This window comes from Alistipes muris (genome assembly GCF_943193205.1).
Classification (GTDB): Bacteria; Bacteroidota; Bacteroidia; order Bacteroidales; family Rikenellaceae; genus Alistipes; species Alistipes muris.
Genome location: NZ_CALPDD010000006.1, coordinates 1 through 57,671 on the forward strand (window position 1 = coordinate 1; position 57,671 = coordinate 57,671).

The 57,671-nt window shown below is 49.1% G+C and carries 45 protein-coding genes and 1 tRNA gene (1 of these 46 running past the window's edge); 23 read left to right on the forward strand and 23 right to left on the reverse strand.

From position 1 onward, the window contains the following. Positions 1-159 precede the first annotated feature (159 nt). From NFR47_RS04510 to hemW, 5 genes are all read right to left on the reverse strand, one after another. Positions 160-1,362: a glycoside hydrolase family 57 protein gene (locus tag NFR47_RS04510; RefSeq protein WP_251214396.1), complete on the reverse strand. Its 1,203-nt coding sequence runs from the start codon at positions 1,360-1,362 to the stop codon at positions 160-162. A gap of 14 nt (positions 1,363-1,376) precedes the next feature. Beyond that, on the reverse strand, positions 1,377-2,690 hold the full coding sequence (locus NFR47_RS04515; protein ID WP_321571064.1) for a glycosyltransferase family 4 protein: 1,314 nt from the start codon (positions 2,688-2,690) through the stop codon (positions 1,377-1,379). Positions 2,691-2,759: 69 nt separating this feature from the next. Beyond that, on the reverse strand, positions 2,760-4,694 hold the full coding sequence (locus tag NFR47_RS04520; RefSeq protein ID WP_251214397.1) for a glycogen debranching enzyme N-terminal domain-containing protein: 1,935 nt from the start codon (positions 4,692-4,694) through the stop codon (positions 2,760-2,762). A 161-nt stretch (positions 4,695-4,855) separates the two neighbouring features. Continuing rightward, positions 4,856-9,106 (reverse strand): alpha-glucan family phosphorylase, encoded by a 4,251-nt coding sequence (gene glgP, locus NFR47_RS04525; RefSeq protein ID WP_251214398.1) that lies wholly within the window; start codon positions 9,104-9,106, stop codon positions 4,856-4,858. Between the two features lie 245 nt (positions 9,107-9,351). Then, positions 9,352-10,467: a radical SAM family heme chaperone HemW gene (hemW, locus tag NFR47_RS04530; protein ID WP_251214399.1), complete on the reverse strand. Its 1,116-nt coding sequence runs from the start codon at positions 10,465-10,467 to the stop codon at positions 9,352-9,354. Between the two features lie 397 nt (positions 10,468-10,864). On the opposite strand from hemW, the gene pckA reads away from it, so the two are divergent. Further along, complete coding sequence (gene pckA, locus NFR47_RS04535) at positions 10,865-12,472, forward strand: phosphoenolpyruvate carboxykinase (ATP) (RefSeq protein WP_251214400.1); 1,608 nt, start codon at positions 10,865-10,867, stop codon at positions 12,470-12,472. Between the two features lie 479 nt (positions 12,473-12,951). Here the strand turns inward: pckA and NFR47_RS04540 are convergent, their stop codons facing one another. From NFR47_RS04540 to NFR47_RS04560, 5 genes are all read right to left on the reverse strand, one after another. Next, on the reverse strand, positions 12,952-13,569 hold the full coding sequence (locus NFR47_RS04540; RefSeq protein WP_251214401.1) for a DUF3575 domain-containing protein: 618 nt from the start codon (positions 13,567-13,569) through the stop codon (positions 12,952-12,954). A 70-nt stretch (positions 13,570-13,639) separates the two neighbouring features. Further along, on the reverse strand, positions 13,640-14,200 hold the full coding sequence (gene frr / locus NFR47_RS04545) for a ribosome recycling factor (RefSeq protein WP_251214497.1): 561 nt from the start codon (positions 14,198-14,200) through the stop codon (positions 13,640-13,642). An 8-nt stretch (positions 14,201-14,208) separates the two neighbouring features. Continuing rightward, positions 14,209-14,769, reverse strand: coding sequence for a TlpA family protein disulfide reductase (locus NFR47_RS04550; protein WP_251214402.1), 561 nt, complete (start codon positions 14,767-14,769; stop codon positions 14,209-14,211). 87 nt (positions 14,770-14,856) lie between these two features. Next, positions 14,857-15,564 (reverse strand): UMP kinase, encoded by a 708-nt coding sequence (gene pyrH, locus NFR47_RS04555; protein WP_251214403.1) that lies wholly within the window; start codon positions 15,562-15,564, stop codon positions 14,857-14,859. Between the two features lie 79 nt (positions 15,565-15,643). Next, a complete protein-coding gene (locus tag NFR47_RS04560; protein ID WP_251214404.1) occupies positions 15,644-16,510 on the reverse strand; it encodes an endonuclease/exonuclease/phosphatase family protein in 867 nt (288 codons plus the stop codon). Between the two features lie 436 nt (positions 16,511-16,946). Here NFR47_RS04560 and dxs point away from each other — a divergent pair, with 436 nt between their 5' ends. Continuing rightward, positions 16,947-18,821 carry a 1-deoxy-D-xylulose-5-phosphate synthase gene (gene dxs / locus NFR47_RS04565; protein WP_251214405.1) on the forward strand — a complete coding sequence of 625 codons (1,875 nt, stop codon included), beginning with the start codon at positions 16,947-16,949 and terminating at the stop codon, positions 18,819-18,821. A gap of 589 nt (positions 18,822-19,410) precedes the next feature. On the opposite strand, the gene NFR47_RS04570 is transcribed toward dxs, so the two are convergent. Further along, on the reverse strand, positions 19,411-20,184 hold the full coding sequence (locus NFR47_RS04570; protein ID WP_251214406.1) for a radical SAM protein: 774 nt from the start codon (positions 20,182-20,184) through the stop codon (positions 19,411-19,413). A 230-nt stretch (positions 20,185-20,414) separates the two neighbouring features. Between NFR47_RS04570 and NFR47_RS04575 the strand changes: the two genes are divergently transcribed. The 5 genes from NFR47_RS04575 to NFR47_RS04595 all read left to right on the forward strand — a co-directional run bounded on the left by NFR47_RS04575 (position 20,415) and on the right by NFR47_RS04595 (position 24,580). Further along, the gene (locus tag NFR47_RS04575; RefSeq protein WP_251214407.1) at positions 20,415-21,686 is read left to right on the forward strand and encodes an aminotransferase class I/II-fold pyridoxal phosphate-dependent enzyme; all 1,272 of its coding nucleotides are present in this window, start codon (positions 20,415-20,417) and stop codon (positions 21,684-21,686) included. A gap of 313 nt (positions 21,687-21,999) precedes the next feature. After that, a tRNA-Gly gene (locus NFR47_RS04580) sits at positions 22,000-22,072 on the forward strand. A 280-nt stretch (positions 22,073-22,352) separates the two neighbouring features. Continuing rightward, the gene (locus NFR47_RS04585; RefSeq protein WP_251214408.1) at positions 22,353-23,594 is read left to right on the forward strand and encodes a site-specific integrase; all 1,242 of its coding nucleotides are present in this window, start codon (positions 22,353-22,355) and stop codon (positions 23,592-23,594) included. Between the two features lie 12 nt (positions 23,595-23,606). Then, positions 23,607-23,864, forward strand: a complete 258-nt coding sequence (locus tag NFR47_RS04590; protein ID WP_251214409.1) for a hypothetical protein — start codon at positions 23,607-23,609, stop codon at positions 23,862-23,864. 464 nt (positions 23,865-24,328) lie between these two features. Beyond that, complete coding sequence (locus NFR47_RS04595; protein ID WP_251214410.1) at positions 24,329-24,580, forward strand: hypothetical protein; 252 nt, start codon at positions 24,329-24,331, stop codon at positions 24,578-24,580. 82 nt (positions 24,581-24,662) lie between these two features. Here NFR47_RS04595 and NFR47_RS04600 read toward each other — a convergent pair whose 3' ends face one another. After that, positions 24,663-25,553: a HEPN domain-containing protein gene (locus NFR47_RS04600; RefSeq protein WP_251214411.1), complete on the reverse strand. Its 891-nt coding sequence runs from the start codon at positions 25,551-25,553 to the stop codon at positions 24,663-24,665. Between the two features lie 263 nt (positions 25,554-25,816). Here NFR47_RS04600 and NFR47_RS04605 point away from each other — a divergent pair, with 263 nt between their 5' ends. The 13 genes from NFR47_RS04605 to NFR47_RS04665 all read left to right on the forward strand — a co-directional run bounded on the left by NFR47_RS04605 (position 25,817) and on the right by NFR47_RS04665 (position 45,658). Further along, positions 25,817-26,551 carry a hypothetical protein gene (locus NFR47_RS04605; protein WP_251214412.1) on the forward strand — a complete coding sequence of 245 codons (735 nt, stop codon included), beginning with the start codon at positions 25,817-25,819 and terminating at the stop codon, positions 26,549-26,551. 1,028 nt (positions 26,552-27,579) lie between these two features. Then, positions 27,580-28,128, forward strand: coding sequence for a hypothetical protein (locus NFR47_RS04610; RefSeq protein WP_251214413.1), 549 nt, complete (start codon positions 27,580-27,582; stop codon positions 28,126-28,128). A 431-nt stretch (positions 28,129-28,559) separates the two neighbouring features. Then, positions 28,560-28,703 carry a helix-turn-helix domain-containing protein gene (locus NFR47_RS04615; protein ID WP_420838555.1) on the forward strand — a complete coding sequence of 48 codons (144 nt, stop codon included), beginning with the start codon at positions 28,560-28,562 and terminating at the stop codon, positions 28,701-28,703. 2 nt (positions 28,704-28,705) lie between these two features. Continuing rightward, the gene (locus tag NFR47_RS04620; protein WP_251214414.1) at positions 28,706-29,038 is read left to right on the forward strand and encodes a helix-turn-helix domain-containing protein; all 333 of its coding nucleotides are present in this window, start codon (positions 28,706-28,708) and stop codon (positions 29,036-29,038) included. Positions 29,039-29,114: 76 nt separating this feature from the next. After that, positions 29,115-33,737 carry an AVAST type 4 anti-phage nuclease Avs4 gene (avs4, locus tag NFR47_RS04625; protein WP_251214415.1) on the forward strand — a complete coding sequence of 1,541 codons (4,623 nt, stop codon included), beginning with the start codon at positions 29,115-29,117 and terminating at the stop codon, positions 33,735-33,737. Positions 33,738-34,281: 544 nt separating this feature from the next. Beyond that, complete coding sequence (locus NFR47_RS04630) at positions 34,282-36,282, forward strand: site-specific DNA-methyltransferase (protein WP_251214416.1); 2,001 nt, start codon at positions 34,282-34,284, stop codon at positions 36,280-36,282. Positions 36,283-36,285: 3 nt separating this feature from the next. Continuing rightward, complete coding sequence (locus NFR47_RS04635; protein ID WP_251214417.1) at positions 36,286-37,455, forward strand: DUF262 domain-containing protein; 1,170 nt, start codon at positions 36,286-36,288, stop codon at positions 37,453-37,455. After that, positions 37,448-38,587: an AAA family ATPase gene (locus tag NFR47_RS04640; protein WP_251214418.1), complete on the forward strand. Its 1,140-nt coding sequence runs from the start codon at positions 37,448-37,450 to the stop codon at positions 38,585-38,587. The genes NFR47_RS04635 and NFR47_RS04640 overlap by 8 nt, the downstream gene beginning before the upstream one ends. A gap of 3 nt (positions 38,588-38,590) precedes the next feature. Continuing rightward, positions 38,591-39,391, forward strand: a complete 801-nt coding sequence (locus NFR47_RS04645; RefSeq protein WP_251214419.1) for a hypothetical protein — start codon at positions 38,591-38,593, stop codon at positions 39,389-39,391. 1 nt (position 39,392) lies between these two features. After that, on the forward strand, positions 39,393-42,041 hold the full coding sequence (locus NFR47_RS04650) for a restriction endonuclease (protein WP_251214420.1): 2,649 nt from the start codon (positions 39,393-39,395) through the stop codon (positions 42,039-42,041). 30 nt (positions 42,042-42,071) lie between these two features. Next, on the forward strand, positions 42,072-42,395 hold the full coding sequence (locus NFR47_RS04655) for a hypothetical protein (protein WP_251214421.1): 324 nt from the start codon (positions 42,072-42,074) through the stop codon (positions 42,393-42,395). Positions 42,396-42,992: 597 nt separating this feature from the next. Beyond that, positions 42,993-44,984, forward strand: coding sequence for an STM2767 family DEAD/DEAH box helicase (locus NFR47_RS04660; RefSeq protein WP_251214422.1), 1,992 nt, complete (start codon positions 42,993-42,995; stop codon positions 44,982-44,984). Further along, positions 44,981-45,658 carry an STM2766 family helicase-associated protein gene (locus NFR47_RS04665; protein WP_251214423.1) on the forward strand — a complete coding sequence of 226 codons (678 nt, stop codon included), beginning with the start codon at positions 44,981-44,983 and terminating at the stop codon, positions 45,656-45,658. The genes NFR47_RS04660 and NFR47_RS04665 overlap by 4 nt, the downstream gene beginning before the upstream one ends. A gap of 262 nt (positions 45,659-45,920) precedes the next feature. On the opposite strand, the gene NFR47_RS04670 is transcribed toward NFR47_RS04665, so the two are convergent. Then, entirely contained in the window at positions 45,921-46,907 is a 987-nt protein-coding gene (locus NFR47_RS04670) for an NAD-dependent epimerase/dehydratase family protein (protein ID WP_251214424.1), read from the reverse strand. Beyond that, on the reverse strand, positions 46,904-47,710 hold the full coding sequence (locus tag NFR47_RS04675) for an SDR family NAD(P)-dependent oxidoreductase (RefSeq protein ID WP_251214425.1): 807 nt from the start codon (positions 47,708-47,710) through the stop codon (positions 46,904-46,906). The genes NFR47_RS04670 and NFR47_RS04675 overlap by 4 nt, the downstream gene beginning before the upstream one ends. Before the next feature lie 108 nt (positions 47,711-47,818). Here NFR47_RS04675 and NFR47_RS04680 point away from each other — a divergent pair, with 108 nt between their 5' ends. Then, entirely contained in the window at positions 47,819-48,553 is a 735-nt protein-coding gene (locus NFR47_RS04680; protein ID WP_251214426.1) for a response regulator transcription factor, read from the forward strand. Between the two features lie 104 nt (positions 48,554-48,657). On the opposite strand, the gene NFR47_RS04685 is transcribed toward NFR47_RS04680, so the two are convergent. From NFR47_RS04685 to NFR47_RS04710, 6 genes are all read right to left on the reverse strand, one after another. Next, entirely contained in the window at positions 48,658-49,023 is a 366-nt protein-coding gene (locus NFR47_RS04685; protein WP_251214427.1) for a hypothetical protein, read from the reverse strand. A 2-nt stretch (positions 49,024-49,025) separates the two neighbouring features. Further along, positions 49,026-49,589 carry a hypothetical protein gene (locus NFR47_RS04690; protein WP_251214428.1) on the reverse strand — a complete coding sequence of 188 codons (564 nt, stop codon included), beginning with the start codon at positions 49,587-49,589 and terminating at the stop codon, positions 49,026-49,028. A 710-nt stretch (positions 49,590-50,299) separates the two neighbouring features. Then, a complete protein-coding gene (locus NFR47_RS04695) occupies positions 50,300-50,743 on the reverse strand; it encodes a HEPN family nuclease (RefSeq protein ID WP_251214429.1) in 444 nt (147 codons plus the stop codon). Positions 50,744-50,820: 77 nt separating this feature from the next. Then, complete coding sequence (locus NFR47_RS04700; RefSeq protein WP_251214430.1) at positions 50,821-51,891, reverse strand: leucine-rich repeat domain-containing protein; 1,071 nt, start codon at positions 51,889-51,891, stop codon at positions 50,821-50,823. A gap of 68 nt (positions 51,892-51,959) precedes the next feature. Continuing rightward, positions 51,960-52,484 carry a hypothetical protein gene (locus NFR47_RS04705; protein WP_251214431.1) on the reverse strand — a complete coding sequence of 175 codons (525 nt, stop codon included), beginning with the start codon at positions 52,482-52,484 and terminating at the stop codon, positions 51,960-51,962. Between the two features lie 599 nt (positions 52,485-53,083). Beyond that, complete coding sequence (locus NFR47_RS04710; RefSeq protein ID WP_251214432.1) at positions 53,084-53,380, reverse strand: hypothetical protein; 297 nt, start codon at positions 53,378-53,380, stop codon at positions 53,084-53,086. Positions 53,381-53,570: 190 nt separating this feature from the next. Here NFR47_RS04710 and NFR47_RS04715 point away from each other — a divergent pair, with 190 nt between their 5' ends. Next, positions 53,571-54,812 (forward strand): hypothetical protein, encoded by a 1,242-nt coding sequence (locus tag NFR47_RS04715; RefSeq protein WP_251214433.1) that lies wholly within the window; start codon positions 53,571-53,573, stop codon positions 54,810-54,812. Positions 54,813-54,957: 145 nt separating this feature from the next. On the opposite strand, the gene NFR47_RS04720 is transcribed toward NFR47_RS04715, so the two are convergent. Together NFR47_RS04720 and NFR47_RS04725 are read right to left on the reverse strand one after the other, a co-directional pair. Further along, a complete protein-coding gene (locus NFR47_RS04720) occupies positions 54,958-56,010 on the reverse strand; it encodes a hypothetical protein (protein WP_251214434.1) in 1,053 nt (350 codons plus the stop codon). A 288-nt stretch (positions 56,011-56,298) separates the two neighbouring features. Then, a complete protein-coding gene (locus NFR47_RS04725; RefSeq protein ID WP_251214435.1) occupies positions 56,299-56,637 on the reverse strand; it encodes a hypothetical protein in 339 nt (112 codons plus the stop codon). A gap of 176 nt (positions 56,638-56,813) precedes the next feature. Here NFR47_RS04725 and NFR47_RS08520 point away from each other — a divergent pair, with 176 nt between their 5' ends. After that, complete coding sequence (locus tag NFR47_RS08520; protein WP_275556999.1) at positions 56,814-56,939, forward strand: hypothetical protein; 126 nt, start codon at positions 56,814-56,816, stop codon at positions 56,937-56,939. Positions 56,940-57,156: 217 nt separating this feature from the next. Here the strand turns inward: NFR47_RS08520 and NFR47_RS04730 are convergent, their stop codons facing one another. Further along, positions 57,157-57,671: the end of a site-specific integrase gene (locus tag NFR47_RS04730; RefSeq protein WP_251214436.1), read on the reverse strand. It continues 697 nt past the right edge of the window; 515 of the gene's 1,212 nt are visible here — the last part of the coding sequence; its start codon lies off the right edge, out of view; the stop codon is at positions 57,157-57,159.

Below are 57,671 nucleotides of genomic sequence, written 5' to 3' on the forward strand. Positions count from 1 at the left end.
GGGCGAACAATGTGTCGCCGCTTGCAGTCACAGATCGAGCATTCGGCGACTCCGTGCGCTGCGTCCAGCATCTGCCGGGCTGCCTTGCCCCCCCCCTAAAAAAAGAAACGCACCCCGAACGGCGGGGTGCGTTGTCCTGGCGAACGATGCCGGGAAGACTTACGCTTCCTTGGCGGCAAGCGCCTTGTCGACCTCGATGATGAAGTCCGAGAGCACGTTCATGTAGTTGATGAACGCGTCGTAGGCCGAATCGTAGGGGTTGAAATAGGAGTGTACGTCGCCGTCCGAGAGCCATTTGGTGGCCATGTAGTAGAAGTGGTCCGAGGTCTGGAGGAAGTTCCACACGTAGTCGAAGTCGGGGTTGCCGAGCCGCGCGATTTTATCCTTGAGGGCGTAGAGCTTGGAGAAGGCTTCGTTTTGCAGTTCGTTGCCCAGCCAGGCCGTTACGTCGCGTTCCTCGTCGGCCCACGACATGGTGTGCGGGCAGTGGAGCACCGATACGGGCTGGTACTTCGCGGCGGCTTCGCTCACCGTGGCGAATTCCAGTTCGTTGGTAGCCAGCAGGGCTGCGGGCAGCGACCGCATGAACTCGAAGATCCCCGTGTCGGCGGTCTGGTGTTCGCCGAACGTTTCGTAGTCCATGAACAGGTTGATCACTTCGCCCGGCGTGTCTTCCGAGGCGAGCCACCCGGCGAACTTGGCGGCCGTCAGCGGCCACTGGTCCCAACCCTGGTTGGAGAAACGGAACGCGATGTCGTCCGAGAGCTTGTAGTTGCGCAGCAGCAGGCGCATCCGCTGGTCGATGGCGTTGGCATAGACGAAGTTGGGCGACTTCCAGCCCAGCACGTGCTTGGCGCCTTCGGCCAGCATCGTGTGGAAGCCCATTTCGGCCACGGCGGCGCCGATGTCGTCCGAGTAGATCAGCTCGGTGTTGCGGAACGCCGTGGGTGTTTTGCCGAACTCCTTTTGGACGGTTTCGACATGGAGCTGCACCTGCCGGGCGAAATCCTCCTTCGATGCCAGCGCCGCCAGCGAATGGGAGTAGGTTTCGGCCAGGAACTCCACGCAGCCCGTGTCGGCCAGCTCCTTGAACGAGGCCAGCACCTCGGGCGCGAACTTGCGGAACTGCTCGATGGCGCTGCCCGTGACCGAGAACGAACAGCGGAATTTCCCCCCGTTTTCGCGGATAAGTTTGAGCAGCAGGGCATTCATCGGCAGGTAGCACTGCCGGGCGACTTTCTGCATGATCGAACGGTTCAGCAGATCGTCCAGGTAGTTGTGGTCCTTGCCCATGTTGAAGAAACGGTATTTCTTCAGTCGCCAGGGCTGGTGGACCTGAAAATACAGACAGACGGTTTTCATGCGGGGCTGTTATTTTATTGATTCTTAGTTTCTTCGATGACCTCTTCGTAGACGGTCCTGATTTTGGCGGCCACGTTGTTCCACTTGAGGTTCGTCACCTCCTCCAGTCCTTTGGCGGCGAACATGCCTGCCAGCGCGGGGTACTTGACCAGTCCGTACATGGCGTCGGCCATGGCGTCGACGTCCCAGTAGTCGACCTTGACGGCATAGTCGAGCACTTCGGCCACGCCGCTCTGCTTGGAGATGATGACCGGCACGTTCGAGCGCATGGCTTCGAGCGGCGAGATGCCGAACGGTTCCGAGACCGAGGGCATGACGTAGACGTCCGAGAGCTGGAACATCTTGTGCACGTCTTCGCCGCGGAGGAATCCCGTGAAGTGGAAGCGGTCGGCGATGCCGAGGCGGGCCACACGGCGGATGACGTGGTTCATCATGTCGCCCGAGCCGGCCATCACGAAGCGCACGTTGGGCATGCGCTTGAGCACTTTGGCGGCGGCTTCCACGAAGTAGTCGGGGCCTTTCTGGTAGGTGATGCGGCCGAGGAACGTGATGATTTTGTCGTCGACACCGCGTTCGGGAGCTTCGCCCGAATTCTCGGCGAAGCGCACGGCGTTGTGCATCGTCACGACGCGTTCGGCCGGGATGCCGTAGCGGTTGATGACGATGTTGCGCGTGAGGTTCGACACGGCCATGACCCGGTCGGCGGCCTGCATGCCGGCGCGCTCGATGGCGTAGACCTGCGTGTTGATGTTTTCGCCGCTGCGGTCGAACTCCGTGGCGTGCATGTGGACGACCAGCGGCTTGCCCGAAACGCGCTTGGCCGCGATTCCGGCGTAGTAGGTGAGCCAGTCGTGGGCGTGGATGATGTCGAACTGCCCTTCGAGGTCGCGGGCCACCTGCGCGGCGACGATGGCATAGCGGGCCACCTCCTCCATGAGGTTGGCGCCGTACTTGCCGGAGAAGGTGTAGCGCTGTTTCCACGCATCGGTAGTCGACCACGTTTTCTGCCCCGTCTTGACGAACTGCTCGTAGTAGTCGGCATACTCTTCGGGCGAAATGTAGGGCACCATGTTCGAGTCGATGCGGATGAACGACATGCTGCCGAGGATGTCGTCGGCCCCGCTGCCGGTCGGGCCGTAGAGCGCCTCCACCTCGCTGGCGTTCAGCACGTGGGTGAAACGCTGGTCCTCGTCGCCGTAGGCGTGGGGCACCACGAACGTCACATCGACGCCGTTGCGCGCCAGACCGCGGGTCATGCCGTAGCAGGCCGTACCCAGGCCGCCCGCGATATGGGGCGGAAACTCCCAGCCGAACATCAAAACTCTCATAACTGTATCCTTTCTTTGTAACTTTTATTGCCTCTGTTTACCCGATTCCTGCGGATGGCCGCACCGGGTTCATGCTCCTTTGCGGTCGCGTATCATGCGGTAGAGCGCGAGCACGGCTCCGACGCTCCACGCCTGCGAAATGGCACCGCGGGGGGCGTAGGGCGGGTCGGCGTCGTAGAGGTCGTTGATCGACCCGATGCCGTAAACCTGGATCTCTTCCTCGAACGAAGCCAGCATTTCTTCGGCCTGCGGCAGAAAAGCGTCGCCGTCGATGTCGAACGATGCCTGCGCATAGAACGGCAGCAGCCACGGCCACACCGAGCCGTTTTTCGCCGCGAAGTCGCGTTCGGCAAGCGAGCCGTCGCATGTGCCCTTGTAGAGCGGGTTGCGGGGCGTCAGCGAGCGCAGGCCCTTGGGGGTCAGCAGGTGCTGGCGCACGGTGCGGATGACGTCGATTTGCGTCTCGATGTCGGGCATCTTGTAGGGCAGCCCGCACGCGATAATCATGTTGGGACGAATGGTGTCGTCGGCTCCGCCGTCGCCCACGACGTCGGCCAGATAGCCCTGCGGCAGTCGGAACAGCTTGTTGAACGAAGCCGCGGTGCGGGCCGGAAGCTCCTCCCATGCCCGGACGAACTCCGTGTCGCCGTTCTCCGACGCCAATTTGAGCGTATAGCATACGGCATTGTACCACAATGCGTTGGTTTCGACCTGATAGCCGTTGCGCGGGGTGACGGCTTGCCCGGCCACCACCGAATCCATCCAGGTAATCGGGTGTGCGTCGGACGAAGCCCACACCAGTCCGTTGTCGTTGAGGATGACGCGCCCGGCGATGCCGCGGCGGTAGCTTTCGAGCAACTGCTTCATGGCACTGCCGTAGCGGTCCCATATCTGCCGGCTGTCGAGCGCCTTTTCCAGCTGCTGAAGGGTCCAGAAGAACCAAAGCGGGGCGTCGGCCGCCACGGCTGCCGATGCGGTTCCGGCGAACATGCCGTCGTGCATGTCGCGGACCTGCGTGTCGAGGGCGTCGATGCAATCTTCCTTGTGGTCCTGCGCCAGCGTCAGTCCGGGCAGTGCGATGAACATCTGCCGGGCCGAAAAACCGTGCCACGGGTACCCGGCCACGACCTCGGTGCGGTCGCCCGGACGGCGGACGACGAACTGCCGGGCCGAGTGCTCCATGCAGCTGATGAAGTCGATTTTGTGGGTGCGCCGGGCGATGGAAGCCTCGAAGACCTCCTCGATGGTGCGGGTCGAACCCATCTCGTCGAGCGACGCCGAGAAGATGATGCTTTCGCCCTTCTTGAGCTCGGTCTCGAAATAACCTGTGGTCATCAAGTCCTCGTGCCCCTCGTAACCGCGGGCGATGTCCTGGAGGTACTCGAAATTGTAGTACCAGTCGGGAGCGGGCACGAATTCCGTGCCGGGCTTGCTGGTCTGGAGGTAGAGCCACGGGAAACTCTCGTACAAACGGCATCTGACGCCGTTGACGGCCGGGTAAGAGTGGCCGTTGGCCGCCATGTTGGCCTTGGTCAGCGCGTGCTTGTCGCGGAAAGCGAGGAACGGGCGCAGCCGCAGCCTGGTTTCCGAATGGGCGTCGACGAGCGTGTAGCGAATCATCAGCTGGGTGCGCTTGTGGATCCACAGCATCTCCTTTTTGAGGATGACCCCTCCGACGCGGTAAGTGATCGTGGGGGTGGGCGTGTACTGGAAGTCGGTGATGTACTTGTGGCCGCGCGGCTCGTAAACGCCCTTGAAACGGTGCAGCGCCAGGTTGAAGCTCTGGTCGTGCTGCACGATCGTCTCGTCGAGCGACGAGAGCAGCAGGTAGGTGCGCTCGCTCTGGTCGATGGGCGCCACGATAAGCCCGTGGTAGCGCCGGGTGTTGCAGCAGACGATGGTCGTGCTCATGTAACCGCCGCGGCGGTCGGTGGCGAGCATTTCCCGCTGGAGCGAGTACTCCAGATTGCCCAGTTCGCTCTTGTCGAAGGTTAGTGCTGACATATCGCTGTGAATGACTTTGTTTCGTGTGTATGAAGATACGGATTTTTTCGCCAAGTTGTTCGCCCGGAGCGAAAAAAATCGCTTTTTCACGCTACTTTATATAAATACCGACGGCCGGAACGACAGGTTTCGCCCGGCCGTCGGTATGCACTGCTGCGCAGCTACGCCCACTTCACCAGCGCGAAGTCCATGCGGTGGGGCAGATGTTCGTTCTGCGGGAAGACACGCAGCGCCACGTCGTAGGTGCCGGTCTCGGAGGGGGTGTAGTCGAGCGTGTAGGTCACCAGGCTGCCCTCGGCCTTGGAGCGTTCGAGCCCCACGGTGCGGGTGACGTTGACGCTCTGGCCGCCGACGATCTGCTTGGCGATGACCATCTCCACGCCGATGTCTTCGGGCCGCAGGTTGGCGATGTCGAGCTTCACCTCGAAGCGGTAGGTCTCGCCCACGAAGACAGCCTCCTTGTCGATTTTCACGCGCTGCACGTCGACCACGCGCACCTGGTCCCAAGCGGCCGAAACCTTGCGCTTCCACGCGGCGATTTCGCGGGCCAGCTTGTACCCGCCCTCGGTGATGGCCTGCTTGCGGGCCGCGAGCTTGTTGTAGAAGCGGTCTTCGTAGTCGATGAGCATGCGGTTGGTGGTGAAGTTCGACGCGATGTCGGCCACACAGCGCTTGACGGACGAAACCCAAGCGTGGGGAATGCCGTCCTGCTCGCGCTGGTAGTAGAGCGGGGCTATCTGCTCCTCGATGGTGTTGTAGATCATCTCGGCGTCGAGCTCGTCCTGGTAGTGCTGGTCGGCGAAGGTGCGTTCCATGGGAAGCATCCAGCCGGCGCCCTCCTTGTAGCCCTCGACCCACCAGCCGTCGAGCACGGAGAACTGCATGACGCCGTTCATGACGCATTTCTCGCCCGACGTACCCGAAGCCTCCAGCGGACGGGTCGGGGTGTTGAGCCATACGTCGACGCCCTGCACCATGCGGCGTGCCAGCTCCATGTCGTAGTTTTGCAGGAACAGAATCTTGCCCACGAACTGCGGCATGGCCGCCACTTCGACGATGCGCTTGATGAGGTCCTGCCCCGGCTTGTCGTTGGGGTGGGCCTTGCCCGCGAAGATGAACTGCACGGGACGCTCCTTGTTGTTGACGATGGCCGACAGGCGGTCGAGGTTCGTAAAGAGCAGGTAGGCACGCTTGTAGGTGGCGAAGCGGCGCGCGAACCCGATGGTCAGCACGTCGGGCTTGATGCCCTCGATGATCTGAATCATCTGGCGCGGCGAATCGAGCCGCACCTGCGCCGGGTCGCTGAAGCGGCGGCGGATATGCTTGATAAGACGGTTTTTCAGATACATGCGCTCGTTCCACAGCTCCTCGTCGGGGATGTTGTGGACTTTCTGCCAGGCCGGTATATTATAGGTGTGGCCCTCGAAGCCGTCGCCGAAGTAACGGGCATAGAGACGGCGCAGCGAGGTGGCGATCCACGTCGGGAAGTGCACGCCGTTGGTCACGTAGCCTATGTGCAGTTCGTTCTTGAAGTAGCCCGGCCACATGTTGCCCAGAATGTCTTTCGACACCTCGCCGTGAAGCCACGACACGCCGTTGACTTCCTGCGAAAGGTTGCAGGCCAGAACGGACATCGAGAACTTCTCGTTGGGGTCGTTGGGATTGGTCTTGCCGAGGTTGATGTACTGCTCCCACGTGATGCCCAGCACATCGGGGTAGTGCGACATGTACTGGCGGATCATCTGCTCGGGGAATGCGTCGTGACCTGCGGGCACGGGGGTGTGCGTCGTGAAGAGCGACGACGAGCGGACGACTTCGAGCGCTTCGGAGAACGACAGTTTCTTGTGGTTCACCATCTCGCGGATGCGTTCGATGCCGATGAACGCGGCGTGACCCTCGTTGCAGTGGAACACCTGGTGCTTGACGCCCAGCTTGCGCAGGGCCCGGATGCCGCCGATGCCCAGCAGAATCTCCTGCTTGAGGCGGTTCTCCCAGTCGCCGCCGTAGAGGTAGTGGGTGATCTGACGGTCTTCTTCGAGGTTGTCCTCGAAATCGGTGTCCAGCAGGAACAGGTCGGTGCGTCCTACCTGGCATTTCCAGACGCGCGCCGAAAGCGTGCGGCCCGGGAAGGCGATGGTGATGGTGAGCCAGTTGCCCTCCTCGTCGCGCACGGGCGAAATGGGCAGCTTGTAGAAGTTCTGCGCTTCGTAGGTCGCTTCCTGTGCGCCCTGCGCCGAGAGACGCTGGGTGAAGTAGCCGTAGCGGTACAGCAGACCCACGGCAGCCATCGGCACGTTCTTGTCCGAAGCCTCCTTGAGGTAGTCGCCCGCCAGGATGCCCAGGCCGCCCGAGTAGATTTTGAGCGACGAATGCAGGCCGTACTCCATCGAGAAGTAGGAAACGGTCGTCGTCGAGGGGTCGGGCTTCTCGTTCATGTAGTTGGTGAACTGGGCATATACGGCGTCGAGCCGGGCGAGGAACTCGGGGTCCTTCTCCAGCTCCTTGAGCCGTTCGATGCTCAGTTTGTCGAGGAACGCGATGGGGTTGCGCTCGCATTCGGTCCACAGCGCCGGGTCGATGTTCTCGAACAGGTCGCGGGCGCCGGGGTTCCAGCACCACCACAGGTTGCGCGAGAGCTCTTCGAGCGCGTGTAGGCGGGCCGGCAGGGTCTTGTCGACCATCATGCGGTTCCAGTTGGGCTTTTCGGCGAAAAGCTGCTGGCGCACGAAGTTGATTTGCTCGGTCTTCGAGCCGCCGTCGTCGAGTACGGCCCGGTTGGTGCGGACCACCGAGGCCTCGATGGCTTCGGAATAGGCTTTTTCGTAGGCCGTGTAGAGGTGTTCCCACAGGGCCGACTTCGAGGTTTCATAGGCCGAGCGGCGGATTTTCGCGATCTGCGTTTCGTCGAGCTTGCTGAAATGCAGTAGCGCATCGGCAATGGCGCCCACCACGTCGCGGTCGTTGTAGTCGTCGCGGCGAACGACTACGACACCGTCGTGCTCGGGCTGTTTGTTGACCCACAGACCGAAGCCCGCCAGCGTGGTGGTGACGGTCGGCACCGAGAAGGCCACCGATTCGAGCGGCGTATAGCCCCACGGTTCGTAGTACGACGGGAACACCGTCATGTCCATGCCTACAAGCAGTTCGTAGTAGTCCTTGCCGAAGATGCCGTCGTTGCGGTTCAGGTAGGTCGGCACGAAGAGCACCTTGACCTTCGAGTTGTCGGTCGTCAGCACCGAGCCGTTGAGCGCGTGGACGATGGGGTCGCTGTCGGGGTATTCGAGCACATGGGTCGAATATTTGTAGCGGCTGCCGTCGATAGGCTGCGATGCGTCGGCCAGATGGGCCTGGAGGTCGGGCCGCGGGCCGCGGTTGGCTGCCGGCACCGTGATGTAGACCAGTATTTCGCGGTCGAGGTTCCCGGATTCGGCCAGCGTCTTGAGCGAATCGAGGAAGACATCGAGCCCCTTGTTGCGGAATTCGTAGCGGCCGCTGGTTCCCACGATCAGCGGGTCGGTCGAGAACTTCGTGCCTAAGCAGGCTTCGGCCACTTCGATCATTGTCTTGCGGGCTTCGGCGCGCTTGGCGTCGTATTCGGCGCCCGTCCACACGAAATCGTTCTCGAAACCGTTGGGGGTCACGCAGTCGGGCTCGCGGCTGAGCAGGTATTTGCATTCGTTGGCCGTGATGTCGCTGACGGTGAGGAACGCATCGTGGTAGGTGGCGGCCATCTTCTCGATGGAGTGCTTGGCCGTCACGTTGAACTGGCGGGCCAGTTCGTCGGCGTTGAATTTCGTCAGGTCGTTGTAGAGCGGCAGTCCGTTGCCGGCGATGCAACGTCCCATGACCGTGGCGTGGGTGGTGAAGAGCGTGGCCACATAGGGGGCATGGCGGCGCAGGTAGAGGCCTCCGGCGGCGGTCATCCATTCGTGGAAATGGGCGGCCACTTTCTCCGTGGCGGTGCAGAACGTGTCGACGTAGGAGGCGATTACACGGCCTGCGGCGTAGCCGAACAGCACGGGTTCGATGTAGTCCCACTGACCCGAAATCGAATCGACATGGTAGTCCTCCCACAGTTTTTTGAGTATCTCGTCCTTGCGCGGGAAAAGCGACGTGAAGTCGATCAGAACGGCCGTCGGCTCGCCCTTGATTTTCCAGCGCCCTATGCGGATGCGGATGCCGTCGTTGTAGACGCTCTGGCGCCAGTTCTTCAGCAGGCTGAGGTCTTCCTCGAATTCGGGGTTGACCCCCTCGTGCGAGAGGTCGGGACCGAGGAGCAGGTAGCGGTCGCCGAATTTGCGGACGGCGGTCTGCGCCTTGGTCGAGACTACGGTGTGGATGCCTCCCACCTTGTTGCATACTTCCCAGCTCACTTCAAACAGATAGTCCGGGGTCAGTTTCGCGTTGCTCATAGTCTATTTTTCGATTTGTAATTTACTCGGTTTGAGGGATAAGGTCGGGCGCAAAGGTAACACATATATTATTATAAAGCAAAGGTTTCCGCCGTGGGGCCCTCTTGCGGGCGGGGCTGCGGGGCCGTTGCAGACGCTTCGGACCTCAATTTCTTAAAAATATTTAATAATAATTTAACATTGCAGGGCCGGGGCTTCTCGGCCGGGGTTTCGCAGGGGTGCCGGGTGTCCATGGGCGTCTGCTGCTAACGGGTCTCGAACAGCGCGCCGATGACCGCGTCCGACACTAAGAAGCGTTCGGGCGGAATGCTGAGCCGTTCGTCCGTCAGCCGGACCATCCCCGAGGGGGCCATCCGGCGGGCTTCCTGTTCCAGCTTTGCAAGCCGCTGCTTCCCGAACAGACGCCCGGCTTCGGCCAGTTCGATTCCCTCGGCCGTGCGCAGGCGTGTCAGCAGGTATTCATTGAAGCGGTCGCAGTCGGTCAGCACCTCGCGTCCGGCCGCTTCTCCGGCTGCGTAGCGGTCGACCGACGCGGCGTTCCAATGGCGCTCGCAGCCGTCGTAGGAGTGGGCCGCAGGACCGATGCCCAAGTATTTCTCGCCGTGCCAGTAAGCCGAATTGTGGCGCGCCCGCCGTCCCGGCAGGGCGTAGTTCGAGACTTCGTAGTGTTCGTATCCGGCGCGGGTCAGCGTTTCGTGTACGAGCCGGAATTCTGTTTCGCTCACCTGCTCCCCGACGGGTGCGAATGCTCCCCGTGCGGCCCGGCGGCCGAACGCCGTATCGGGTTCGACGGTCAAATGGTATGCCGAAACATGTTCGGGTTCCAGCGCCAGCACGCCGTCGAGCGAGCGGCGCAGCGAATCGCCGCCGAATCCCGGCACACCGAAAATCAGGTCGACGGTCAGGTTGCCGAATCCGGCCCGGCGGGCCGCCGCAACCGCTTCGCGTGCCTGGGCGGCGGTGTGGCGGCGGTTCATCAGCCGCAGGCAGGCATCGTCGAGCGACTGGATGCCGATGGAAAGGCGGTCGATGCCCGCCTGGCGCAGCGCTTCCAGATAGGGCCCGTCGAGGTCGTCCGGATTGGCTTCGAGGGTCGTTTCCTCCACAGCCGTGCAGTCGTAAAGGTCGGCCGCGCGGGCCAGCAAGTCCCTGATTTGCTGGGGCGTGAGCAGCGACGGGGTGCCGCCGCCGAAATAGCGGGTGCGGACCGGTTCGCCGCCCAGGTAGCCGCGCCGCGTTTCCAGCTCGCGGTGCATCGCCGCCAGCACGTCGTCCATGCGCCGCAGGTCGGCGCTTTTGTAGAAGTCGCAGTAGGCGCAGATGCGTTTGCAGAACGGTATGTGGAAATAGAGGCCTGCCATAGATTATCAAATTTACGAAAAAATTCCGTACTTGGTGCGCTCTTCGGCCGAAAAAGCGAGCCGGGCCGCAAAAAGCGCATCCGTTTTCGGCGGATTATTTGCTGTACGGGAAGCGGGCGGCCATGCCGGGAACCTTTTCGACAGGCCCGGCGCTGTGCCGAATGCGGCCGGAGCGGGAAAGCCGTGCGATTGCCGGACTGCCCGGAGAAGCCCCCGAACGCGTTATGAATGAACCGGATAACCGATGCCGGAAAAATAATGGGTATTTTTCGGAATTTTCATTGTTATTTTTTTCACAAGTATGAAAGTTTTTCTACCTTTGCGTCGGAAAAACGCAGGCGCCCCTGCCGGGCGCCGTCATGCAGGAAATAGGTTTAATTCTAAAAATAAGTTAGTTATGGACAAACTGGATTTGACAAAGTACGGGATTTCCGGCGTCAAGGAAGTCGTGTACAATCCCTCCTACGACGAGCTCTTCCGCGAGGAGACCAAGAAAGGCCTGAAAGGTTTCGAGAAGGGTCAGCTGACCGACATGGGTGCCGTCAACGTGATGACAGGCGTCTACACCGGCCGTTCGCCCAAGGACAAGTTCTTCGTCATGGACGAGACCACCAAGGACACGATCTGGTGGACTTCCGACGAGTATAAGAACGACAACAAGCCCGTGAGCAAGGAGGCTTGGCAGGAACTCAAGAAGATCGCTTCCAAGGAGCTGTCGGGCAAGAAGCTCTACGTGGTCGACACGTTCTGCGGCGCCAACAAGAACACGCGTCTGAAAATCCGCTTCATCATGGAGGTGGCATGGCAGGCTCACTTCGTGAAGAACATGTTCATCCGTCCGACCGACGCCGAACTGGAGGAGTACGGCGAGCCCGATTTCGTGGTGCTCAACGCCTCGAAAGCCAAGGTCAAGAACTACAAGAAGCTGGGTCTCAACTCGGAGACGGCCGTGGTCTTCAACCTCACCGAGAAGATGCAGGTCATCATCAACACGTGGTACGGCGGTGAGATGAAGAAGGGTATGTTCTCCTACATGAACTACCTGCTTCCGCTCAAGGGCATTGCTTCGATGCACTGCTCGGCCAACACCAACGAAAAGGGCGAGACGGCCGTATTCTTCGGTCTGTCGGGCACCGGCAAGACCACCCTTTCGACCGACCCGAAGCGTCAGCTTATCGGCGACGACGAGCACGGCTGGGACGACGACGGCGTCTTCAACTTCGAGGGCGGCTGCTACGCCAAGGTCATCAACCTCTCGAAAGAGAACGAGCCCGACATCTGGAACGCTATCCGCCGCAATGCGCTGCTGGAGAACGTCACGGTCGACAAGAAGGGCGCTATCGACTTCGCCGACAAGTCCGTGACGGAGAATACGCGCGTGTCGTACCCGATTTTCCACATCAACAACATCGTGAAGCCCGTATCGAAGGCTCCCGCTGCCAAGAAGGTCATCTTCCTTTCGGCCGACGCTTTCGGCGTGCTGCCTCCGGTGTCGATTCTGACCCCCGAGCAGACGAAGTACTACTTCCTCTCGGGCTTCACCGCCAAGCTGGCAGGTACCGAGCGCGGCATCACCGAGCCCACGCCGACTTTCTCGGCATGCTTCGGCGCCGCTTTCCTCTCGCTGCACCCCACCAAGTACGGCGAAGAACTCGTTAAGCGCATGCAGCAGTCGGGCGCCACGGCCTACCTGGTCAACACGGGCTGGAACGGTACGGGCAAGCGTATCTCCATCAAGGATACGCGCGGCATCATCGACGCCATTCTCGACGGTTCGATCGACAAGGCTCCGACCAAGATGATTCCGACCTTCGACTTCAAGGTGCCGACCGAGCTGCCGGGCGTGGACTCCAAGATTCTCGACCCGCGCGACACCTACGCGAACCCCGCGGAGTGGGAGACCAAGGCCGAAGACCTGGCCAACCGTTTCGTGAAGAACTTCGTGAAGTTCACGGGCAACGACGAGGGCAAGAGCCTCGTGGCCGCCGGTCCGAAACTGAAGTAAGACTTTTCGTAACACATAATTTTTGGATGCTTCCGGTCGCTCTTTCGGGCGGCCGGAAGTGCTTTTTTGGGGAAATAGCCTTGCAGATGCTGGACGCAGCGCACGGCGAAGCCGTAGGCCCGGTTGGTTCCGTTCAGCGGCCGCACGTCGCCCGCGCGGAAGAACAGGTAGCCCGCATTGTGGTTGCCGGCGTAGTAGGACGACGAGCACCAGACATTGCCCTCCGTGCCGACGTACGTCAAGGCTCCCGTCGAGTTGTGGCGGTAGCCCGTAGCAGGGCTTAAGCAATCGCTCGGATGAATGACGGAAAAATGCTCAATGTTTTCTGCCAGACTGGGATGTATAGCTAACGGCGTGCTGAATCGTTTCAGCGGCTTGTTAAAACGTTTTAGCCTCTTCGGCCGTATGCCGTCAGCGGATTGCTGAATCTGCACAACCGCGCTGGCGGAAGCCGTGACCTCCGCCACTCCGGGTTGCGGCTATTTTTTGGGCTTGAAAATCCGGCAGCCGATGGAGACGCCGATTTTGTTGGGGTACCATTCGGACGAACCGTTGAACGGGTCGGGGTGCTTGGGCTGGACGGGGCGGTGGGGGTACATGTCGATTTCGCCGTCGAAACTATATCCGTTGTAGTGGCTGTCCATCCATGCCCAGCCCAAAAAGGCGTCGACGAGCCAGCGCTCGCAGAATTGGTATTCGTAGCCCACGCACAAACCGATCATCATGCCGTAGCCCTTGCAATAGCGGTTCTCGAACTTGATGCTTCCGTGTGCCAGGTAGGGCTTCGACATGTCGAACGCCATCATGCCGAGGTTGGCGCCCAAGTACCAGCCGCGGCTGTGCTCCTTGAAATAGCGGCGGTATTCGCCCATGAGGATGCCGAACTTCATGTGCTTGCCGTTGATGGATTTCCACGGCGAGACCACGATTTCGGTTTGCAGGGTCGATTTGGGTGAGATGGCGAACTCCACGGCGGGATTGATGACCCCCGCCAGCGCATAGAGCCCGTTGAGTTTGACGTATCCTTGTGCGGCGGCACTCCTGGAGCCCAGCAGGGCGGGCAGAAACAGGAGCAGCAGAGCGGTGTATTTTTTCATGCGGCAGGCGTATCAGTATGAAAACGGGCGGAACGCGAAGATTCCGCCCGCAGACTGGTGACCGGAGAGACTATACGGTCATGATTTCCTTTTCTTTCTTGTTGAGCGTGTCGTCGAGCAGCTTGGTGAACTTTTCCAGCAGCTTCTGCGTCTGGGTTTCGCCGTCCTTCGATTCGTCCTCGGGCATGCCCTCCTTCTGCGCTTTCTTGAACGCTTCTACCGCGTCGCGGCGGGCGTTGCGGAAACTGATGCGGGCTGTTTCGGCTTCGGAGCGCACCTGCTTGACCAGCTCCTTGCGGCGGTCTTCGGTCAGCGGCGGAATCGACAGCCGGATTTGCTCGCCGTTGTTCGAGGGGGTCAGACCGATGTTCGAGTCGACGATGGCTTTCTCGATGGTGCGGATCATGTTCTTGTCCCACGGCTGAATCAGGATGGTCTTGGCGTCGGGCACGGTGACGCTGGCCGCCCCCGAAACAGGCACCTGCGAACCGAAGTAATCGACCATCACGCCGTTGAGCACGTTGGGCGACGCTTTGCCTGCGCGCACGTTGAGCAGTTCTTCTTCGAGGTGGTCGAGGGCTTTCTGCATCCGGACGGAGGCGTCGTTGAGAATGGTTTTGGTATCCATGATTGTGTGTGTTATTGATTCAGTGTCTGTTCGATGGCTTCGACAAGCCGCCCGAATTCGTCCGCTTCGTAGCCCACCGACGAAAGCTCGATTCTGCCGTCGCGGCCGATGAGGATGTTGCGCGGGATGTGGTTCGAGGCGTAGCGGTCGTAGACGCTTCGCTGCGGGTCGAGCCCCATGGGGAAGTTGTAGCCCTGCTGTTGGCGGAAAGCCGCCACGGCTTCGCGGCCCTCGCCGCGGGCGATGGGCAGGAAGATGAAGTCTTCGCCTACGAAACGGTCGATGACGTCGGCTTGCACGCGTGCAAGCTCCTGCCGGCAGGGCGGGCACCACGTTGCCCAGAAGTTGAGCAGAACCACCTTGCCGCGCAGGTCGGAGAGGGTGACATGGGAGCCGTCGAACATTTCGACCGTGAAGTCGGGGGCCGTGTCGCCCGGCTTGACCAATGCGGCGGGGTCGGCCGGGGCGCTGTCGGGGCGGCTGCCGTCGGGCAGCAGCAGGATGGCCGCGGCGATGGCGGCTATCAGCGCCAGCATGATCCAGAGTTGCTTGTTGCTCTTTTTGGTTGCCATTTCGTTAGGTGAAAGGTGAAAAGTGAAAGGTGCGGCGGGGAACCGGAGTTCTTTGGCAAGCCGGGCTATGCCGCGCCCGGGCGGGCCCTATGGTTTTACGAGCGTGCCCACCTTTTCTCCGGCAAGGACCCTGCCCAGGTTGCCGGGAGTGTCCATGTCGAAGACCACGATTTCCAGCCCGTTCTCGCGGCAGAGGGTGAACGCCGTGAGGTCCATGACCTTGAGCCGTCGGTCGAGCACTTCCTCGAACGTGATTTCGTCGAACTTCGTTGCGGCGGGGTCCTTCTCCGGGTCGGCCGTGTAGACACCGTCGACGCGCGTGCCTTTCAGCAGAACGTCGGCTTCGATTTCGATGCCGCGCAAGGCCGACGCCGAATCGGTGGTGAAATAGGGGTTGGAGGTGCCGCCCCCGATGATGACCACGCAGCCCGCTTCCAAGTACTCGATAGCCCGCGCCTTGGAGAAGTATTCGCCGATGGGCTCCATGCGGATGGAGGTCAGCACCTTGGCGCGCACGCCGTTGTCCTCCAGCGCCGACTGGAGCGCCAGCGAATTGATGACCGTGGCCAGCATGCCCATCTGGTCGCCCTTGACACGGTCGAAGCCTTTCTTGGCCCCCGTCATGCCGCGGAAGATGTTGCCGCCGCCGATGACGATGCCTATCTGCACGCCGCTTGCGGCCGCTGCCTTGATTTGCTCCGCGTAGGATTGCAGCACCTCGGGCGAAAGCCCGTATTTCTGCTGGCCTTGCAGCGATTCGCCGCTCAGTTTCAGAAGTATGCGCTTGTATTTCATCTTTCTGTGCCGTTTGTCGGACGAAGATACGAATTTTTATTCGATTTTTGCAGGGTTCGCGGTTTTTCGTTGGCTGCGGTCAGGGAAGCCGGAACGTGAAGACTACGGGATAATGGTCCGAAAGATAGGCCGCACCGTAGCCGTCGCGCAGCGTTTCGAGGGCGGGGCCGGAGACGTTGCGGCAGAAGATGTGGTCGATGACGATGTTGCCCGGAGCCGAACCGAACCCGTTGAAAGTCCCCCGGCGGTCGGTCGGGTCGGCGATGTCGCGGGCGATTCGGAGCTGTTCTTTCAGCGGCGCCAGGTCGGGGTGGGCGGCGTCGGTGTTGAGGTCGCCGCCGACGATGACCGTCGCGCCGTCCGGAATCCGCTCCCGGACGAAGTCGGCGACCATCCGTGCCGATTCGCGGCGGGCGGTTTCGCCCATGTGGTCGAAATGGGTGTTCAGATAGTAGAATTCCTTGCCTGTGGCCTTTTCGCGCAGCTGTGCCCATGTCACGGTGCGGTTGCAGGCCGCATCCCACCCGCGCGATACCTGTCCGGGGGTCTCGCTCAGCCAGAAAGTGCCCGACGCCGGAACGTCGAAATAGTCGCTGCGGTAGAAGATGGCCATGATTTCGCCGCTCTCGGCTCCGTCGTCGCGGCCGACGCCGATGCGGGCGAACTGCGGGCAGTGGAGTTCGAGGTAGCGCACCTGGTCGATTTCGCCCTCCTGGATGCCGATGACCGAGGGACTTTGATGCTCGATCATGTCGAGCACGGCTTCGCGGCGCTTGGTCCAGCGGCAGGGCCCGTCCTGTTCGGCGGCGCTGCCCTGGCGGATGTTGAAACTGATAAGTTTGATTTCGCCGGCCGGGAGCGTGTAGGCGATTGTGCGGGGCCGGGGCGCGCACGAACCGAAAAGGGCGATTCCCCCGAGCAGAAGAAGCCGGAAAGCCTGTTTCATGGGTGCAAGGTTTTGAATGATGCACAAATATAGCGATTTTTCGGCTATCGGAAAAGGGTCCGCGGCCGATTTTGCCGAAGTCGGGCGTCCGGCGATTTCCTGCGAGGGAATGCAGGAAAGTATGCGGTTGGTAAAGAAGATATTTGTTTTTATGCAGACTTGAAAGAATACCTTTCACTTTTCACCTTTCAACTTTTACCTTCGTTGGAGATAGGCTTCGCCGAAGATACTCCGCCTCAACAAAATCCAAACAAGTTTGGTTTTGTATTCGGCTTATTCGTATCTTTACAGAAGATAGGCTGCGTCTCGGCAATGGCCAAATAAATTTGGCATTGCTCTCGACTTGCGCACTTTGGCTGCGCCGAAGATACTCCGCCTCAACAAAATCCAAACAAGTTTGGTTTTGTATTCGGCTTATTCGTATCTTTGCATATCCATGGCTGCGGATGAATACATATTGCTGAACCGGATCGGTTCGCCGCGCGAGCTGAAAACACTCACGCAGGAGGAATTACGCACCTATTGCGACGAACTGCGCCGCTATATCATCGGGGAATGCTCGGTCAATCCTGGCCACCTGGCGTCGAGCCTCGGGGCGGTGGAACTGGCTGCGGCGCTCCACTATGTGTACGATACGCCCGAGGACAAAATCGTGTGGGACGTGGGCCATCAGACCTATGCCCACAAAATCATCACGGGACGCCGCGAAGCGTTCCGCAACAAACGCAGGCTGGGCGGAATCAGCGGCTTCCCGCGCATGGCCGAGAGCGAGTACGACGCTTTCGGCGGCGGCCATGCCTCGGTCTCGATTTCGGCGGCGTTCGGCATGGCCAAGGCGGCCGAACTGCGGGGCGAGAAGCGCAAGGTCGTGGCGGTCATCGGCGACGGCTCGATGACGGGCGGACTGGCGTTCGAGGGGCTCAACAACGCGGGGGCCAGCAAGAGTACCGACCTGCTGGTCATTCTGAACGACAACAACATGGCCATCGACCAGGCCACGGGCGCACTCAAAAATTACTTGCTGAAAATCTCGACTTCGGTCCATTATAACCGGCTCAAGCAACGTTTGTGGGGTGTGCTGTCGCATACGCCGCGCCTGCTGCGGCTGTGTCAGAAGATGGGCAATGCCGTGAAGCAGGGCGTGCTCAACAACAGCAATCTGTTCGAGAGCCTCAATTTCCGCTATTTCGGTCCGGTCGACGGGCACAGCCTGCCCGAGCTGGTGCGGACCCTGCGGGCGCTGCGGGCGATTCCGGGACCCAAACTGCTGCACGTGATGACAGTCAAGGGCAAAGGCTATCTGCCTGCCGAGCACGACAAACCCGTGTGGCACGCGCCGGGACGCTTCAACCCCGAGACGGGCGAACGCATCGTGGCGCAGGGAGCGGCGGCCCGCTATCAAGATGTGTTCGGCCGGACGCTTGTCGATTTGGCGCAGCTCGACCCTCGGGTGGTGGGCGTGACGCCTGCCATGCCCTCGGGCTGCTCGATGAACATGCTGATGCAGGCCATGCCCGAACGCTGTTTCGACGTTGGCATAGCCGAGGGCCACGCCGTCACTTTTTCGGCCGGACTGGCCGCGGCGGGGATGGTGCCTTTCTGCAACATCTATTCGTCGTTCATGCAGCGGGCCTATGACAATGTGATTCACGATGTTGCGATACAGAATCTGCCTGTGGTGCTGTGTCTCGACCGCGGCGGCCTGGTCGGCGAGGACGGAGTGACGCACCACGGACTGTTCGACATGGCGGCTTTCGGGACGGTGCCGTCGCTGACGATTGCGGCCCCGATGGACGAACGCGAACTGCGCAACATGATGTACTCGGCCTTGCAGGCGGGAGGGCCCTATATGATTCGCTACCCGCGCGGCAACGGAGCCGGAGCGCCGTGGCAGGACGAGCCTTTCGAGGTGCTGCCCACGGGCAAGGGGCGCTGCCTGCGCGAGGGCGGCGATGTAGCGCTGCTGACCGTCGGAACGGTCGGCCATGCGGCGGCGCGGGCTGCCGAACGGGCTGCGGCCGAGGGACTGAGCGTAGCCCACTACGATTTGCGGTTTGCCAAACCGCTCGACGAAGAACTGCTTGCCGAAGTCGGGTCACGGTTCGCCCGGGTGGTGACCGTCGAGGACGGATCGCTGCGTGGCGGTGTGGGCGAGACGGTCGCGGCGTGGTTCAACAGCCACGGGTTCAAGCCCTCGGTCCGTTCGCTGGGCGTCGGCGACGAGTGGATCGAGCACGGTACCCCGGCCCAGCTTTACGCCCTCTGCGGCTTCGACGAGGAGAGCATCCTGCAGGCGATACTTCAGCGATAGACTGCTGCTGCGAAGAACGCGGAAGCGCGAGAGCCCGGACAATTTCCCACGTATTGAAAACTCCGAACCTGCATCGGCGGCGTAAGTACGGCACCGACAGCGCGTTCGGTGGCCCGAAGTTTGTTATTTGCAGGAAAAACAGTATATTCGCACCGTAAAACCCAATGGGTTTCCAGCGTTCTTGACATATTCGTATCGTTATAAGCGATTGTATCTAAATCTTAAATTCTGGTAAAATTTTTGTCCACAGATACCATTTGCGTCCGGGAGGACGTGTGTTGTATTTTAGTGGACGAGGTTTACCAGAGCCTGAGATTATAAAATCGGCAGCGTCTTCCTCTTTTTGTGCTCTGCCGGATACGATCGGTCGGCCGGCAGCGGCGGGAAACTTTGTCTTCACTGTGTGCATGGCAAACGAGAGTTGCGTCACCCTGTCGCTGCACCTACGGTAAAAGGCAGCCATGCCCGGAATGGGGCAGGTCAAGGCTTGTGTCAGCGCGGCAGCGCCGGACGCGTATCCGCCGTATGGGTGCGGATACATTCGGGCCGGCGCACAGGCTGTCTTTTACCCCTTTTAATACCCGGAAAATCAAGCGACGGAGCAGGGAATCCCCAAGGCTTCGACCCGGACCGCGATGGCCTGCAGCTTCTCGCGCGGCACCTTTTCGAGTGTCGGACAGGGGGTGTCGCGGTCGAGCGAGTAGACCATGACCTGCCGGGGGCGGATTTCGCCGACCAGCCGCAGCCACGCGGCGACCTCTTCCTCGGTGGTGTTGTCGATGGACGCACCGCCGCAAGTTCCCCGTAAGAACATCGTTTGCAGAATCATCCGCCCCTCGAACCGTTTCATCTGTTCGACCGTCTCACGAACCGTATAAGCCGCATTCTGCGGGTTGTTCATGCGCCGGACCGTTGCGTCGAAAGCCGAATCGAGTTTCAGAATATTGTTGTCTACGCGCAGCAGGGCCCGCCGCACGTCGTCGCGGTGGAGCTGTGTGGCGTTCGACAGCACGGAGACTTTGGCCCCGGGGCACAAGGCGTCGCGCAGGGCAAGGGTGTCGCCGATGACGGCCTCGAAGTCGGGATGGAGGGTCGGCTCGCCGTTGCCCGCGAAAGTAATGACGTCGGGGGGCGTGCCGTCGGCGACCATCCGGCGCAGGGTGGCTTCGAGCTGGGTCCGCACGTCGTCGCGGTCGTTGAAGCGCCGCGCGCCGGGATGTTCGGCGTTCCAGCCGCATTCGCAGTAGATGCAGTCGAACGAACAGAGCTTGGACCGGGTGGGCAACAGGTTGACGCCCAACGACAAACCCAGCCGCCGCGAGCGCACGGGCCCGAAAATGATGTCGGGGAAAAGCGATGTCATGATGCGAAATTAGCAAAATTCGGAACAACCCCCAAACCCTTTGCCGGGAAACGGGCGTTTCGTGCCGGCCGGTATGCCGAAACGGCTAAAATAAGTATAAATACGTATCCTTGCGCCACAAAAAACGGCTACCTTTGGTCATCGGTTCCGTTTTATTTGTATTTTTGCGGGGCCGCTGCCGAACAGGCACGGAAACAAGGACATACAAATTCCAAAATTACATAGCAGATATGGTAGATATTTTTGCACGCCTCGAAAAGAATGCAGGCGGACCTATCGGTCAGTACATGGGCTATGCCCACGGGTACTATGCGTTTCCCAAACTGGAGGGCGAAATCGGCCCCCACATGGTATTCCGCGGCAAGGAAGTGCTCAACTGGAGCCTGAACAACTACCTCGGTCTGGCCAACCTGCCCGAGGTGCGCAAGGCCGATGCCGAAGGCGCCGCCAAGTTCGGTATGGCCGCCCCGATGGGCGCCCGCATGATGAGCGGCCAGACGGTTTACCACGAACAGCTGGAGCGCGAGCTCGCGGCGTTCGTCGGCAAGGAAGACGCGTTCTTGCTCAACTTCGGCTACCAGGGCATGATTTCGATTATCGACTGCCTGCTCACGCCGCGTGACGTGGTGGTCTACGATGCCGAAGCCCATGCCTGCATCATCGACGGTCTGCGCATGCACAAGGGCAAGCGTTTCGTCTTCGGACACAACGACATGGAATCGCTGCGTCTTCAGTTGCAGCACGCTACCGACCTGGCCGAGGAGCAGAACGGCGGTGTGCTCGTGATTACCGAGGGCGTGTTCGGCATGAAGGGCGACCTGGGCAAGCTCGACGAAATCGTGGCGCTGAAAAAGGATTTCCAGTTCCGTCTGCTGGTCGACGACGCCCACGGCTTCGGCACGATGGGCGAGGGCGGCCGCGGTACGGCGTCGCACTTCGGTGTGGTCGACGGGGTGGACGTGCTGTTCAACACCTTTGCCAAGTCGATGGCCGGAATCGGGGCTTTCGTGAGCGGTCCGCGCTGGCTTATCAACCTTTTCCGCTACAACATGCGCTCGCAGCTCTATGCCAAGTCGCTCCCGATGCCGATGGTGATTGGCGCGCTGAAGCGTCTGGAACTGATTCGTCAGCACCCCGAATACCAGCAGAAGCTGTGGGAAATCGTGCGTGCGCTCCAGAGCAGTCTGAAAGAGAACGGGTTCGATATCGGCGTGACCAATTCGCCCGTAACTCCGGTCTTCCTCAAGGGCGGTGTCCCCGAAGCAACGAACCTGGTGGTCGACCTGCGTGAGAATCACGGTATATTCTGCTCCATCGTCATCTACCCCGTTATCCCGAAGGGCGAAATCATCCTGCGCGTCATCCCCACCGCGGCCCATACGCTGGAGGACGTCAAGGTGACTATCGAGGCGTTCAAGTCCGTGCGCGAGAAGCTCGAAAGCGGCTACTACGCCAAGTTGCCTATCCCCGTCCGCGCCGACGAGGGTTTCAAGGTCCGCTAAAAAGATTTCATAATAAAAATTAGGTGAAGAGGATTGCCGGCTTCCGATTTCGGAGGTCGGCAATTTTTTTTCGGTTTTTAGGCGGGTTTCTCTCTTTCGTTCGGCTCGTCGAATTCGATGTGGGAACAAGTTCGGCATCGCATTCGGTTTTGTTTCTGAGGTCTTGGGATGCTGTGTCCTCGGCCCGCCTTATTCGTCTTTTTCAGCCCCGGGGTTTCGTAATTTGTCCCCGAAAAATTTTGTCGTTTGATTTTTTCGGTTTATATTTGCAGTCCCAATAAGGAGGTTTCCTCCGGGTTTTGGGGTTTGTTTTGCGGAAATAGCTCAGTTGGTAGAGCACAACCTTGCCAAGGTTGGGGTCGCGAGTTCGAGTCTCGTTTTCCGCTCAGGAGGTCCTTTTCGAAGGACCTTTTTTGTTGGGTAAGGTTACGCAAATTGAAGCAAACGATTCTGTATGTCAATCACATGCGGGATCGTTTCGTTTTTGTGCCGTAGCAAGTGGTGGCTGGCGAAAGCATCCTTTCCGTGTGCCGAATCGTGGTACACGGGTGCGAGCGGCAGAAATGTACCACACTTTTTCGGCAGTGCGTTGAATTACATCGGTTTGCGCCGAACGTTCCGGGCTTTTCAATCGTATGATTGTCAAACTCAAAACGTATTCGGACGATGGAAAGAAAACGATTCAGCGTAACTTACTTTCTGCGTAAGGCACGCACCAACAAGGCGGGGCTGACCCCTATTCTGGCCCGCATTACCACCAACGGCGTCTCCAAAGAGATCTATATCCAATGTTCGGTTCCCGTTGATAAATGGAGCCAATCCAAAGAGCGGGCGACCGGCAAGGACAAGCTATGTCAGCAGGTCAATTCTTATCTGGACGATTATCGCGCAAGGATTCTCGCCGTGCGGCAGGAACTGATCGCCAAGGGCTACGAGGGCAACTGCATCCAGATCAAGGAACGGTTGCAGAATCCCGCAACACTTTCGATTATGTTCCTTGCGGAATTGGCGAAATACTGCGAGAAACGACAGACGGAGGTTGGCGTACGCATCACACAACTGACAGCGAACAAATATCATCGGGTGCTGCGGTATCTTCGGGAGTATGTCGCATCCGCCTATCGGAAAGAGGATTTGCTGCTCTCGGCTGTCGGTTACGAGTTTCTCGACGGGTTCAATACCTTTCTGCAAACAGCCCACCGATGCAAGCACAACGGTGCCGTGAATTTACTCGATTGCGTCAAGAACTTTACCCGCTACTGTTTGCGCAATGAGTGGATCGAGAAAGACCCGTTTCGGAACTACAAACTCAAAGAGGAACACAACAAGGAGAAAGACCATCTCACGCGTGAAGAGTTGGAGACACTGGTGCGAAAGAGACTGCCGAACGAACGGCTCGACAGAATCCGGGATGTCTTTGCTTTTTGTTGTCTGACAGGGTTGGCATTTACAGATGCGGAACATCTGCGGCGGGAACATATCCGCACGGACGACAACGGAACGACATGGATTTATAAGCCGCGAGAGAAGACGGCGGTAATGAGCCGCATCCCATTGTTGCCTTATCCGATGATATTGCTGGAGAAATATGAACGGGATGCGGAGTTGCGAGCAATAGGGAAACTGCTGCCGGTTCCGAGTAATCAAAAGATGAATGCCTACCTGAAAGAGATCGCCGACTTGTGCAATATTCCGAAGAATCTGACCACACACGTTGCCCGTCATACGTTCGCTTGTTTGGCCGTGGAGTACGGGATGCCTATCGACGTGCTGGCGAAGATTCTCGGACACTCGAATACCAACATGACGCGTCACTATGCGAAATTCTCGGAGCAGTTGATCGGGCGTGAGATGCGGAAGATGAACGAGCAGATGTTTTCTGGCGATATATTGTCGTTGAATCAGTAAACCGCAGTTCCGATGAAAAGAGAAATCATTGCGATAGACGAACAGGGACGGTTGTCTATACCTGCCGGTTGCGACAGGATTCGGATGACCGAAATGGAGTTAGCGGAGTTGTTCGGGGTGCTTGTTCCGACGATTCGGGCGGCGGGAAAGCGCTTTACAAAAGCGGCATCGTGCGGGAATCCAAGACGAAAAGATGTATCCGCCTGCCGAGCGGAAACTATGCTGACGCCTATAACCTCGAAACGATCTTCGCGCGGGCATTTCGGCTGAACAGCTCCTATGCGGCAATCATCCGGCGATGGCTGCTGCACGTAGCGACGACACAGAGCCGAGCGACCGCACCGATCATGATTCCCATAACGCATGGCAAACTTTGCTGAACGACGACGGGCAGGAATTACCTGCCCGTCGTTATTGCTATATGTGCGTATATCGGTGTGCAAATCGGTTGGTACGTACCAACCAATGTATAAATAGTCGTTTTCTCAATTCGTCATATCTGTAAATCAACACGACGGTACGACAATGAATCAGTAAGTCATTAAATCAGCAAACCAATCGACCGAAAAATCACTTCATTCAATTCGTTGCCTGCTGACGTTAGGAATTTTGTTAGCATCGGCTAACAGCAAGGTGTGTATCGAGTAACTCGATACCTTTTGAGTTACTCAAAAGCCTTGGCTCTAACGAGAAAAATCGCACCTCCGAAGTCGGGCGATTAGAAAGAAGAAAACTTGAAATCCGATGTTGCTGCGCTGGAACTCAAAATTCAGTTGGAGCTGGCTCCGCCCAAGCCCGAAGCCACGCAGGAGCAGCAGGCCGACGGCGGCACAGCACAGACACAATCGCCGCCGACCGAAGAACGAGCGACAACGGAGCCGCCCGCCGATGCGCCGAATAGGTCGCAATTTCTACGGGAGCACGTGCAATTCGTCAGCCCACAAACCATCACCACTGAAACGCAGGCAAAAGGATTTAAGATTTAATGACTTGAAAATAATTGGGGCTGTCTAAGATTTTTAGACAGCCCCAATTATTTATCATCAATCCTGCTGATAATGTTTTAAGTTATTTCCCGCTCTGGCTGTCGTAGTATGCGATTCGCTCGCAGCAGACCTTTTCGACAATATCGCGGAGCTGCTCGACCTTGGGCAGAAGCGCGTCGATGTCCTCCTTCGTAATCTCGAAATCGGGATTGTAGCGCGATTCGATATAAGCTCGTTGCAGCAGGTCGAACAACCGTTTTTCCTCCTCCGTGTCGCGCGGGAAAGCCTTGAAAATATCCGTCGTGTGTTTTTTCGCGGCATTCATCAACTCCGACAGGTCGTGGCTTTTGTGGCCGTAGAGGATGAAGACCATCGGAATCGTCCGCAGAAAATTCTCGACAGACTGATGAAGATGGAACGATGCCATCCTGCAATCTCCGTCTTCACAATAAAAGGTAACGCCTTTCAAAAATTGATTGGCCCGCCCGAACTTATCGTCAAAATATTTCTGCGCCCTGTCCCGAATCTCCGTATAGTCGAGCTTTCGGCGTCGGGCCAGCTTGTGAGTTCCCGAATCGTAGAGTATAATGCCGTCGCGTTTGATTTCCGTCTCGAAATAGTGGGCTTTCGTGAGTGCGTAGTTGAAGTCGTCAATGCCGTAATTGACGAACTGCGGGTGGGTGTGAAACGGGCGGTTCTTGTTCTCGAAAAACTTGTCTTTTATCTTCTCATACAGAGACGATTCTATGGCCCCGATTGGCTTGCGCGTCAGAATCACGATGTCGTAATCGCTCATATAGTAGGTCGGTGTACCGAACTCCACGCGCTGGTCATAGTCGACGTATTTGTTCTTGGCGTAGCTGCCGAAAAGAACAATCATTTCCACTTGTTTGACCTGCTCGCGGATAAGCGTAGTCAGTTGTTGCAAATCCTGTCTTTTGCGCGGCGGTAAAAATCGGATGCTTCGTTTCATAATGACAAAATTATGAAATTTTCCGACAATGCGTTTTGCAAAACCCATAAAAACAAGTACATTTGTCTATTGTTCTGCAAATAGTCTGCAATTGTTTCCGACGGAGGCGGCAGGGGCCGCTTAAAAGAAACCTGCGGATTATGAAACGGACAATCGACGACACGGCATAGGCCGACGGACATAACGACATAAAGGGTAAACAACTCTTTATACCTTTAAGCGAACTTGGGACCCTCGAAAGAGGTTGTTTAATCTGGGTATAAATGTTGTCTGTCCTTGTTATGTCCTGCTTGTTTTTTGCGAGCAGGACGGCAAGGGCGCAGGACAGCTTCCAGATTATAGGTTCCCAAGACCTGCTTAAAGGGGCTGACACCGCGCCCCCTTTTTTATTTTCTCTCGGGCGCAATTTCCAACTACCCATTCCGAATGACCGCCTAACCCACTCTGTCATGTATTTCGATTTTACCCTTCCCCATCCGCTGCCCGAGGTCGATCCGCAGCTCTTTAACCGACTGCTCGACGAATCCAAGCATTTCGTCAAAAGCCACGACTATCGGGTCATGTCCAATGAACTGCCCATACGTTTTTTAGACTTCTGGGTCATGCCCACCGGACGTACCAATCAAGAAATCGAACGATACCGAAATCTTTACAAGTCGAAAGAAAAGGGCGTCTTGCTGCAACTGCCGTTGTATCTTTTCACCTACGTATACTACCAGCGGTTTCGCCAACCGGATATTTTGAACGAAGGCAAAGCAGGTGAACCAGTCAGTACTGACGCGGGATTTCGTTCCGTATTATATAAACGGTTTCATCAGTTCCATGCCCTACTGCAATATATCCGAATCTTTCAAGGGATGGGGCTTGAAAACATGGTCTGCTTCGACTTGTTCGATGTCGAGGCTTATGATGAAGTGCAGACTGATATTCTGGTTAAAACAAGCGAATTTTTCCTTCTGATGCTCGACGAGTTCGAGAAGCCTTGCGGAAGCAAATGATGAGAATGTAAGTAAAAAATCGAGTGCGGAAATCTGAATTCTTCAGGTGAATTGCGTCACACTTTTCTTGACAACCGCACTCATTTTTCTTTCGATTCAGAATACGTACTGTCGTTTGTGTGGCAGTAAAAATCGGGTGCTTCGTTTCATAATGACAAAATTATGAAATTTTCCGACAATGCGTTTTGCAAAACCCATAAAAACAAGTACATTTGTCTAATGTTCTGCAAATAGTCTGCAATTGTTTCCGACGGAGGCGGCAAGAGCCGCTTAAAAGAAACCTGCGGATTATGAAACGGACAATCGACGACACGGCATAGGCCGACGGACATAACTATAAAGGGTAAACAACTCTTTATACCTATTCGTAAACTTGGGACCCTCGAAAGAGGTTGTTTAATCTGGGTATAAATGTTGTCAGTCCTTGTTATGTTCTGCCCCTTTGTGGGCGGAACACGCAAGGGCGCAGGACAGCTTCCAGATTAGGGTTCCCAAGACCTACGAATAGGGGCTGACACCGCGCCCCCTTTTATTTTTGTCAGGGCGCAATCACCAACGCTCATTTCAGCAAGTTATGACGTCCGGCGCCCTCCGAACACTTCCTCAAATAAGGTCGGCATTCTCCGTCCCCCGAGACTGCTATACCGCGAAGTTCCCCGCATTGTTTGCTCGGGCCCTATCCGTATGCCCATGACTGAGGCTCCCTATACCATCGGTTTCCTGGGCGGCTTCAGAGATTATCGCCACAACTCGGATTTCATTGATAACGCACTTGACCATACTCCGCACGTAACGCACGTCTGCGGGTTTTGGTGTCGCCGACAACCGAGGGCGAAACACGCCTTGCAACGCGCATCCTTGCAGCCCGCAAAACATACCCGGGAATAGAAATTATCTCGGTCATTGCGACTGCACACATGCGGAGCTATCAAAACCCCGGAACAGGCTCGACGGTCGTGCACCGAAACCGGATAATCGCTGCGTCCAACTATTATATTGTTGTTCCCGAAAAAACCATAGGCAACTATATGGAACAACTCTACAATCTGTTTATCGCGCACTGCGACTTGATTCTATACAACAACCGAGGAATCCACAAGACCGATCCGTTTCTGACGCATGTCAAAAAACTTGGCGTCCCGGTTCCGATAGCGTTTCTTCCGAAGTTTACCGCGGACACAACGGACATCGAAAAAGTCCTCAACGCAAGTTTGGCCTATCTAAGGGCGAATGCCTTTCGGATACGTGCTGAGAAACTGCCGCAGGTGTTTCTGCGCAGCTGGATGTCGCAATCCGGGCAGGAGCGTTATGCTCATATTTCCAGTTTGGACGACGTGGCTGCCATATTCCGACTGGACGACAAAAACATACGACTTAAAGTATTCGCCTATGCGCTGGCCATTCATGCGAACTTCTGGGCCGACCCGGAATGCTGCGATGCCGACAGTGTGCATGTGCTCTACCGTCTCTTTTGCCGGCAACTCGACCGGATTGCCCTTGCCCGCGCATCGGGACAACCGCCCGAACGGTTCGAGTTGTTCGACTTCGACCGACAACTGAAATCTATTTACCGCTAAAAATCCCTTGAAATCTATTTATCCACTTATCGTCGAAGCCGATAAATTACCGCGCGGGACAATAATCTGTCCCGCGTTTTTCGTGCAGCTCAACGCCGAACGGTGCCATTCCGACGCCACAAGCTGCCACGGCGGACCTTTGCGGTAGAACGGTACTGAATTCGACTTACCTTGCACCCGAAGTCCCAATTCAATAGAGTATGAAACGCGGAGCGAATCGGATTCGAGATACGTGAAATTAGTCGGAGACTACCGAAATCGAATTTATTAACTGAAAACCTACGACAATGAATTACCTTTTAATCGAAGAGCGCGCATGGACGAATCTGCAAGCCCACGCACGCCGACTGACCGACACGATGCGACGGCTCGACCGTCATTTCAACCCTGCGGCCGAGAGCGGTTGAATAGACAACATTGAAGTTTGTCGTTTGTTGCACATCTCCAAACGGACATTGCAATACTTGCGTACCAGCGGGAAACTGCCGTACTCGACAATCGGCAACAAATGTTATTACAAGCCCGAAGACGTGCGGGCGTTACTCGACAAGAACTTGACGACCAACTGCGGATAACTATGGACGAGAAAACGATGATCGAGAACCGCAGCGCCCTTACGCGCGATACGGCTGGATACAAAGAGCTGCTCGAAGCCATGCGATTCGCAGCGCAGACGGCGGACAAACTGATCGCCGAGGTCGAGCCCTCCTTACTGGGCGAACGCTATCTGACCACCGAGCAGGTGATGACCCATTTCCACATCTCCCGCCGCACTTTGCAGAACTATCGGGACAAGGGAATCGTACCCTATACCGCAATCGGCGGAACGCTCCTTTATCCCGAATCCAAAATCAACGAGGTGCTGGAGAAGAATTACTACAAACCGGCAGGCTGTAAAGAGCTGAAATGAAAAAGATAAGCGGGCATTGCCCGCTTATCTTTTACTATCTTTTGTATCTTTGTATGAAACTTAATTTACGTTGATTATGTCGGCCATTTTCTTCCCGTCTTGGGATACTTTCAACTATAAACACGGGGCGAATAAACAAGATGCTTTGGAAAATCTTGCCAGAGCGTTATTTTGCGAACAATTTGGAATATCTACCGGTATATTCCAGCGCATAAATCATGCGGGGAACGAAACAAACACGATTACGAAAAATGGAGATGTAATCGGTTTTCAAGCAAAATATTTTGAACATACGATTAATGAGGCCCAAATCAGGAAATCTATTGATGCGGCGCATGAGGTCAATCCGCGACAAACAAAACTTTATTTATATACGAATATGATGTTCGGTAATCCACCCAAAGGAAATTCGATTACCGAAAAAGAGAAAAAGCTCAATGAATACGCCCAAAGTCGATCCATGGAAATAGAATGGGTAGTCGGCCCAATGATCTTGGATCAAGCAGCCAAAATAACATGGATTCGAGAAATGTTTTTCGAGATCGGCCCCAATATGGAGACTTTGGTAAAAGATGAACAAAGCCATAGCGACAGTCTTCTTGCTTCGATTTGCGACCGGATTGCATATGGCGGTCAAGTTATTAAGTTCGACCGACATACATTTGTAAAAACGATATTCGACACGATAAATAAGCACGAACATCTTGTTATCCATGGTGAAGGAGGTGCTGGAAAAACAGCTGTGATTAAAGATTTTTATAATCGATATAGCAAGAAGTTTCCGATTTGTGTCCGAAAAGCTCAAGAATTAAATGTTGCCGGCATATCAGATATTTTCAAGCATACATCGAATTATGATTTGTCGCAGTTTATCGAGGCGTATTCGCGGGATGAAAAGAAAGTGTTCATAATCGATTCTGCCGAAAGGTTGCAGGATATTGAAGATGACGATCATATCAAATTACTGCTGCAAAAACTAACCGAAGCGGGGTGGTCTATTGTATTTACGGTGCGCAGCGTATATGTCGAAGACCTTAGAAGCGATCTTCAATATACATATCATCTTGAATGTAAATTCATTTCATTAAACAATATTAGCGAACAAGAGTTGAATGAATGTGCATTGCAGAATCATTTTCATCTCCCCCGTAACGTCCGGTTCAAAGATAGACTTAAAAATCTCTTTTATTTGGATTTATATCTTCAACTATACGATGCGGATAATCTCGATGAAACATATACGTCATTTATTAAGAGAGCTTGGATTGAAAAAATTGCCGGCCGCGTTCGTAAAAACGGTTTGAATACGCAGCGTGAAAAGTGTTTCTCTGAAATAATTTGGGAGCGTGTAAACAGCGGCCGATTTTATTTAAGACCAGATGGCTATACCGATGAAGCGGCTTATGCCTTAAAATGCGATGAGGTTATTGCTGTTGAAGAAGATAAAGGCCTGTTCATTACCCATGATATATACGAAGAATGGGGATTGAACCATATTCTTGAATTAGAATGGGTACATAGGGAATCCATCCCTCAATTTTTCTCGAAAATCGGCTCTTCGTTGTTGATGAGGCGAGCATTTCGGTCTTGGCTGTCAGACAAAATAGATGAAAATAGATTGGATATAAATAATCTGGTCGATTTTGTTTTCAAGCCGGAACTGGACTCATTTTGGCGGGATGAAATTCTTGTCTCTATGCTGCGTTCCGAATATGCAGAGGTATTTTTTAAAGAACATAAAGAAATACTCTTAACAGATAACGCTAAACTGCTGAATAGAATTGTATTTCTATTGCAAATTTCGTGTAAATATGTAGCTGAAGGATTATCGTATAAAGGGAATGAACATCCGTTATTTAAGCCGATCGGGAAGGGCTGGGATGCAGCCATTGATCTTATTTACGAGTGTCAGGGAGAGAATATTCCCATTGCCAGTTTTATCAAAATTATTGAAGATTGGACGGAATATCGTCATTCAGGCAAGGCAACCCGTCAAGCCGGTTTAATCGCATTATCCGTATTCAAGAAACGAGAACTACTGGACAAGTATTATATTTCCAGTGAAATTGAAACTGCTTGCTTGCGTATAATCTGTCATGCTGCACATGAAATTAAATCGGATCTTAAAAACATTTTTGACAAAGTGTTGAATAATAGGTGGCACAGACATGGTGATCCATATTATAAGTTGTGTTCCCACATATTGAAAAATTCGTTCTTTGCTGCCTATATATTCGAAGACCTGCCGAACGAAGTTCTTGCACTGGCTGAGTTGTATTGGAGAAAAGTCAAGATCAGACATGAAGACGATGATTGTTCTTTGCACATGGAGTTGGATGATGAATATGCGTTGGATGAATGTGGCATACAACTCGATTTCGCCGGTGCGAGTGCATATTGTACACCGATATATAGTTTGCTCTATATCGACTTCCAAAAGACTTTGGATTTTATTATTCGTTTCGTCAATAAATCCATTGATAGTTATCGGAAATCCAAATACGGCCGAGAAGATGTGATCTCGGTCGAAGTACATATCTCTGATACGAAAAAAGTAACACAATATTTAAGTCATGCGATCTGGTGCACTCATCGAGGAATCGGCTCTCCGGTTGTTCCGTATTTGATTCAATCCATGCATATGGCTCTGGAAAAGTTTTTACTGGAGCAAGTGGGGCAAATGGAAGATCACGTATTAGAACAAAGTTTAATATCAATTTTACAATACACTCGTTCTGCATCTTTATCGTCGGTGGTATGCAGCGTCGTATTGGCTCATCCAGATAAATTTTGGAAAGTCGCTTTAATCTTATTCAAGACGATCGAATTTTTCCATCCGGATTTGATGCGTAGTATGCGTGAAACCGAAGTTAAAAGTTTATGCGGAATATCATTTTATTCGAATCCGCTTTATACGCGGGAGCGATTGGAAACTTGTGAGCACGGGTTCCGAAAAGAGAATTTGGAGTGGTTATTCACCAAATACCAATTCGTGAATATATGTGGCTTTACCGGGCATGAGGAGCAAAAATTTTTGGACACAATCTATTCCATAATAGACTACCACAAGAGTAAAGTCTCATCATTGCAGAAAACAGAAAAGCAGCAACGAGAAATATTATTAGCCCGAATTGACAGACGGAATTTCAACCTTGAATTCGAACAAACACCGAAAGGATCGCTAATTCGTTTTAATCCGACGTTAACGCCGGAACTCCGCGCAGTTACCCAGCAAGCAGAAAAAATGCAAGAAGAGTTTTGGCGCTATTCAGATCTGTTCTTTTGGGCAAGTTGGAAAGCGGAAGGAGATGCCAAAGCAAATACCTATCCTCAATATGACCAAAATCCGCTCAAAGCATTGGAGGATGCTAAAAGAATGATTGAAGATGTGAATAATGGGTTATCTATTGCCCCAAATGAAGTTTGGACTCCCAATATCGTATGTTCTATTCTTATACGATTTTATGCGAAAGACTTGAATGACGATGATCGGAAATATTGCAAACAAATTATCGAATCATTTATTGGTAAGTCATTTGAGGATGGATACCATTTCCAAACGGGCGATGGCTGGCCCAGTTGCGTACAAGCGATTCCGAGCTTAATAGGTCTATATCCACAAGAGCTAGATCATTACATAAAATTGCTGCTATTTGCATTATATAATCAACAATCGTATGGCAATATGATGTTATATGAGTATGCTGTAGCGGCAATCAATAGATTATGGCAAACATATCCGGATGATATGCTTCGTCTTGTATGCCAATTTATTAAAACAAAAGTGTTGTATTACAAATATGATCGGAAAAATTACAGAAGAAACAGAAGCCGATTTGCAATATTACAACGTATTGATCGTGAACTTCCAGATATAGATGCAGACATAAATAATCTTGATGTGAAAATTGTTTGCGCTCTACATTTGCACGATTTAGAGGTATTGTTGAGTTTAATGTCGGGGCACTCTGCGCAGCCTGTTTTTCAAGTTATCGCCGAGAAAATTATGCAGATTGCATCTCGGTTATTGATTAACGAGGATGATCGCTTTGATCCTGCTAATCCATCTATTTATAAGCGATGCGCAGATTATATTTTGACAAATGAAGATGTCCCAATAGAAAATCTGTTCCATCCATTTATTGAGAATCTGACAGATTCCAGAGACGGAGAAATGTTTATTTCCGAATTTGTTACTGCTGCGACAGAAATTCAAGATCGTTCCCGGTTTTGGAATATTTGGCACATGTTATATACTCCCATACTATCAATCAAAGAAGGGAGATATAAAGATAAAATAATTGAGGAGTATCTTTTGGCAGGAGAATACCAGAATGTTAGACAATGGTATGATCTTAAAGACAATTTGTGGTTGTACGGAAATATTGCGAAAGATTTAAGGGACAATCCCATTGTCCTATATTCTATTTCGAAAGTTGCTGATACAGGAATTATTCCGATTGACAAACTGATGGATTTGATACTCTTAATTATCGAGGGCTATTCTATGTTGAATTTAGGATATAGAGAACAATCGACAATTCTCTATTTAGAGAGAATATTTCGACGGTATATTGGCGATAATAAGATATCCATTAAACGCAATGTGGAGTTAAAAAAGAAATTGATTCCGATTTTGACATTTATGTTAGAACGAGGTTCGGTGCATGGATATTTACTAAGAGAGAGTATCTTATAATAAGAAGGTATTTGTTATAATCTTACTTTTTTGCTATAAGTGTTGCTGTTCTTGAATATATGAAAGAGATCATTTGCATTGTTCTTTTAGAATCTATTCATATATTTGCATTGTATTGAAAAGCCGATACAACGGCAAGCAATCTGACGTTTTTCACGCATGACCAAAGCATGGTACAACGGAAGCGTTCTTTTGTAATACGATTGATATACAGCGACTTCAAAATGCGGATGCGGCATCGTTTTCCGCTCCAAAACAAGAGGATCGAGCAATCGACCCTCTTTTCTTTTGTCGGTCAGCGAATTGCAGTCAAACGTCGTTTTGGATTGTTAACGATTTGTTAACCAATATTCTGCATTGTATTTTGCAATAATTTATTATGCCTTATTTCTTGTTGCCAATTTTGCCTAAATTTGTAACAAGAAAAATACAAAGACAAGAGTGTGGATTGTCATTTATTCCCCCAAATAATATTGGAGAACGTTTTTAGAATCGATTTAATGATTACCTTTGTTAGGTATATTGAATTTATAAATACGGATAGATGATAGGATATTCTATAACACCACAAGAAGAGCGGATTGAAGTTCTACAGTCGCTTATGCCTGAAGTTTTCGATGAGGGAAAAATCGACTGGGAGAAACTGAAAGCGACGTTGGGCGAGAACATAAATTTCTCCAATGAACGTTATGTGCTGAACTGGGCGGGGAAAAGCGATGCCTTTCGGGCAATGCAGCAACCCTCTTCGGCAACTCTTGTGCCTTGTCGGGAAGAGTCCGTTGATTTTGACAATACGCAGAATATATTCATCGAGGGTGAGAATATGGAGGTGCTGAAAGTGCTTCAGAAAAGTTATTTCGGCAAAATTAAAATGATTTATATTGATCCTCCCTATAATACTGGCAACGATTCGTTTATCTATCCCGATAAATTCGCTGAGACCAAAGAGGAATATATGCGTCGCGTTGGAGATAAGGATGAAGAAGGATATATGAATAGGGATGGGATATTCCGTAAAAATAGCAAGGAGAATGGTCAGTATCATAGTAACTGGCTCAGCATGATGATGCCTCGGTTGTACCTTGCCAAAAGTTTGTTGCGTGAAGATGGGGCAATCTTCGTTTCGATTGACGATAATGAGGTGCACAACCTTCGTTTGCTGATGAATGAGATCTTTGGAGAAGAGAATTTTGTGGCACAGGTGATATGGGAGCAGGGGCGGAAATCGATGGCCGCACAAGTGGCTGTGAACCACGAATACTGCTTGATTTATTGTAAGAATAAGATTGAGAATATTGCATTTGACAGAATACACTCCAATAGAAATTGGCAAGTACGGAAACAGGGTTTGGAGCAAATTTATCAAGCTTATGAATCTCTAAAATTGCAACATGGGGATGATTGTGAGAAGATAGAGCATGGGCTGAAAAAATTTTTTGCAGGATTGTCAGACGACAATCCTGCAAAAGCGCACAACCATTATAGACGAGTAGACCCGTTCCTTGGGATATATCACCCTGATAATATATCCCAAGGAACGGGTCTTGGAGGAAGGTTCGATATTATTCATCCCATTACTAATAAACCTTGTAAAGTGCCTACGGGCGGGTGGCGTTTTGCTGAGAGCAAATTACCGGACTTATTAGCTAATCATCGTATTGTTTTTGGGAAAGACGAAACTACAGTACCGTGTTTGAAGCGCTATTTGAAGGAAACGGAATATGAGGTATATCCCAGCGTGTTCTATAAAGATGGGCGAGGGGCATCCAAGCGGATTGAGAGTTTATTGAATGGTAAATATTTTGACTATCCGAAAGATGAAGATATTATTAAGACGTTTATAAGTCTTGTGACTTCTTATCCGTCGGCGGAAGATATAATCCTCGATTTTTTTGCTGGTAGCGGAACGACCGCTCATGCTGTAATGCAGTTGAACAAAGAAGATGGTGGTAATCGCAAATATATCTGCGTCCAATTGCCCGAATTATGCAGTGAAAAAAGCGAGGCCTATAACGCAGGTTATAGAACGATTGCTGAAATATCCAAAGAACGTATTCGCCGAGCAGGAGTAAAGATTCAAGCGGATATGGAGGCGGAGCAAACCGGACAGTTGGCTTTCGAGAATGAGATGCACGTAAATAAGCCCGACTTCGGATTCAAAGTCTTCAAAATTGCCGACAGCAATTTCAAGCAATGGCGAGAAATAAAGGGCTCGAATAAAGAGGAGTGGAAGCAGCAGCTTTTTGACTTTCTCGATCCATTAGCAGAAAATGCGACTGTAGATAATATGGTTTATGAGTTGTTGTTGAAGAATGGCCGGGATTTGAATAGTACGATAGAACATAAGGCCGGGTATTATACCGTCAATGGCGGTGAATTGATTCTAATGTTGGAATCTGCGATTCAAGAAACTGTCGATGCCGTTCTGTCCGAACATCCGCAAAAGGTCATTGCGCTGGACCGTCTGTTTGAAGGCAACGACCAGCTGAAAACGAATACCGTTCTGCAGATGCGTGATGGAGGCGTGGAATTTAAAACAATATAGAATATGAATTACGACGAAATTGTTGCGGCTTTTGAGAAAGAGGATAGAGAAGACGCAGATCGCATAGAGGAGGAAATACAAGGTAATGCTCCCATTTCTGTTCCGTTTGATCCCAATTTAATCCGAATTAGAAGAGATCCGTTTACGCTGGGTGAACTGATCGATAAAATTGAATATAACGAAGTTAATTTTAATACCTCTTTTCAACGTAAGAGCGATTTATGGGATGGAACCAAACAAAGTCGATTGATTGAATCGGTTTTGCTGCGGCTGCCTTTGCCTGCATTCTACTTCGATGAAGTTATAGAGAATGAGGACAACATAGAGAATCGGCGGTCGGTTTGGCAGGTTATAGACGGGCTACAGCGATGCAGTGCATTCAATCACTTCATTGTAAAGAAAGATTTGGCGTTGGAGAATCTGGAGTTTTTGACCCGATTCAACGGTATGAAGTACGATGAACTCCCTCGCGAACTTCAAAGGCGGATTCAACAAACTCCAATAACAACATATATTGTAGAAAAAGGAACTCCGGAAGAGGTTAAATTCAATATATTCAAGCGTATTAACACTGGCGGACTTGTATTGACGGCACAAGAAATAAGGCATGCTATGAACCAAGGTATTGCGGCGGATTTTGTGGCAGAATTAGCAGTGATGCCTTCGTTTAAGCAAGCGACATGTTACATCATTTCGCCAGAGCGGATGGAAGATCGTGATTTCGTCACACGCTTTGTTTCATTTTATCTTCAAGATTACAAATCGTACCAACCCGATTTGGACAGTTTCCTGACAAAAGGCATGTCGCAAATAAAGAATATTACGCAGGAACAAAGAGGTAAAATGAAACAAGGTTTCGAAGATGCCATGGTTGCTGCATATAAGATATTCGGTAATGATGCTTTTCGGAAACGTACTGATATTGAAGATCGCCGCAAACCACTAAATAAGGCATTGTTTGAAGTTTTAAGCGTTTTGTTGGGTAAATTGTCTTTGGAAGAACGAGACCTTCTTATAAAACGAGGTAAACGTTTCAGAGAAAAATTCATAGAACTGAATCGAGACGATGCCTTTCGCTATTCGATATCTTCGGGTACCGGGCAGCGAGATAGTGTCATACGGCGCTATGCGGAAACAATTCGAATTATCAATGAAACATTGAGCAATGATTAAAAGTTTGAATATCCAAAATTTCAAGATTCATAAAAACTCGACATTGGAGTTCGGGAATTTGAATATCTTGACCGGTATAAATAGTAGCGGAAAGTCTTCGGTCATCCAAAGTTTGTTGTTATTGCGGCAGAATCAACAAACCGGTCAACTCGACAAGGGGCTCGAACTCAATGGCGATCTGTATGATATAGGGCTTATTGAAGATGCCTTTTGTCAGTATGCCGACGAAGAACACCTCGGATTTTCTATTATAACAGATAAAAAAGGGGGAAACTATTGGTGGAAATATGCCGCAGCCAATAGAAGTTTGCAAAAAGATTTTATACCTATTTCAGACCATTCCGACATTCAGCCGGTCGATTTTTTGCCGGGCAATTTCCATTATATCAGCGCGTCGCGTTGGAGTCCGAGAGAGTCGTATCCGCTTAATACGAATGCCGTGGAAAACAAACGGCAGATTTCCCAAAAAAAAGGCGAATGCGACTTGGTCGTTCATTATCTCTATCATTACGGAGTAGAAAAAAAATATCAGGTCAAAGAGACACTTAGACATCCGAATACTGCTTCAGCAGGACTTTTGGACCAGGTTTCAGCGTGGGAAGGCGTTATAAGCGATAAGGTAAATGTCCGCCCTCAGATGGAAGGGAAGGCGTTCGTCCTTAAGTATTCTTACAATAAACCGAACGATATTATTCCTTCGAAAGAGTATAATGCAACTAATGTGGGATTTGGATTAAGCTACGCTCTGCCTATTATTGTTGCCATGTTGACGGCCGAGCCTGGCGACCTTGTTATCATCGAAAATCCGGAAGCTCATTTGCATCCTCAGGGACAGTCTGAATTGGTGCAATTAATCGCCATAGCGGCACAACAGGGCGTGCAAGTCATTATAGAAACCCACAGCGACCACATCATCAACGGAGTGTTGGTGGCGACTAAACAGTTTGAAGAAAATAATAAAAAAGGGATTGACAAGCAGCTGGTGAAACTGTTTTATTTCCATAAAAACGAAGAAACACAGACGTCTTGCATCGACACGATCAATATTGTAGGTGATGGAAAAATCGACAAACAGCCATCCGGTTTTTTTGACCAGACGGAAAAAGACCTAAATTATTTGCTGGGATTCTGATTTATGGCATCGTTGAATATTTTTCTTCTGTTTCCGGAAACCTCCGATGAAATAGTCGATTTAGGGGAAGATATCGAACAATATAGAAATATCTCTCGATCGATAAAAATCATCAAGCAGCAATTATATGGTACGGATTATTGTTTCTTGTATGATAGTGATAATATTCAGACCTTTATACGGCAGGCCCAAATATTATTGGCCGGATATCTGTTGGACAAAGTCATCCATCAAATACGCATTCTGATTTCTTCTAAGTCTCAGGACATACGTGTGACTTGCCCCTACAGAGTGGATCATCAATATCATGTATGGAATATTCATACTTGTCAGGCGGCTTTAAGTTCGGATATCATAAAGGCTTCAGCTGAGAAAATTCATAGAAGCGAAATTTGCGCTGTTTTTCTATTGACGAAGCGGAATCCGTTCGGACGGAATGTGATACCGGTTGTAATCGACGCTTTACATGCACCGCAGCCGGAATTATCGATTGTTCCGGTGGCTGAAACAATGTCGGATTGCGTAGGATGGATACGGCACATTGAACAAAACCGCGGTTTCTCGCTTCGCAATACGTTGCAGTTTTCGCCGACAAATATGATTTATGGGGCATCGAAGCAACGAATATACAAGAACCTTAGTGATGGGAGTTTTTGGTATTATGATTATTTCCATAGAGAAAATCATGAACATTATGAGGTGTTCGATGTGCATGGAAATCATGTCGGTGAAGCTGATATGACCGGTAGGGTAGATACTCGAAAATGCGATAAAACAAAACGGATTTCAGGCTTGCTGAATTGATATGAGACTGACCTTTGAACCTAATTTAAACTATCAGCAGGAGGCCATACGTGCAGTGGCCGATCTATTTGAAGGACAAACGTATGGCGAGTCGGATTATCAATATGATCTGAACGAGATTGGTACGCTCGATTTGATAGGGGGAGTCGGCAATAGGTTGGTTTTGGATGAAATGCAGATGTTGGTCAATCTGCAAAAAGTACAGAAGCGGAATGATATTGCCGTTTCCGAATCTTTGGATGGGATGCATTTTTCCATCGAAATGGAAACCGGGACCGGTAAAACATATGTTTATTTGCGCACGATTTACGAACTGAACCGAAAATACGGATTCAAAAAATTTGTAATTGTAGTGCCGTCCGTGCCCATTCGCGAGGGCGTATTGAAGAATTTGCAGATTACGCATGAGCATTTTCAAACGCTGTACGACAATGTCCCGATTCGTTATTATGTCTACGATCGGAATAAGATTTCGCAGTTAAGGAGTTTTGCCACTGGAAATAACATCGAAGTATTGGTTATCAACATCGATTCTTTTGCCAAGGATGAGAATGTAATCAATAAACCGAATGATAAACTCAACGGTCAAGAGCCAATCAAGTTCATTCAGTCTGTCCGTCCGATTGTCGTGGTCGACGAGCCGCAAAATATGGAATCCGAAAAACGCATTGCGGCGATAACCAATCTGAATCCGCTTTGCACGCTGCGTTATTCGGCGACACATCGTAATAGGTACAATCTGGTTTATAACCTAAATCCTGTAAAGGCTTATGACCTCGGGCTGGTGAAGCAGATAGAGGTCGATTCGGTCTTGGAGGAAAATGCGATGAACGGGGCGTCTGTTACGTTGGAGTCCATTATGGCTGTGAAAACACGAATAACGGCAAAGGTTACGATTGATGTAAACGGAAAAGATGGTGTCAAAAAAAAGACGGTTATTGTTCATCCCGGAGATGATTTGTACAAACTTTCCAATGAGCGGGAACTTTATAGGAACGGTTACATCGTAGAAGAAATAGATGCAGCAAACGGTTGTCTTACGTTTAGCAATAGTCTCTCTTTGTCGCAGGGCGAGCGGCGCCATGATTTTAACGAAGCGATTCTTAAGTTCCAAATTCGGCGGACAATCGAAGAGCATTTGCGTAAAGAACAAAAGTTTAATAAACTTGGTATCAAGGTATTGTCGCTTTTCTTCATTGATCGGGTGGCGAATTATCGGTCTTATGACGGGCAAGGCAATTCAGTAAAAGGGAAGTTCGCTGTGTGGTTTGAAGAGATATACAACGAATTAATGGCAATGCCGGTTTATTGTGAGCTGAATAAATTTCCGATAGAGAAGATACATAACGGATATTTTTCTCAAGATAAAAAGGGGCATTTGAAGGATACATCCGGTGAGACGCAGGCCGATGACAACACCTACAATTTGATCATGAAGGACAAAGAAGCGTTGTTGGATATGGCGAATCCGCTTCGTTTCATCTTTTCGCATACGGCGTTACGGGAAGGCTGGGATAATCCGAATGTTTTCCAGATTTGTACGCTGAACGAAACCAGGTCGGAGATGAAAAAACGGCAGGAAATAGGTCGTGGACTTCGCTTGGCTGTCGATCAGAACGGTATTCGTTGCTATGAGCGCAATGTTAATCGTCTTACAGTCATCGCTAATGAGTCGTATGTCGATTTTGCAAAAGCGTTGCAGAACGAGTTGAAAGAGGATTGCGGTGTTGATTTCAGTGGACGAATCAAGCCCAAGTCTGACAGAGTGTCTGTGAAATACCGCAAGGGTTTCGAAGCGGACCCCCGATTTCTCGAAATATGGGAGAAGTTAAAGACCAAGACATCCTATCGGGTTAATTATGATACGGATGCACTTGTCGAGCAGGCTGGGAGAGAGGTGGAAAATATGCCGGAGATAACTGCGCCGACGATACGATCAATAAAAACAGCGCTCGTATTGCACGATAAAGGTGTAGATGTTGAATATACGGGTAATAAACAAGCTCCCATAACATCGGATTACTTGATACCGGATGTTTGGAAGTATATACAGGGTCGTACAGAGTTGACGAGATCGACTATTATGCGAATTCTGACACGTTCCGGCCGTCTCGATGATTTGACTGTCAACCCGCAATTGTTTATGGACATGGTGGTCGACAAAATACAGCGTGTACTTCAGAATATGATGATAGACGGCATCGAGTATCACAAGATTGGAGGTTCGGAGTATGAGATGCGTTTGTTTGAAGAGCAGGAGCTGGAGATATATCAAAACGATTATACATTTCAAGTAGGCAAGCCAAACAAGACGATTTATGAGGAGTTTGTGCCTCTGGATTCCAATGTGGAGTGGCAGTTCGCCAAGGACTGCGAAACGAACGACGAGCAAATCAATTTTTATTTCAAATTACCGAGTTGGTTCAAGATACCCACTCCGATTGGCAGTTACAACCCCGATTGGGCGGTCGTATTCGAAGACGATAAGCGGATATATTTCGTTGCAGAAACAAAAAATACGGGAACGCATGAGGTGGATTTGGATAAATTGCATCCGAGTGAGAAACAGAAGATACTCTGCGGTAAGGCGCACTTCAGGCAGTTTGAGGATTTGGAATACAAAATAGTTGGTAGTGTAAACGAATTATAAATAGGGACAATGAGCTTTCAATATAAGGATATGGCAGAAATGACGGCTAAAGTATTGGCTTTACGGGATGAACGGGTGCACTATTGGAACGATTCTGTTTCAAAAGCCAGTACGGCAATGACTGTCGCGAACATAATGGCATTCAGAAGTCAATATTATACTATTTTGAATTATTTGGTTGCTGAGCAGTTAATAAAAGGATTTTATACTGCTGAAGCCCAAAGAGTGGCACAGATATGTCAATATGAAATAAACGAATGCGATAAAGCTCTGAATGATTGTGTGCGGAAAGTGTTTGAAGATAAAATCACATCTCGTGTCACGGAATTTTTATCACGAAAAATTAATGTTTGATTATAGAAGAATCTCTTTAGAATCCGACTATAGAGAAGACAAACACCTCCCGCATCTTACATAGTCGTTGAATGTTTTCAGCAACCTTTCGTACTTCTCGCCTATGCCAATGTAGGCTAGCTTTACCCGTTCGGCGTGACGTTCGATTGGAATGCAGGCGTGATTCAGTTTACGGTTGACTGTCTGTGCTTTGTTGCTATTGTCTGCGGTTCTGTTGGATAGGGAAACCCGGCAGATGGGCGATGGGATTATGCAGCTTTCATATCTTAAAACGGGTGCTGCAAAATCTTCTAAATGTGAATGAGTTATAGTGGGAGAATAACGTTTGAGAAATAGCACTTTCACACGAGAGGGATTACTATAATTCAGCCAGAATATATAAGTAGTAGAAAAGGATGAGCGGAAGATTGGTCCTTTTTCTATATCGATAAAATTATTATATTTGCAAAAAGCGAATAAATATTACTGATATGGATAAGCAATGCTGCGATATTTACAAAAGAACTATTTAATATTGTCTCGAAAATAAATTTAGGAGAGATTCGATAAGGAATAGTTGGTTTATATAATGTAATTATATAATAAATTAAAGAGTTGATGGGCACTTTGTTTTATAACCATATAACAGAAAATGATCTTAACAAAGAGATTATTAAGAAATTCGCATCTTTTTCAGAAAAAAATCCCAATCAGCAGATTTACCTAATAACTTCGCCTCTTGGTGAAAAATATTCATATGAATATGAGAAAAAGGCAATAGTTGTTTTATCGCCAAAACATAAGATTATCTTTCTTAACTTAGATAAGGCCGACGAAGAATTTTTCGCAGAATATTGTGAAGATTTTATCGAGGATTTAAATTCTATTTCTGATAAATTTGAATATAAAAATCGGATTGGCAGACCTCGTGAATGGAAGAAAAATATCATAGCCAGAGATTGCTTTAATGATGGCGTTGATATTGAATCTCTTCTTCAAAAACATCGCTTGGATAAATCTTATTATCGTATTGGTGAATTGCTTATTTCTTTATTGATAGGGAGCATTAATGATATTGAAAAAGTCGGCATTGAAATTCCCGAAACACTTCTTGAGAGAGTAAAGAAAAATATAATTTTATTCGATGGAGATCAAACTCGTTTTATTTATAAAAAGTTCCCCAAGAAAACGGTTTCAATTCAAGGCTTGTCGGGGACTGGAAAAACGGAGCTCTTGTTACATAAATTGAAAGAGTTGTATATTGCAGATGAAAATAGTAAAATATTTTTCACCTGTCATAATATAGCATTATCTAATTCGCTGCAAGAAAGGATTCCGCATTTTTTTAATTTCATGAAAGTTGAGAAGCAGATCGAATGGAATTCTCGGCTGTGGGTTAATCGTGCATGGGGAAGTGGCAAAGATAAAAATTCGGGATTATATAGCTATCTATGCGATTTTTATGGAATACCCTTTTTAAGATGGAATTCGTATACTAGTTACAATATTATTTTTTCCAAGGCTTTAGAATATATAGATAAGATCCAAGAGAAAGATTTCGAATACGCATTCGATTACATTTTAGTAGATGAACGACAAGATTTTCCCGATGTGTTCTTTGCCCTTTGTGAAAAGGTTGCCAAGCACAAAGTTTATGTAGCGGGAGATATATTTCAAGACATATACGAGAGCGTAGATAAATCAGTATTGAATGTCGATATTGTTTTGAACCGATGTTATCGAACGGATCCCCGTACATTGATGTTTGCCCATGCAATCGGTATGGGGCTTTTTGAAGAGAAGAAATTAAATTGGTTTGACGATGCTTATTGGACTACGATTGGGTATAATGTAGAAAGATTGGACGGACGAGAGGTTCGTCTAACAAGAAGTCCGGTTCGGCGATTTGAAGATGTTGAGGTTGACGATTTTCCAAGCATGATAATACAAAATTCGGCAAAAGTAAGTAATGTGGTCGAAGTTATTCGTAATATCCAATCCCAACATGCTACAGTCGAAGCACATGATATTGCAATCATCATATTAGACGATAAGAAAAGTATTTATGAATATATCGACTTGTTGGTTGACAAAATCCATAAAGAAATAGGCTGGAAAGTTAATCGAGGGTATGAATCAAAGAATTCGCAAAGAGATTCTATTTATATTACTAATCCGAACAATGTAAAAGGGCTTGAATTTCCGTTTGTAATTTGTATTACTGATAGGTTGCAAAATACGTATAGGTATCGTAATATTCTATATACCATGCTAACTCGCTCATTCATCCAATCATATTTGTTGGTAACAGAGAGTGCGGGGCTGGCTGTACAAGAAGAAGGCCTGAAGCTGATAAATGAGAAAAAATATATCAAAGCAATAGAGCCGACACAAGAAGAAAAGACTCAAATCCATGCTAAGTTGGTCACTGTGAGGAAGGATGAGAGCATATCCTATAAGGAATTCTTGAACAATATTTTCAAAGAGCTGAATATTACGAAAGGCCGTAAACGTCTAGAAGAGGCTTTGAATACTACGGAGATCGATAAGTTTGATAGGGATAAAACCATTGAATTTATAAACCGGGTAAAAGAATTTTATATTAAATGAAAAAATACGAATTTGAATTAGAGCCTTATACCCGAGATGTTTTATTTCCTCACCATCTGATTAAATCAAAAAAAGAGATATTGGAGCTTTTGATGGAAGCGACTCGGTATATGTTAATTAAAGCTCCTATGGATGCAAAACAAGCAAAAGGACGAGCTGAAAAAATAGTTTTATTAATAGATAAAATGAGTAGACTGTTTATTTGCAGCGATAATAAAGCTTATTCTATAGTCTTCCCTTTTGCAGTTATTAATCAAGAAAATAATGAATTAAGATTTGAATTTCAAAAAGATGGGGTTGAAATTAGTGTGGACCATCAACTGATTTCACATTTTATTTCTGTCCTTAAAAGTGAATCTTTTTATAGTAATTGTTCTTTAGATTTTGCAGACCCGATTGATCGTATGGAAGACGATTTTAACAAGAACTTTTGGGTGTTTACGAGATATTTATTGTTAATGGAGGATGGATACGTGCGGTATGATATTGATGAAAAAAGCTATAGGAATGCCTTGGCACAAGGGAACCCTCATACTCATCCTCTGCATCATATAGATATTTTTTATACATCCAATGTAGCTTGTAAATTTGGATTGGAATCTCCTATGGATAATGAGTGTTTCATTGATTGCATTAATGTAAAAACGAATTGTAAATATCTAAAAACGATATAACATATTTATATCGTAAATTAAATATGTTTGCTTTGTGTTGAAAAGCCAAGACAATGGCTGGCAGATTGATACACTCCGTGCATAGCCAAAGCCTGGTATGACGGAAAGGTTTTTTGCAATTCATTGATATACGCTGACTTAAAAATGCGGATGAGGCATCGTTTTCCGCTCCAAAGCACGGGGACAACTATATGTTGTCCCCGTGCTTCTTTATTGTTGGATGAAAGGTGATTTGGAAAAAGATTCGGAAGTTTTTAGGCGGCTATTTATCCGGCAATAGCTTCCGAAAACGGAACCACCCGACAGCATCGTCCACGGCTTGCCCGACGGGAACGTAAGACATTCCCAACTCATTGATGGACTTGGCATTCGAGTAGTAATTCTTTACACACAAAATCCGCATGTTTGCGGTACTGATTTCGCTGCGAAACCCGAGCCATGCGGCGCAGTCGCCGAGGGCACCGACCGTAAGCAACAGCCACCGGGGCAATCGGACCATCCGTGTTCGGCGGGAGCTTCGTGCGGCCACCATCCGGAAGAAATCGCGGTAAGAAAGATTCTCGTTGGCCAAGAGATAGCATTCTTCGTTTTTGCCGTAACGCAGAGCCGCGACGATTCCGCGCGCCACGTCAGCTACATGTACGAAATTCTTGCCTCCGGGTGGGTAAAACAGCAGTCGCTTGCCGTAGCCAGTCAAGACAATGCGGCCGGAACTCGGGCGGGAATCATAGGCGCCCACCATGAATGTTGGGCATGCCGTAACGATTTCTATCTGCGATAGATACGTATTTATGCGTTGCTGGGCTTCGCTTTTGCTCTTTGCATAAGCCGAAGCTGTAAACGGCGCGCATATCGGGCGGGTTTCGTCGCCCGGCCGCTCCGCATCGCCATAAGCGAAAATATTAGCACTGCCAACATGGACGATTCGTTCGATTTTATGTTCGATGGCGTTTCGTATGAGTTGTTCGGTGGCTGTCACGTTGACCCACCGGAAAGAGTTGTAGGGGCCGTGCTGTGCGGTTTTGGCGGCACAATGGACGACGTAACGACAGCCATCCATTGCATTCCGAAGAGTCGTAGGTGCGGTGAAATCGCCTTCGACCAATTCCAAAGCCGGATGCTGCATTCCGACGAATAACGCCTTTTTGCGCAGCAATCCCCGCACGGCGTATCCGGCTGCAAGCAGTTCATGAATGGCGTTCACCCCCAGCAGGCTGTTCGCCCCCGTGACCAATACGCGCTCTGTCATAGCTTTTTGATTTGCAGTTCGCGTGCTACCACGCGCGACATGAGCGGCAGCCATATCCGGTTGGGAATCAATCCCATCAGCAGTCGGTTGAGCTTGTTTGACCAGCCCGGCAGAATCATCGCGTGGCGCCGGAACAACCGTCGGAGCGCGACCCGAGCAACCGCTTCGGGTGAAAGCAGTCCCAATCGGCCGAACATGCCCTGCCTTTCGATGCGGCGTGTGACGTCGTCATTGGTTTTCATCGGTCCGGGGTTGACTACGCTCACGAAAACATTGGTGCGGCGCAGTTCTTCGTGAAGCCCCCGCGTGAAATCGTGGATATAGCGTTTGGAGGCGGGATAAATCGTTTTATAGCCGACGGGCGAAAAGGCGGCCATGCTCGATACGTTGAGGATATAGGCCTGCGGTGCCTGTCTTAGATTGGGCAGCAGCTGGTGCGTCAGCAGCGTCGTGGCCCGGACGTTGAGCTGGATGATTCGGTCGAGGTAGTCGGGGCCGCAGTCTGCAAAGGATTCGGTGCCGCCGATGCCCGCATTGTTGATAAGCATGAACAGCGGATAGTCCGCATTGATTTTCCGGCATACTTCCGATAACTGTTCCCGGTCCGACAGGTCAGCTTCGATGCTGACGCACCGGATGTTTTGCTTGCGCGCTTCGTCGACCGTGGCGGCAAGACCGCTTCCCGGCAGCGCCACCAGCACCGTGTTGACGCCTTGGCGGGCCAATTCGAGCGCAAAGCAGCGTCCCAGCCCCGAACTCGCCCCGGTGACGAGTGCATAACGTGTGGATGTAGTTTCTTGCATGCAATAAAAAGGTTATCTTTGTACTGCAAAGGAACCGAAAACCGGGTTGCTGGTCAATACTGAAAAATCATACGTCGGAAGATGGATTACGGAGAAGAATACGGCCGTTTGCTCGATTCGCAAGTGTTTTGTCCGGCGGAGCTGGACTACTCGGTGCTTGCCCGCCATGCCGGTCAGCTTTCGACGATGGCCGAGGTGGCGAACAGCGGAATTTCGGTATTCGACATGTATCGCCGCAACCATCCGTTCGTGTCGCGCAATTTCGGGCGTCTGTTCAAATATGACCTTTCACGCATCGACGCCGAGGATGCGGAGTATTTCAATTTGCAAATTCATCCGGACGATTTCCCGGCCGTGATGCGCAACGGAGTTATCGGATTGCGGTTTGTTCTGGAAAACCTTAGTGTGGTTTTCGATACCAAATTGGTGTGCGAGTACCGGATCAACGTTTCGGGGCGGTGGGTGCGGGGCATCGAGCAGATGCAAGTGCTGGAGACCGACCCGCGCGGGAATATCTGGCTGGCGCTCTCGGTGCTGGATATGTCTCCCAATCAGACGCCGTTAGAGCGCGTCGAAGCCAAACTATATAATTTCAAAACCGGAGAGCTATTTCCGTTGCCGGATTATCCCGAGTACGAGGGGGAAGCCGTTGCGCTGACCTCTCGTGAGAAACAGGTGTTGAAGTTAGTGCGCGACGGTTTTCTGAGCAAGGAAATTTCCGAGCAGTTGAGAATCAGCGTTCATACGGTCAATACGTACAGACAGCGGATTATCGAAAAGCTAAACGTCAATAATTCGCTTGAGGCCATCCGCCTGGCTATGCGGTTGGGGCTGTTGGATTGAGTTTTTGGCTACTTGGCTACAATAAATAGTAATGCCTTATCGGAGAAGTTTCCCTCGTTGAAACTCGCTTTTGTTATGAAGAATAGATGATAAAGTGTAAATAATTAGATAGGCAAATCTAATTCATTTAATTCATCCATTACTTTTTTTATTGTTTCAGTTTCTTTTAAATAGGAGTTTTCGGCCGCACAATATAATTCATATAAAATTGAATTCTCATTTGAGTTGGTAGCTATGGTTTCTTTGGCAATAGAAATCTCAATATTTCTATTATTATACATAATCAATTCATAACTTGTGTTATATAAGATGCCTTCTACTATTTGTGTTTGCATTTTGTCAATTACAAATGTAGCAGACTTCAGCTCTAATCTATATTGCCATTCCGTACTGGATTTTTCCCATTCGACGTTTCCGTCTATAGTTAATTTAGTTAGTTTTTTGATTAAATCAGCGTATCTTGTTTCCATAATTATTTTGACTTTAATTGATTTTCCAATGTGCTTAATATTGTTGCAACTTCTTCCATATCTTGGCAAAAGATAATTTTGTCCAGTTTACCTTTATTATTTATTTGTTTATCAAGATTACTTAGACCGATTTCTACTCTTTTCTTTAGTCTGCCAAATTCTTCTCTATCAAATTCAATTCTTTTGATAAATTCAACTCGCGTCATAAAGTCTTTTACATCGCATAATCTCAACTTAGCAAGCTCATATTTGTCACTATTAATACATTCTTCTATAAAGCGAATATTTGCTACTATTTTGGCTAAATCAGATATGGATAAAATTTGTTCGACTTTTTCTTTAGTTTCTTTAACTGCGGTTTGGGTGCTTTGTGTTATGGCTTGAAGTGCGAAAATTTGTAAAATCGCAACAAATAAGCCATATGCAGAAATGTACCCGCCAATTAAAGTTGAAAGATTAAAAATATTTTTTTGGTAATCCGGTGTATATTTTCCATATAGCCCTATGATGAGACCAAAGATAATTATGAATAATAAGCCTAAGAATATTTTTATATGTTTCTTCATTTGTGTTACTTATAGCTTATGCAAAGATATATTATTTTGCCTTATTTGGCAATTTTATATAGTGTAAATTTAGATTATTGTTTTATTGAAAGAACATCAGCTGTTCTTGTGTATTTGTTTGTTCGTTTTATGATTGTTTTAAATACAAAAAAGCGATTACGCAAAGGCGTAATCGCTTTTTTTGTAAGAGCCGAAACCGAGATTTGAACTCGGGACCCCTTCATTACGAGTGAAGTGCTCTACCGCTGAGCTATTTATGTAATATGCATAAAATCAGCATATTATAAGCGCCCTTCAATCCCGTTTTACTCGTTATGGGAAGTCTATGGGAAATAACCACCCCCTGCAAGTGAATAAAATCGTGTTATAAGTTTCTAATTGTCATTGCGTTAAGTTGTTGACTATCCATAGTCCAATATGTAGTGTTCTTTCATGATTGTGTAATGTATTAATTGATAATTGTTTGAAGTGATAATGATAGATGAGCAGACCCCTTCATCTTTTCAAAAAAGCGAGGACAAACCTTGCAAAAGTGCCAGGTGTGTCCTCGTTTGTGTCGAGTAAATCGCGTGGGAAAATTTTCCCTCTCTCCTACTCTTTCCTTTTAAGAATGTAGTGTTGCTTTGTTATCTGGTAAAACTGCAAGGACAGACCCGAATAAAGCGGTTTATCATAGACCGTCTGTTCAAGTCTGTCCAATCTTTTAAATATTAATGATCTAATGCAAAATTAGCAATATTCAGAACAAAATCTTTGAATGTTTTATAATCCAAGGTAGCTTCAAAATTATTTGAACAATTTTTGTTAAATTTATCGGTAAAGATTATTTCTTCTATAGGTACGGACATCTCCTTGCAATTATATTCAAACCTGCTATGAGCTACTGCATTTCGTAAGTGAGTTGCTATCTTGCAAATACTCTTATTTTTTTCGATTTTGATGTTATCTTCATCTATCCCCCAATTTTTGACAGAATCTTTGGGTAAAGATTCAATCATTTCTTTGTGAGGAACCATCAACAATCCAAGGCAAGCATTTATAAATAGAGTTCTTGAATAGCTTTGCTCTTCGGGATGCTCTTTAATGTAGCTTTCATATTGTGCAAGTGCTTTTTTTGTACGTCGAATAAATTCTTTGTAATCGAAATCTCCCATTTTTTCTTTTTCTTTTATTTCTTCCGTGATAGCGAACCGTATCGCAGGAGAAAGATTAATGATTTGAGTTTGCGTTCTTAATCGAAGTCGTATCCGACAATCTGGTCTGCGTAGTTGCTCCAGCCCGATGCATCTTTGTAACTATCAATAGAAGCACTCGGAACGTAGATAGTTGCGGAGGTTGGGAAAGGATGACGGTATCCTGCCAATTGAGGCGGGGCGGTCGATTTGCAATAAATACTTTTCAGATTGCTGCAATTGCTGAATGCATAGTCTTCAATCAACATAATGCCCTTTCCAATTGTTACATTCGTTAGGCTGGAACAGCTGTAGAATGTATATTTCCCAATTGATATAACATTATTAGGAATGGTTATATTGCTAAGATATTTGCAATTGTAAAATGTTCCCTCTTCTATCGTCGTTACACCAGCAGGAATAGTTATGCTCCTTAAATTACAACGACTGAATGCGTATTTCCCAATCGACGTCACGCTGTTGGGAATTGTTACACTTGTTAGGTTGGAACAGTCGTAGAATGCACTCTCTCCGATTGAGGTAATGCCATTATGAATAACAATACTTTCTATATTGAGGCATCGTTTAAAAGCATTTGTTTTTATTTCTCTTTCATGAGAGAAAACCGTACCTTTCCCATTTTCGTAGCTATTGGTTGCAGATTTTGGATATTCTGAAATCGGGTTATTGTCGCATGTGGTGTAACTGAGTAATAAAGGAGCGGATTCACTTACTGTTGCAATTGATTTTATAGTTGTCGTTTCTTCCACCTTGGAGGGCGTTTGTGAATTGTGCGATTTTACAAACGGGTAACCTGCAAACGGGTCTTCTCCTGGATGATATTTCTTTTTTAAGATGATGTGGAATTTATGACGAGTAGGAAGAAACAGGACGCGGTTGGCTCCGATAAGTGTATGGTCGACTTCCCATCCCAATCGAGATAACATATTCAGAGTCTGGCCAAGATTTCTTCTCCCAATATAAATCGGTTTTCCATCGAACATCAATGTTGTTCTCAAGTGTCGTCCTCCACCGCGCTGGTAAAGGTCAAGATAGGCTGTTCTGGTTTGAGCGGAAACACTCGTGGCAATTAATATTGCCATAAGAAGCATTATCAAAAGTTTTTTCATGGACTTTAATAAATTTAAGGTCTATGTAATATGGCTTTGTAAAGCTGACAAATCAATTGTCTGAAAAGCTAATTTACATTGACTTGATATGCGTCGTTCGTGACAACGTAATTTACGAGTGTATTTTCGGGAATAACCAGTTTTTCGCCTTTTATACACAGGCAGAATAGGCAAGGCCAGCAAACCGTCAAACCAACACCGAGACCGACACCTAATGCCGTGCCTTTTCGGTCAGCCCCTTCCCGTATGAGATTCCCTTGCAGCATGATGTATTGCCCATCAATGGAATAGGTGGAGAGAAAATCCAATTTGATATAAGCACCTTTTCCTACGCCTTTGGCTTTTTGAATTGTGGCAGAAATCTCAACAGGAGTACCTCGTCGTATCAAAACATGCTGCCCGTTGTTGTCTTTAATGTCGGCATCCACAATTGCAGTTGGGACTGTTTGGGTTTTAGCGTTCGTATTGCTGTAAATAGCAGATGTAAGTCTGACAGGAATGTTCTTTCCATTAGGCAGTAGCACATGCGTTGTTTGGGCATGTACGCCAAATCCCATCGTGACGATAGCCACGAATAAACCAAGTTTCTTCATAGAAATGAAAGTTTAGAGTGCCGTACCAGCACCTATACGACTGTCAAATAAGATTGATTTGAGTAAACAGAAAGCGTGGTGCTGAAAACTTACTCAATGATTGCAGGTCGTAGGAAACCTTGAAGATTAAATAAGCAACAGCCCCACGCCTATACCCACGAATGGATATGACGCGGCAAGATGTTCGCCCATCCTCTCTTCTGTCGAATTTCCTACGTTCGCAATCAGAGAACAAGCTACACTTTCCGTGTATTCAATATGTTACTGCAAAAGTAGCATATTCAGCGGAAATTGCAAAACATCTTACTTATGGGTGCTGTTGCTGTTAGGATACCGCAAAGTTCAGTAAAACAAATTTTCCATGCAATAGTCGGTAGTATGGATTCAGAAATTTGTTATTCGTAAATTGAGGGTAAGGATTTCAAGGTTAAGCGTGCAGGATTTCAGAAAATAACGTATTGCATTTGTTCCTTGCCCCTTTTTATCCGCTTTACGCCAGCATAAAAACAGAAATGGGACATTGCCAAAACTTCATGGTTTTGCAATGCCCCTAATTACTGTAAGTTATGGTTTCCTTAAATGAAAGTGCGGTCTGTGTTTTACTCTCTTGCTATTTCCTGTATTACGTTGTCCATATAGATTGCTTGACCGCTCGTCGTGCGTCCCCACCAATAGCAATCGAGTGCGTCGATTACCACTTCATTTTGTGCTTTTAGTTCTCGTGCCAAGTAAGGCGATACCAGCCACCACTCGAAAATTTCGTCTTCGGTATCGACGAAAGGATACATGTATTCTTCATCAATCTTACCTGCACGGATAAGTTCCTCGACCACTTCGTTCTGTCCATAAAGCACATGCAAATCGGCTATGCGTTTCGCCCTTAATAGTGTGTCCATAATTCTTGTTTTTACATTCATCAAGGGAAGGGGGCTTTGATTAGTGTATCTGTTTGTGGACAGGGTATGAACGAAAAAGAACAATAGGAGGTCTTATTATTTTATGAATCGAGCTGAATTAAGGTTGTAAAAGTTTGATTTATACCATATATTCTGTACTTTTACATTAGTAAAAAGCATATAATTTATCATGGCGACAATATCATTAGAAGAACGTAGGCAAAAAGCAGTAGAATTAGTGGCGGAAATTACAGTTTTAAAGAACTCATTAAATTCTATTTTTAAGGAAACTAATTCTCTGTTTAGTGGTATAAAGTCCAATGACAAGATTTATAAGTCTCTTGTTGAAAAGTTAGACATAATAAATAAAGAAACAGCAATAGCCATAGCGGGTTTTAAAGGAGATAAAAACAAGATAATAAAACTCCTGAATGAAGCTGAAAAATTTTACAAGGATAAATATTCTCCTTTAGCGGCTAAATACGCTATAAAAAAGAAAGAATTTGTTGCGGATACAATTAGTGCAGATAAAGAGCGAAAGAAATTTGAGAAATTAAAAAGGGATTGTATGTCCCAATATAACGAAATTGTTTTATTGGGGAAGAATTATAAGGCAAGGATTATAGAGTTAAAAAAAATTGAGAACGCGATGCAGAATTTGCATCGTGCAGCAGAGCAAAATAAAGGTAAAATAGATAAGCTCCAAGAAGCTGTCACACTTGCACAAAAAGAAGCTACAATATCTAATAGCAATATCAAGGTTTTAGAACGTGAATGTATTTCTCTTACAAAAAATATTCGAGCATATGCCCGTGAATCAGATGTTAATAATCAAAAAATAGTAAAGCTACATCGTGATTCAGAAACAAAATTAGCGGAAATTCAGAGAATTTATGAAATCGCAAGTGAAACGGGGCTTGGTGGTGAGTTTGAAAAGCGGCGAAACAGTCTGAATGCCGAAATTAAAAAGTGGGAAATATATATTTTGGCAACATCTATTCTGTTGTTCGTCGGTATTATAGGATTATTTATTTTTCAATTAGGTATAAACCAATGGGTATTGAACGCTACTTTTGATTTGAATTTTTATGTCAGATTTCTAATCTTTTCTCCCGTAGTTTATTATCTCTACTTTATTTCAATACAATATAGTAAAGCAAAACAATTACACGACAAATATGCATTTAAGGTAACTCTTTCAATGACTATTAAATCGCATATTGAATTATTAACGCAACAAGGATATTTCAAAGAAGAGAAGCATTTAGACCAAATTTTAGGGTTTGTACTTGATGGGTTTAGAAATATTTATTGCGAGCCTAATAATAGTTCAGATGATTATAAAATGAGAATAAAGTTGGCTGATGTTGAAATAGAATTGCAAAAGAAAATCATTGACAAATTAGCAGAGTTAGCCCCTAAAAAATCTTGATAACTTTTAGTGTGTTTGCTAAATAAGTTCCGACCAGTTATGAACTAGTCGGAACTTATTATTTCACAATCATCCTATCTCTAACAATGGTTATGCAGGCCGTTGTCTTGCCATTGATTTTGGGCGTTGTATGTTTTACCTCGTATCATTTATTGAGGTCGCTCGCCTTTGCCGTCTGCTTTATCCCTAAATCATCATAAATGCCCTGCAACAGTTTCTTAACCTTGCTTTTGGCAATAGGGGTCTGTTTCTGAAAGGTTATGTTTGCCAGTTTCACGATTTTGTATTCGGTCGGGGCTGGCTGTCGTTTCATCAGTTCTCGTTTAATATTACTTACATGGTATTTCATTGCTTGCACCTTGTCTGTTCCCAACTCGTCGTAAGCCTGTTTCACTAATGGATATTTAATCCCTATTTGAGCGCATAAATCCTCGTGGCTCTCCAGCGAAAAGAATGGCTTGGTCGTTTTCAGACGGTGGTATTCATCGAACAGGTCTTTGAATGTAACACGTGCGTTGTCGTTGTTCTCTATCTTCTCTATAATCTCGCTGAACGTGTGGCTGGTTATCGTGTAGCCGTTTCGTTGCAGTTCATTCGTAAGGTTTACATAGGTTCTGTAAATGTGGCGGCAGATTTTGAAATTGACTATATCCATGTTGGCGAGGTTCTTATCGACCACCAGCCGATTGTCTTCTACGCGGACATATTGTTCGTTGATGTATTTGATTTTCGATAAGGTCTTTCCCCGTGCCGTATCGCTCAATGAATTTATCTCGTCGGCATAGCTTGTCGCTTCTGCAAGCACTTTCTTTGTCGATGCCACAAATTCATCCAAGGTTACTTCTCGGCTGTACTTGGTTGTGGAGTAAACATGGATAATCTCGCCCTTGTATTTGGAATCCCTGAGCCGCCCGCAAATCTGTGTGAACAGGGTCGAAATATCCAACAGCGTGTGGGATTTGTTACCGTCGCTGACGATGAATGTAACGCCGTTCTCGTCGTAAATATCGCACCCCTCAAAGCAGGTCGAGGTGTAAAAGTTTATCTTCCTTGCGGGGGCTGACGGCTGGCCGATGGGATAATCCTTGCCTAATTTGCGTTGGTTGCTCTCGCCATTGTCCCCGCTGACCGAGCAAACGACTTTGACCTGCTCGGGAGTGAGTTTTGCAAGGTCGATTGCCTTTGCGATGAACTCCACGCTGTTTACGAAAATATGCAAGTTGTGGGGCATATCGTTATCCAATACCCTGCGGCACTCCTTAACGATATATTGGGCTGGTTTGGATGTCTGGCGGGAACGTATCTTGACCTCTTGCAAATGCGGTCAGTTGATTTCGCAAACAGGCAGGGGTTTTAGTTCCTCTAAAACATACTCCTGCTCTATCGGAGTAGCCGTCATATAAGTTGCCTTGTCGAATTTAGCGGCTTCTGCAAGTAAATTCTTAATAGCGGTATGGCGGAACGAATAGGAGTTGAACAATACGTGTCATTCATCCACCAGCAGGAAAGTATCTTTATAAGGGTCTATGCCGATACTCTGCAATGCCTTAATGGTTCGTGGCAGGGAATCGTATGTAACAGCTATCTTTAATGGAGAATGGCTCTGTGCATAGTCGATGATGTCCTGCTCTTGGATGCCCTCGTAAACGCCCAGCACGGAAATATCATCCTGGCGGTAGATAGTCTTGTTCTTTACCAATGCCACGTAAGGCATGGCAATAATAGTTGGAATGGGGTTGCGGATGGCCAGCTCGGTAGCACCGCATCCTGTCTGCTTCTTGTTGAATAAACAATTAATGGGAATCTCGGTCAGAAAGTCTGACAAGTAAGTTGCTCCCTCGGGAGCGTTGATAGCTCAGTTGTTAATCATAACTGTAAGTATTGAATTATTAATAATATCTCTTGATTTGAAATCTTCTGTTTCTACTATCTTCCATAATTTTAGATTCTGAATCTATACTTATAAAGGAAATCTTCATTTCACACTCAAAAAATGTGGTAATGCAACGCAAAGAAAAGGCAGAGGAAATCTGCCTTGAAAGAATGAATACCATTTATAGTGGAGATGTCTTTGCTGAATTGCTATGCAAAGATATAAAATATTCAACCGAAAGTCAAATTATTTAATGAATATTTTGAAATAATTTACTCGGCAGAATACCATTGAATCGACCGACAAGAACACATAGACAGCCCTCGTTCCAAGCCACATATAATTGGAGCCGCACCTGCATTTTGTTCTGTTAGTTCGATATGATATATAAATCTTGATGAGAGTAAGGGGACAAACATTGACATAGGGGCTTAATCCATACCCCTTGTCGATGTCTGTCCTCTTTCCAGTCTATAACAAATGAGCCATCGCCGCGTCGATTTGGGAGTTCTCGAAACTATCCAAGTAAATTTGTGTAGTGGATAGGTCGGAGTGTCCTAACGATTCGGATATGAGTGCCACGCTTACACCAGACCGCTTCAAGACTGTTGCATAGGTATGCCTTGCTACGTATGTCGTCAAGGGCATTTCCAATCCGATCATTTCTCCCAGCGCTTTCAACTCTCGATTGATTTTCCGCAGTACCTTGTGCAGCCGATTGAAAATCTGCTGTGGGGTGGTGTGTTCATGGCGATTGAGGATAGGGAAGATATAATCTTCTCCGTGTCCTGCTGTACCGTACTTTTCGAGAATCTGCATGGCGTTCGGTACAAGTTGAAAGGACAATAGTTTCTGTGTCTTGTGGCGGGAGTAGTTCACACGCCCTTTCACGATGTCTTTATAACGCAACCGTGCAATATCGCCAAAGTTCATGCCTGCTGTAAAATAAGAGAACAAGAATAAATTCCTTGCAAGGCGTCGATATT

What these genes read in the sequence shown, in the direction of transcription:
- NFR47_RS04695 (WP_251214429.1), bottom strand. Translation starts at nt 50,743, where the DNA reads ATGGGAGATTTCGATTACAAAGAATTTATTCGACGTACAAAAAAAGCA.
- NFR47_RS04515 (WP_321571064.1), bottom strand. Translation starts at nt 2,690, where the DNA reads ATGAGAGTTTTGATGTTCGGCTGGGAGTTTCCGCCCCATATCGCGGGC.
- NFR47_RS04560 (WP_251214404.1), bottom strand. Translation starts at nt 16,510, where the DNA reads ATGAAACAGGCTTTCCGGCTTCTTCTGCTCGGGGGAATCGCCCTTTTC.
- NFR47_RS04590 (WP_251214409.1), top strand. Translation starts at nt 23,607, where the DNA reads ATGAAAAGAGAAATCATTGCGATAGACGAACAGGGACGGTTGTCTATA.
- NFR47_RS04705 (WP_251214431.1), bottom strand. Translation starts at nt 52,484, where the DNA reads ATGAAGAAACTTGGTTTATTCGTGGCTATCGTCACGATGGGATTTGGC.
- glgP (WP_251214398.1), bottom strand. Translation starts at nt 9,106, where the DNA reads ATGAGCAACGCGAAACTGACCCCGGACTATCTGTTTGAAGTGAGCTGG.
- NFR47_RS04630 (WP_251214416.1), top strand. Translation starts at nt 34,282, where the DNA reads ATGATAGGATATTCTATAACACCACAAGAAGAGCGGATTGAAGTTCTA.
- NFR47_RS04660 (WP_251214422.1), top strand. Translation starts at nt 42,993, where the DNA reads ATGGGCACTTTGTTTTATAACCATATAACAGAAAATGATCTTAACAAA.
- NFR47_RS04675 (WP_251214425.1), bottom strand. Translation starts at nt 47,710, where the DNA reads ATGCAAGAAACTACATCCACACGTTATGCACTCGTCACCGGGGCGAGT.
- dxs (WP_251214405.1), top strand. Translation starts at nt 16,947, where the DNA reads ATGGCTGCGGATGAATACATATTGCTGAACCGGATCGGTTCGCCGCGC.
- NFR47_RS04635 (WP_251214417.1), top strand. Translation starts at nt 36,286, where the DNA reads ATGAATTACGACGAAATTGTTGCGGCTTTTGAGAAAGAGGATAGAGAA.
- NFR47_RS04570 (WP_251214406.1), bottom strand. Translation starts at nt 20,184, where the DNA reads ATGACATCGCTTTTCCCCGACATCATTTTCGGGCCCGTGCGCTCGCGG.
- NFR47_RS04710 (WP_251214432.1), bottom strand. Translation starts at nt 53,380, where the DNA reads ATGGACACACTATTAAGGGCGAAACGCATAGCCGATTTGCATGTGCTT.
- NFR47_RS04520 (WP_251214397.1), bottom strand. Translation starts at nt 4,694, where the DNA reads ATGTCAGCACTAACCTTCGACAAGAGCGAACTGGGCAATCTGGAGTAC.
- NFR47_RS04610 (WP_251214413.1), top strand. Translation starts at nt 27,580, where the DNA reads ATGGAACAACTCTACAATCTGTTTATCGCGCACTGCGACTTGATTCTA.
- NFR47_RS04690 (WP_251214428.1), bottom strand. Translation starts at nt 49,589, where the DNA reads ATGAAGAAACATATAAAAATATTCTTAGGCTTATTATTCATAATTATC.
- NFR47_RS04670 (WP_251214424.1), bottom strand. Translation starts at nt 46,907, where the DNA reads ATGACAGAGCGCGTATTGGTCACGGGGGCGAACAGCCTGCTGGGGGTG.
- NFR47_RS08520 (WP_275556999.1), top strand. Translation starts at nt 56,814, where the DNA reads ATGCAACGCAAAGAAAAGGCAGAGGAAATCTGCCTTGAAAGAATGAAT.
- NFR47_RS04640 (WP_251214418.1), top strand. Translation starts at nt 37,448, where the DNA reads ATGATTAAAAGTTTGAATATCCAAAATTTCAAGATTCATAAAAACTCG.
- NFR47_RS04575 (WP_251214407.1), top strand. Translation starts at nt 20,415, where the DNA reads ATGGTAGATATTTTTGCACGCCTCGAAAAGAATGCAGGCGGACCTATC.
- pyrH (WP_251214403.1), bottom strand. Translation starts at nt 15,564, where the DNA reads ATGAAATACAAGCGCATACTTCTGAAACTGAGCGGCGAATCGCTGCAA.
- NFR47_RS04540 (WP_251214401.1), bottom strand. Translation starts at nt 13,569, where the DNA reads ATGAAAAAATACACCGCTCTGCTGCTCCTGTTTCTGCCCGCCCTGCTG.
- NFR47_RS04585 (WP_251214408.1), top strand. Translation starts at nt 22,353, where the DNA reads ATGGAAAGAAAACGATTCAGCGTAACTTACTTTCTGCGTAAGGCACGC.
- avs4 (WP_251214415.1), top strand. Translation starts at nt 29,115, where the DNA reads ATGTCGGCCATTTTCTTCCCGTCTTGGGATACTTTCAACTATAAACAC.
- NFR47_RS04655 (WP_251214421.1), top strand. Translation starts at nt 42,072, where the DNA reads ATGGCAGAAATGACGGCTAAAGTATTGGCTTTACGGGATGAACGGGTG.
- NFR47_RS04685 (WP_251214427.1), bottom strand. Translation starts at nt 49,023, where the DNA reads ATGGAAACAAGATACGCTGATTTAATCAAAAAACTAACTAAATTAACT.
- NFR47_RS04600 (WP_251214411.1), bottom strand. Translation starts at nt 25,553, where the DNA reads ATGAAACGAAGCATCCGATTTTTACCGCCGCGCAAAAGACAGGATTTG.
- NFR47_RS04700 (WP_251214430.1), bottom strand. Translation starts at nt 51,891, where the DNA reads ATGAAAAAACTTTTGATAATGCTTCTTATGGCAATATTAATTGCCACG.
- NFR47_RS04715 (WP_251214433.1), top strand. Translation starts at nt 53,571, where the DNA reads ATGGCGACAATATCATTAGAAGAACGTAGGCAAAAAGCAGTAGAATTA.
- NFR47_RS04510 (WP_251214396.1), bottom strand. Translation starts at nt 1,362, where the DNA reads ATGAAAACCGTCTGTCTGTATTTTCAGGTCCACCAGCCCTGGCGACTG.
- pckA (WP_251214400.1), top strand. Translation starts at nt 10,865, where the DNA reads ATGGACAAACTGGATTTGACAAAGTACGGGATTTCCGGCGTCAAGGAA.
- NFR47_RS04605 (WP_251214412.1), top strand. Translation starts at nt 25,817, where the DNA reads ATGTTGTCTGTCCTTGTTATGTCCTGCTTGTTTTTTGCGAGCAGGACG.
- NFR47_RS04620 (WP_251214414.1), top strand. Translation starts at nt 28,706, where the DNA reads ATGGACGAGAAAACGATGATCGAGAACCGCAGCGCCCTTACGCGCGAT.
- NFR47_RS04550 (WP_251214402.1), bottom strand. Translation starts at nt 14,769, where the DNA reads ATGGCAACCAAAAAGAGCAACAAGCAACTCTGGATCATGCTGGCGCTG.
- hemW (WP_251214399.1), bottom strand. Translation starts at nt 10,467, where the DNA reads ATGGCAGGCCTCTATTTCCACATACCGTTCTGCAAACGCATCTGCGCC.
- NFR47_RS04650 (WP_251214420.1), top strand. Translation starts at nt 39,393, where the DNA reads ATGAGACTGACCTTTGAACCTAATTTAAACTATCAGCAGGAGGCCATA.
- NFR47_RS04645 (WP_251214419.1), top strand. Translation starts at nt 38,591, where the DNA reads ATGGCATCGTTGAATATTTTTCTTCTGTTTCCGGAAACCTCCGATGAA.
- NFR47_RS04665 (WP_251214423.1), top strand. Translation starts at nt 44,981, where the DNA reads ATGAAAAAATACGAATTTGAATTAGAGCCTTATACCCGAGATGTTTTA.